Raw genomic sequence first — 53,959 nt, 5'->3', positions numbered from 1 at the left:
ATTTTACTTATAATGTGCAGATATGCACAGTTTACGCTTTCATCTCGGCAATTGAATTACCGAGGATTCCCGCTTATCTTACTAAAACCTGTTTCATAGACAGTTCCTCTCATATATACATTTTTTCTTCTAATTATTTTTTGAATTTGTACTTTCCTTTTCCGTGACCGGATACTGGTTCAATAATATCTGCCTGTACCAGATTTGAAAGAAGTTTGGATGCTCCTGAGCTTTTTAATTCAAGAAGTTCCATAACTGCACTTCTGCCGAATACTTCTTCAAAACCAAATTTCTCGAAAAGTCTGTGGATATGAATAGTTGTTCTTACCGAAAAGTCGTTACATTTTTCAGAAAGCACTCTTTCAATGTCCACTTTTACGTCTTGAATGTCCACTTTTTCTTCTCCAATATCCACTTTTTTTCCATTCCAAAGTCCACTTATATGAAGATTGCGATTATGGAGTTCATTTTTTTCATTTAAAAGTAGATTTCTGAGAAATACTTCAAGATATTCTGTGGTTTCATGAATACCTTTTTGTAAGTTCGTATAGTTTGCACGGACAAGTGCATTTCTGAAATACCACGCATTTTCTGCAAAAATGTCATTGGTCGCTGAGAATCCAAGCATCCGCAAATATTTAATAAAGAACACTGCCGTTGTTCTTGTATTACCTTCTCCGAAGATATGGATTTGCCATAATCTTGAAATAAATATCGCAAGATGATGGATAATTTCATCCATTGACAAACCTTTATAGCTAAAAGCTTTCTCCTGCGAAAAATCATATTCCAGCGTTGCTCTCAGTTCTGAAGCACTACCATACATAACAGTTGCGCCATCAAGCACCCATTCTTTCTTTGTAATGTTATAATCCCTGAACTTTCCGGCATGTTCGTAGATTCCCTGGAAAAGTTTGCGATGGATAGAGATATATTCATTTGGAGAAAATGAAAACCCTGTTTCGGACAGAAGTTCTGCAATACGCGAAGAAACCTTATCTGCTTCCTCGGTACGTTCATCATCAGACAAATGTACTGGTCTTTCTTCATAGTAGCTATCAATAAGGCTTTGTGCTTCTTTCATCGTGATTTTGCCTTCAATATTCTGAATGGCAGTATCAACCAAATATTTAGATGGTTTAAGTCCGTCCACTGCCTGAAGCCCAATTGCTGTACTCCAAGCATAACCTTTATACGCTTTATCTGGTTCAGACTCTCGCAAATACTCTTTAAACGGGTCTTTTTCCATAGACACTACCTCTTTTATGATTCAATAAAAGCACTTCCCAGATCAATCTCCAAGAAGTGCTTTCATTTTTCTTATTTATAATTTCATATTAATACAGTTTCGCACCAGCCGGGATATGGTTATCAACAATGATCAGATGAAGTTCTTCATCCTCAGAATCCTTCAGGTTATTTACTGCGGAAAGCAGCATACCGCAGGACTCGATTCCCATCATCTTACGTGGTGGCAGGTTTGTGATCGCGATCAGGGTCTTGCCTACCAGTTCTTCTGGCTCATAGTAAGCGTGGATTCCGGAAAGGATGGTACGGTCTGTGCCTGTTCCGTCGTCCAGTGTGAACTGAAGGAGTTTTTTGCTCTTCGGAACTGCAACACACTCTTTAACCTTAACTGCACGGAAGTCAGATTTGCTGAATGTATCGAAGTCAACATCTTCTTCAAATAAAGGCTCAACCTTTACATTGGAGAAGTTGATCTTCTCATTCGGTGTGAAGAATCCGTTGTTGTCGTTTGCTGCTACCTCTGCAGTATCGCCTGCTTTGGCTGCGCTCTTATCAGAGTCAAGGCTCTTCATTGTCGGGAACAGAAGTACGTCTCTGATTGCCTGGCTGTCTGTCAGGAGCATAACGAGACGGTCGATTCCGTATCCGATACCACCTGTTGGCGGCATACCGATCTCCAGTGCGTTCAGGAAGTCTTCGTCTGTGTGGTTGGCTTCCTCATCACCTGCGTCTGCAAGAGCATCCTGTGCTTTGAAACGCTCTCTCTGGTCGATCGGGTCGTTCAGCTCGGAATATGCATTACACATTTCCCATGTATTGATAAAGAGCTCGAAACGCTCTACCTTGTTCGGATCAGAAGGTTTCTTCTTGGTCAGAGGAGAAATCTCGATCGGATGATCCATGATGAATGTCGGCTGGATCAGCTCTTTCTCACAGTACTCCTCGAAGAAGAGGTTGATGATATCACCTTTCTTATGACGGTCCTCATACTCGATATGATGCTCGTCAGCAAGTTTCTTTGCTGCCTCATCATCTGCTACTTCGTCAAAATCGATTCCTGTATATTTCTTGATGGCATCGTTCATGGTCAGACGTGCGAACGGCTTACCAAGATCGATCTCAATACCATTGTAGGAAATCTTTGTGGAACCGCAGACTTTCTCTGCAAGGTAACGGAACATGGACTCTGTCAGTTCCATCATTCCTTCATAATCAGTATATGCCTGATAAAGCTCCATCAGAGTGAACTCCGGATTGTGACGGGTGTCAACACCCTCGTTACGGAATACACGGCCGATCTCGTAAACTCTCTCAAGTCCGCCGACGATCAGTCTCTTAAGATAAAGCTCCAGGGAAATACGAAGCTTAACATCTTCGTTCAGCGCATTATAATGTGTCTCAAACGGTCTTGCTGCGGCACCACCTGCATTGGAAACCAGCATTGGTGTCTCAACTTCCATGAAGTCACGTCCTGCAAGGAAGTTACGGATCTCTTTGATGATCTGGGAACGTTTGATGAATACATTCTTGCTGTCCTGGTTCATGATAAGATCCACATATCTCTGACGATAACGGGTATCTGTATCTGTCAGCCCGTGGAATTTCTCAGGAAGGATCTGTAAACTCTTGGAAAGAAGAGTCATCTTCTCTGCATGAATGGAGATCTCACCTGTTCTTGTTCTGAAAGCAAATCCTTCCAGACCAAAAATATCACCGATATCAGATTTCTTGAAATCTGCATAGGAATCGGTTCCAATGGCGTCTCTCGCCACATAAACCTGAATATTACCCTGTAAGTCCTGGATATTGCAGAAAGAAGCTTTTCCCATTACACGTTTGAACATCATACGTCCTGCGATCGCTACGTGGATCGGGCTTGCGTCCATGATGCTTCTTCTTTCTTCATAATCCTTCTTCTGAGCCTCTTTTGCCTGCTCTTCATCAAGACCTGTTACGTCAAGCTCCTTGCGGTCTTTGAGAAGCTCTGCCTCATGTGCTTCATAAAGCTTCTTTACCTCAAGGGAATGATGTGTCTGATCAAATTTTGTGATCTGAAACGGGTCCCTGCCGTTTGCCTGAAGGTCTGCCAGTTTGTCACGACGTACCTTAAGCAGCTGGTTTACATCCTGCTTCTTCTGCTCTGCCACTTGTTGGCCTCCTTAATCTATCTATCGTTCAGCGGATATGTGCGATCCGCTCCGTTACCTGTTTTATACGTTTCTCTGGATCTCAAGAACTTTGTATTTCATGATTCCGGACGGCATTTCAACCTCAACGATATCGTTGGTGTGAGCGCCGATCAGCGCCTTACCTACCGGAGACTCGTTGGAGATCTTACCCTCAAGGCTGTTAGCCTCTGTGGAACCTACGATCTTCAGCTCCATGTCTTCATCAAACTCATAATCATGAACCTTAACCTTGCAGCCTACGCTGATTCTGTCAAGATCAACTTCGTCCTCTACTACAACCTCGGCATTCTTGAGGATCTTCTCGATCTCCTCGATACGTGCCTCGATATCTCTCTGCTCGTCTTTTGCTGCATCGTACTCAGCGTTCTCAGAAAGGTCTCCCTGCTCTCTGGCCTCTTTAATCTTTCCTGCAACTTCTTTTCTCTTAACAACTTTCAGATCGTGCAGCTCGTCTTCCAGTTTTCTAAGTCCTGCGTATGTGAGTAAGTTCTTCTTTGCTTCTTCCATTTTGCCTTACTTCCTTTCAAAACCGCGCTGTTTTTTTCTGAAAAAATACAGCCTCGGATATTTCTGTTGCTACCATTCCCAAGAGCTCTTTTTCCTAAAAAAGGGCGTAAAAACCTCAGGATATTCACAATTCCTGTATTATACCGAAAAGCCCCTGTATTGTCAAGCATTCCACGTCGAAAAAAGGGCCCTGAAAATGTAGAAAAAACCGCAGGAAAATTTAAATTTCCACACGGTTTTTTCGCAGCATTTTTTCTTATTTCTGTTTCTTATTTTTCTTCCGGGAAAAGGTCTTTATACCGGTTGGTTACCATCTGTGTCTGGAACTCAAAATCCTGCTTGTGCTGATTGACCAGTGTAGACAGGATAATTCCGGAAAACCAGCAGATAATCGCTGTCATGATCACAAATCCACTTACGATCAGTGTAGGCAGTTTGTTCACAGTTCCCACTTCCAGAAAGTGAATCAGTACCGGAATAAAAAATGCCATCCCGACTACAAACAGCACCGCTGCTATAATAGAAAAGAATTCCAACGGCTTATAATTTTTAAACATTCTCATGATCGTCTTCAGCACTTTAAATCCATCTGCGTAGGTATTCAGTTTGGATTCGCTTCCCTCCGGACGGTCGCGGTATTCAATGATCACATTCTCTACCTGCATGTTCTTGTCAATGGCATGAATCGTCATTTCTGTCTCAATCTCAAAATTTCTGGAAAGGACCGGAAATGTTTTTACAAAGCGGTAACTCATTGCCCGGTATCCGGTCATAATGTCCTTGATATCACTTTTGAAAAGGCGGTTGATAGAACCACGGACAATGCTGTTTCCGAAATTATGGAAAGGACGTTTGTTCTCTGTAAAATATGTAGAGGACAGGCGATCTCCGACAACCATGTCTGTTCCGTTTTTCAGAACTTTCTCACACATCTGTGCCGCAAATTCCGCCGGATAGGTGTCGTCCCCGTCAACCATCAGATAGCACTGTGCATCAATATCACGAAACATACTGCGGATTACGTTGCCCTTTCCCTGCTGATATTCATAACGGACAACAGCCCCTTCTTTCCTCGCAATCTCGTCTGTACCATCTGTGGAATTGTTATCATATACGTAAATCACAGACTCCGGAAGTGCTTTTCGCATATCACGGATAACCTTGGCTACAGTCTTACTTTCGTTATAGCAAGGTATCAAAACTGCTATTTTATCTGGCATCTGTACTTTTTTTCTCCTGTAAAGCTCTTATGTTTTCTGACCGACCCACTGACTGTAGCACGCGTTCTGTTCCTTGTCAATAGCCCTGGCGGTTTCTTCCTCTTTATCGTTCAAGAAGCATATCTGTAAGTTTTTTCAGTTCTTCATAACTTGCAATATTGTTGGATTCTCTCCGGATTCCGGCACTGTGCCGCATGCCTGCCGTATACCAGGCTACATGTTTCCGCATTTCACGGATTCCGATATATTCACCTTTGATTTCGATCTGGTTTCTGGCATGACGCAGGATCATTTCACAAACTTCCTCCACGGTTGGTTTCGGAAGTTTTTCTCCGGTAAGAAAATAGTGGTTCAGCTCCCGGAAGATCCACGGGTTTCCACGTACTGCACGGCCGATCATCACCGCATCACAGCCGGTTTCTTTAAACATGGCTGCTGCGGTTTCCGGTGAAATGATATCTCCGTTTCCGATCACGGGAATCGTCACCGCTTCCTTCACCCTGCGGATGGCATCCCAGTCTGCCTGTCCGGAATAATACTGCTGGCGGGTTCTTCCATGTACAGCAATGGCTGCTGCCCCGGCATCTTCCACACGTCTGGCGATTTCCACCACATCCACCGGTGTTTTATCATCAAAACCGATACGCACTTTCACAGTCACCGGCTTGGAAATGGCGCCGGAAACACTGCGTACGATCTCTTCGATCAGTTTAGGATTTTTCAGAAGTGCGGAGCCTTCCCCGTTGTTTACCACCTTGGGGACAGGGCATCCCATATTGATATCGAGAATGTCAAAAGGACGCTCCTCGATACTTTTTGCCACCTCTGCCATCAGATCCGGCTCACTGCCAAAAAGCTGCATGGATACCGGATGCTCCCCTGGATTGATCTCCATCAGTGCCTCTGTATTCTTATTGTGAAAAGAAATTGCCTTGGCGCTGACCATCTCCATACAGATCAGTCCTGCTCCCTGCTCCTTGCAAAGTCTTCGAAATGCCAGATCTGTAACCCCGGCCATCGGCGCAAGCACAAAGGGATTCGGGATCTCCACATTTCCGATCTTCCACTGCATCTTCATGTATCAGTCCTCAACTGTATCTGCTTTTTTCTTAAGTTCCTCGTCCGGGATATCTCCCAGGAAAAATACTTTGTAGTACATTTCCAGAGATTCCAGAAGCTCTCTTTTGTCACGCTGGAGTTCCTTGATCTTCAGCGCACTTCCGATCTCATCAAAACGGGCATCTGCCTCCAGTGCTTCTGTCTTAAACTGCAGGCTTCCGTCCTCGTCAAATTCCAGTGTCAGGATCCCGCCTACATCCTCTGTGAAAAGCACGCACATGATCTGCAGTTCCTGCTTTACTGCTTCCGGAAGGGACGCAAAATCCTGGTTAAAATAATATTTCTGCTCATATGAGCTTGCTCCGCAGAGCACAATGTTATCCTGATACATAAATACTCCTTTATTTATAACATAAATTCATCATAAAACATTGCCGAAAAACTACTGCCGGAAATTTTATCCGATCTGTATTTCTCTATTTTTACACATAGCTGTACAGTCCTCGCACAGAAACTTCTCCAGAATTTACTTCTTCAATGGTGCCGTCTGCACGTTCCACCAGAAGTTCCCCGCCGGCGTTGATTCCTCTTGCGATTCCCTCGTACGGATCGTTCTGATCCAGCACACGTACCGGCTGGTTCAGATTGGCCAGAAGTTTCTCATAATCCGGTTTCAGGCCGCTTAAGTCTTCTGTCTCCACAAACTTCTCATAATTTTCCTCAAAACGCTTCATCACAAGTCCGGTTACCTCTGCCCGGTCAAAAAGATGTCCGCTTTCCAGATACAGGGAGGTAGCTTTGTCCGCCATTTCTTCCGGAAAACTGTCCATATTTACATTGATCCCGACGCCAATGACCGCACAGCCGATCTTATCCTGTTTCATGGTCATCTCGGTAAGGATCCCACAGATTTTTTTGCGGGAAACTACCACGTCATTAGGCCATTTGATTCCTACATCAAGACCAAGATCCGCAACTGCCTGTGCAACAGAAAGTCCCATAACAAGTGTCATCATCGGCGCTTTCTGAGGAGAAAATTCCGGGCAGAGAAGAATGCTCATGGTGATGGCACTGTCTGGCGGTGCACTCCACCGTCTTGTAAAACGTCCACGGCCTGCGGACTGATACTCTGCCACAAAAAGCTCACCATGTCCCGCTCCTTCTTCCTTCCAGGCACGTTTGCCCCAGAGGTTGGTGGAATCAATTTCTCTTGCAAAATGGACGGTTTTGCCCGCCCATTTTGTATGTGTTGCCTGTGAAATTATTTCTTCATTAAATAACTCTGCCATTATTTCTCCGGCTCTCCTAATGTAGCAACGATCACAGCCTTGATGGTATGCATACGGTTCTCTGCTTCGTCAAATACCTTGGACTGCGGAGACTCGAATACCTCGTCTGTAACCTCCATGTCTGTAAGGTTGAAACGCTCGCCCATCTCTTTTCCAATCTTTGTCTTAAGATCATGGAATGCAGGCAGGCAGTGAAGGAAGATTGCCTTCTCACCGGCGTTCTCCATTACATGTTTCGTAACTTTGTATGGTGTCAGGTCATGGATACGCTCTGTCCATACTTCGTCAGGCTCGCCCATGGATACCCATACATCTGTGTAGATAATGTCTGCATCTTTGGTTCCTGCCTCTACATCCTCTGTGAGAGTGATGGTGGAACCTGCCTCTTTTGCCCACTGCTGGCACTGTGCTACCAGTTCATCATTCGGGAAATATTTTTTATTGGTGCAGGCTACGAAATCGAGACCAAGTTTGGAGCATACAACCATGAGGGAGTTACCCATGTTGTAACGGGCATCACCCATGTATACAAGTTTCAGGCCTTTCAGTTTGCCGAAATGCTCACGTACTGTCAGCATATCTGCAAGCATCTGTGTCGGATGATACTCGTTTGTCAGACCATTCCATACCGGAACCCCTGCATGTTTTGCAAGCTCCTCAACAATATCCTGGCCAAATCCGCGGTACTCAATTCCTTCATACATTCTTCCAAGAACTCTTGCTGTATCTGCGATGCTCTCTTTCTTTCCGATCTGGGAACCTGTCGGATCAAGATAAGTGGAACCCATTCCCAGATCATGAGCAGCTACTTCGAAGGAACAGCGTGTTCTTGTACTTGTTTTTTCAAAGATCAGGGCAATGTTCTTGCCTCTGTAATACTCATGAAGCTCTCCGGCTTTTTTCTTTGCTTTCAGGTCCGCTGCAAGATCGATCATATAAGTGATCTCTTCCGGTGTAAAGTCTTTCAGTGTCAGGAAATTTCTTCCTTTAAGATTCATAATATATCCTCCTCACGGCTGCAGATTTATTTCTGCTCTGCCGGTTTATCTGTCATGATTTCCTTCAGGGATGTTGCCAGCCCTGCAATGCCCTGTATCTCGGACGGAATAATGATCTTCGTTGCTTTGCCGTCGGCAACTTTTGTGAGTGCTTCCAGGCTCTTCAGGGTAAGAACGGACTCGTCTGCTCCTGCATCTTTGATCATGCGAAGTCCCTCCGCAGTTGCCTGCTGTACTTTAAGAACTGCCTGTGCCTGTCCTTCTGCTTCTTTGATCATACGCTCTTTCTGTGCTTCCGCATGAAGGATCGCTGCCTGTTTCTCAGCCTCCGCGTCAAGGATCGCGGACTGTTTTTTACCTTCTGCGACAAGGATGGTAGAACGTTTCTCTCCTTCTGCTTTCAGGATGGCTTCTCGTCTCTCACGCTCGGCTTTCATCTGTTTCTCCATGGCATCCTGGATGGCTGCCGGAGGAATGATGTTCTTAAGCTCTACACGGTTCACCTTGATTCCCCATGGATCTGTAGCTTCATCAAGGGAAGCTCTCATCCTGGTGTTGATGACTTCACGGGATGTCAGTGTCTCATCCAGTTCCATATCACCGATGATATTACGAAGTGTTGTAGCAGAAAGATTCTCGATAGCCATGATCGGATTCTCAACGCCATATGCATAAAGCTTCGGATCTGTGATCTGGAAAAATACAACGGTATCGATCTGCATGGTTACGTTATCTTTCGTGATCACCGGCTGCGGTGGAAAATCCACAACCTGCTCTTTTAAGTTTACTCTTCTTGCAACACGCTCAATGAACGGAACCTTGAAATGAATACCTGTGCTCCAGGTAGCTTTGTAAGCGCCAAGACGTTCCAGTACCACAGCATAAGCCTGCGGCACAATGCGAATGCAGGATGCAAGTACCCACAATACAAGAACGATGACTACAAGCAAAACAATAACTCCACCCATAATTTTAGCCCTCCTTATTATCTTCTTTTACGATCAGCTTCACTCCGCGGATCTCTTTGATCTCAACTACTGCACCGGCCGGTATTTCAACCGATTCGTCGGCTGAACGTGCCGTCCATTCGATATCATTGATCCGCACCTGCCCGGTCTGAGCCAGGTTGTTGATTGGCTGTATCACTACGGCCCTTTTTCCCAGAAGGCTCTCTGCATTGGTCTTCTCCACGCCCTTGTTCATGTAGCGAACCGCCAGAGGTCTGGTAAAGATCAGAAGCACCACGGAAACTCCGAAAAATAAAAGGAGCTGTACAACAATTCCCCCGCCGAGCCACGAGACAATGCACGCCACAAGAGCACCGCCTGCAAACCAGACAGTGGTAAGTCCTACCGTGATCGCTTCAATTACCAGTAAAATTGCCAGTATTCCAAGCCAGGCCAAAGGTGTCATAAAACCCCTCCTCTCTTATTCTCTTCTCTGTCTTGCAGCTTCATACATCAAAATCCCCGATGCCATAGCAGCATTCAGCGATTCTACTTTTCCGCACATCGGGATGCGTATCAGGCAGTCTGCTGCGTCCGCAGCCTGGTCTGTAAGACCTTTTCCCTCGTTTCCGATAAAAAATGCGGTACCACCTTTATAGGATTCATGATCGTAGGAATTCTCACCTTTCAGATGAGCTGCAAAACTGCGGATTCCTTTTTCTTTCAGCTTCTTTTCTAATGATACCACATCTTCCACATATAGAAAAGGCATTCTGTAAATGGAGCCCATGGTAGAACGGATCACCTTGGGATTTGTGATATCCACACAGGTTTTTGTAAGAAAAACGCCGCTCACGCCGGCACCCTCACCGGTCCTAAGAATGGTTCCCGCATTTCCCGGATCCTGAAGATCTTCAAGGACCATGACCAGAGGATTTTCTCCTGCCAGTACTTCTTCCTCGCTCCAGGAAGGCAGTTTCAGAACGGTAAGGATTCCCTGGGGAGTCTTGGTATCACACATCTGACGGAATACGGAATCTTTCACGATCTCATAAGGATATTTCTCTACCTGAGCCATCAGTTCCCCATCCTGGGAAAAAGTCTCAGAGACAAACACCTGAAAAACCCAGTTTTCCGGTGCTTCCAGGAACATCTTCCGGCCTTCTGCCACAAAAAGTCCCTGTTCTCTTCTGGCTTTTGCCTTCTGGTTCAGTTGCATGACATTTTTTATTTTTGCATTTGATACGCTGGTTATCATACTTTTTATCTTACTCCTTGCACTTATCCTGTTTACGGAATCTTCGAAAAATCACTTCATAAACGCCGGTTCCGCATTAAGATCCTTATTTTTTCCAATGGCGATTATGGAACAGCGGTCCGGAAGCGGCTCGGACGGTTTCAGATCTACTGTGACATTTTCGCCCTGTTTAATACCAATGATATTGATGTGAAAACGCTCACGTACATTCAGATCTATCAGGCTTTTTCCAACCCATGACTCCGGAATGGAAAACTCCGCCATACTGAATTCCGCCGAAAGTTCAAATACATCCAGATATCCGCCGGACAGGAGATTTCTGGCAACACGGAGTCCCATGGCCTGTTCCGGATAAATGATTTTATCTGCACCGATTTTGTCAAGAATACGTCCATGAAGAGAATTCATGCTTTTTGCAACTACAAAGGGAACTCCCAGATCCTTGGCCTGCATGGTTGCGGAAATGCTGGCTTCCAGATTTTCGGCAACTGCGATAATGGCCACATCCACATTCTGAACTCCCAGTGCTTTCAGGATTCCAGGTTCACGGACATCTGCTTTCACCGCGTAGGTTACTTTTTCGGAAATCTCTTCGATATTTTCTTCTTTGTCGTCAATGGCAAGGACATCACAGTCGGACTCTGCCAGCGTCACCGCCAGAGTCATTCCAAACTGTCCAAGCCCGATCACAGCAAAAGATTTATTTTTCATTTTATTCTCCTGTTTAACCGATCATGATATCTTCTTCCCCGAGATGAGTCGTGCTTCCCGGCCTGTTACGCACACGCACCACAACTGCAGTTCCCAGTGTCAGTGGTCCGATACGTCCCAGATACATGGTAAGGATCACAATCCACTTGCCTGCCACATTCAGCTGAGGTGTCAGTCCTCTGGAAAGTCCTACTGTAGCCCCCGCAGAAGTGATCTCATATAAAACATCTGCCAGATCCACTCCCGGCATTACTGCGGACAAAAGCACCGTCATGGTAAAAAGGATCAACACACTGGTTCCTGCAACAACCATGGCAGAACGGAGATAGCTCTCACGGATCCTGCGGCCGTATACCTCTACATCCTTTTTTCCCTGAAGATATGCTGCAATAGAAAGGATCAGAACCGCAATGGTAGTAGTCTTCACACCACCGGCAGTGCCCATGGGTGATCCTCCGATAAACATCCACAGTAGTGAGATGATCACGGTAGGTGTGGACAAAAGCGACTGATCCATGGTATAAAATCCCGCCGTACGTGTTGTCACTGACTGGAAAAAGGATGCCATGAGCTTTGTTCCCAGTGGTGCCCCCTTTAGCGTGGAAGGGTTTCCGGATTCAAAGATAAATACCAGAAATGCTCCTGAAAATACCAGGATCCCGGTCATCGTAAGGACCAGCTTGCTCTGAAGCCGCAGTACACGAAAAACTCTGGATGGGGAGAGCTCTTTTCTCAGAACCTTGCGGAATTTATCCCACAGATCCCACCAGACGATAAATCCAAGACCTGACACAATGATCAGGCCAATCGTAGTGATATTGACCAGCGGATTGCTCACATATACCGAAAGGCTTGTTTCCCCGAAAAGATCGATCCCTGCGTTGCAGAATGCAGATACCGCCAGAAATATGGCATGCACCAGACCTTTTTTTATTCCAAATTCCGGTACAAAGCAAAACGCATACAGGACCGCACCGATTCCTTCTGCAAGAAACACGCATTTCACCACACTGCGGACTACAGCCACGACTCCACCCATTTCATCCAGGTTATAGGATTCCTTGATGATCCGCCGGTTTTTCAGGGAAATTTTCCGCCGGAGGCTGATGAATATCATATTCGCCAGTGCGATCAGTCCGATCCCGCCGATCTGTATCAGGCACAGGATAACCGCTTTTCCAATGGGGCTCCACTGGACTGCCATAACAACTGTGGAAAGTCCCGTCACACATACGCTGGTTGCCGCTGTAAAAACAGCATCCGGGAAGGTAACAGCCTGCCCGGGTGCACTGCAGAACGGCAGCCACAAAATAAATCCGCCTACAAAAATCACCCCCGCAAAGCCGAGGGCAATTATTTGTGACGTATTCAGTTTATGCAATCCGTCTGAAACTTTTTTCAAGTTCATATTTTTTATTTACTGTAGTTGTGAGAAAGAGAATTGCAAACCTCCCACATGTAGGAATCTACATTCTTCTGCATTGCAAGAGCCTCATTGATGTCAAAATCAACGAACTCACCGTGGCGATATCCAACAACACGGCTGCGTTTACCGGCAACAAGAAGGTCTACTGCAAGAGCACCCATCATGGACGCATATACACGGTCCTTACATGTAGGGCTTCCACCACGCTGCATGTGACCAAGGATAGTTGCACGTGTCTCGATGCCTGTTGCAGCCTCGATACGTTTTGCCATAGCCTCTGAATGGCCGATACCCTCAGCATTTACGATGATATGGTGTTTCTTGCCTTTCTTACGGCTCTCTACGATATTGTCAATAAGCTTCTGCTCGTCGTAATCATATTTCTCCGGGATCAGGATATCCTCAGCACCGTTTGCGATACCGCACCATACTGCAAGGTATCCGGCGTTACGTCCCATAACCTCGATGATACTGCATCTCTCATGGGATGTGGATGTATCACGTACCTTATCGATGGCTTCCATCGCTGTGTTTACAGCTGTATCGAAACCGATGGTGTACTCGGTACATGCGATATCAAGGTCAATGGTTCCCGGCAGGCCAATGGTATTGATTCCAAGGTTCGCAAGTTTCTGAGCACCTGCGAAGGAACCGTCTCCACCGATAACAACAAGGCCGTCGATTCCATGCTTTCTGCAGATCTCTGCAGCCTGCTGCTGTCCTTCCTCTGTTCTCATCTCTGCACATCTGGCAGTATAAAGAATTGTTCCGCCTCGCTCAATCGTATCGGAAACATCTCTTGCTGTCATGTCTCTGATCTCTTCATTTAAGAGACCGCTGTATCCTTTATAGATTCCCTTTACGTTCAGTCCGCTGCTTAATCCTCTTCTGACAACAGCACGGATTGCAGCATTCATTCCAGGTGCGTCACCGCCACTGGTCAAAACGCCGATCGTTTTGATTTTGTTCTCTGCCATATTGTTATCCTCCATCTTATGAAACAACCTATTGTAATACACATATTCGGATATAGTTTATAGCATTTTTATAAGTTTTTCAATACTCTGTCCACAATTTTAACATTGGAACTTCCATATTTTTCACACATGTGTTCCAGCCAGGAATCCTCGATATGGACCTGATAGGCAGGCGGAAGTTTCTTCATTGCCTTGACATCTTTGAGATAAATAACCACACTGCTGTTTCCTCTGGATGACATCAGATCATCTACCAGACCGGTCTCGGCTTTTGCGTAGTCTTCCCGGCTTTCGAACTGGATCCACAGTTCTTTTGGCATATCATCGAAGGTACGGACTTTTTCCAGGATCAGTTTGCTGGCTTTGTCGTCTTCCGCAGATACTCTTCCCTGGATGAAAAGTCTGGCATCTTCGTTCAGGAACATCTGGCATTTTTCGTAATCACGCGGAAATACCACAACTTCCACGGTGCCTACCAGATCTTCTACGGTAAGGAACGCCATTACCTTATTATTCTTTGTATATTTTATGGTTTTATCCGTAATCATTCCGCCTACGATCACTTTCTGGTTATCGTAGACTTCCGGAATTCCGGTTTCATCATCCGGCTGGAAATCCGACGTTTTTGCAGAGATCATTTTTTCCATCATATTCCGGTAGCGCTCCAGTGGATGGCCGCTGAGATAAATGCCAAGAACTTCTTTTTCGAAGGTCAGGATGATCTCTTTCGGATATTCCTCAACCTGCGGCATACGGATCTCAAATTCCTTTTTATCTTCCTCAGAAGCAATATCAAAAAGGCTCAACTGTCCGGCCATGGTGTGCTTTTTGTCCTGGTTGATACTGTCGATGATCTGCGTATATATGGTCATCTTCTGTTTCCGGTTTCCTTCCAGACAGTCCAGTGCTCCGGCCTTGATCAGATTTTCCACAACACGTTTGTTGATCTGATCAATATTTCGCTCCACAAAAGTTTTCAGGGAAGTATATTCCCCGTGCTCCTCTCGTTCCCGCACAATCCCCTCAATAACCGGGCGGCCGATACTCTTGATAGCAGAAAGTGCATAGCGGATGGCACCGTTGTCAACAGAAAAACCATACATGCCATGATTGATATCCGGCGGAAGGATCTGGATTCCCATCTGACGGCATACGGAAATATACTCCGCTACCTTGTTTGGCATTTCCACAACGGACGTCATCAGCGCAGCCATGAATTCTACCGGATAGTAGTATTTCAGATATGCGGTCTGATAGGAAACCACCGCATAAGCGGCAGCGTGAGACTTATTGAAAGCATACTTCGCAAAGTCTGTCATCTCATCGTAGATCTTGTTTGCGATCTCCTCGGAAATGCCGTTGGCGATACAGCCCGGAACCCCCTCTTCCACATTTCCGTAAACGAAATTCTGGCGCTCTTTTGCCATAACAGAAGCTTTCTTCTTGGACATGGCACGGCGCACCAGGTCGCTTCGTCCAAGAGTATAGCCTGCAAGATCACGGACGATCTGCATAACCTGCTCCTGGTATACGATACAGCCATAGGTCGGCTTCAGGATGGGCTCCATCTGCGGGCAGTCATAACGGATGGTATCCGGACGGTTTTTTCCGCGGATGTACTGCGGAATGAAATCCATGGGACCCGGACGGTAAAGGGAAATTCCCGCGATGACATCCTCAAGGCTCTGAGGCTTCAGTTCCTTCATGAAGTTTTTCATTCCGGCACTCTCGAGCTGGAACACGCCGTCAGTACGTCCTGTTCCGAGAGAATCCAGTACTTTTTTGTCGTTGTAATCAATTTTCTGCATATCCAGGAAAACGCCGGTACTCTGTTCTATCATTTTTACCGCGTTCTGGATAACGGTCAGGGTACGTAACCCCAGGAAATCCATTTTCAGAAGTCCCAGCTCTTCCAGTGTTGTCATGGTAAACTGCGTGACAATGGAACCGTCCTGGGCTCTGGAAAGAGGTACGTATTCCGATACGTCTTTCTGGCTGATCACAACACCTGCTGCATGCATGGAAGTATGTCTTGGCAGACCCTCCAGACGCTTGGCAAGGTCGATCAGGCGGTGGATATCTTCCTGTTCCTCATAGGCTTTCCGGAACTCCGGATTCATTCCCAGTGCCTTATCAATGGTGATATTTGGCTCCTGTGGAACCATCTTGGCGATGGTGTCTACCTGGGCATAAGGCATGTCCAGAACACGGCCTACATCACGGATCACACCGCGGGCTGCCAAAGTACCGAAGGTAACGATCTGAACCACGCAGTCATCGCCATATTTCCGCCGTACATAATCGATAACTTCCTGTCTTCGTTCAAAGCAGAAGTCCACATCAATATCCGGCATGGATACTCGTTCCGGATTCAGGAAACGCTCAAAGAGAAGATCATACCGGATCGGGTCCAGCTGGGTGATTCCAAGGGTATAAGCAACCAGACTTCCTGCGGCAGAACCTCGTCCAGGGCCGACCATGATATCATTGTCTCTGGCATATTTGATGAAGTCCCACACAATGAGGAAGTAATCTACATATCCCATGTTTTTGATGGTGGACAGCTCATAATCCAGGCGTTTTTTCAGCGCATCGGTTACCGGATGATAACGCTGTTCCAGCCCTTCATGGCAAAGCTTGTTCAGATACTCCCAGGAGGTCAGTCCGTCGGGCACATCATATTTCGGCAGCTTGGTCACGCCGAATTCGATCTCCACGTGGCAGCGCAGCGCGATCTTGTGGGTATTTTCCAGAGCTTCCAGAGCATATGGAAAAAGTCTCGCCATCTCTTCTGGAGATTTCACATAATACTGGCCGCCCTCATAGCGCATTCTGTTCTCATCGCTGAGTTTTTTCTGGGTCTGCAGACAGAGGAGCACGTCATGGGGCTCCGCATCCTCAGCCATGGTATAATGCACGTCATTGGTAGCAACCAGGTCGATTCCTGTCTCTCTGTGCATGCGGAGAAGCTGCTGGTTTACCGTCTGCTGCTCCGGAATTCCATGATCCTGAAGCTCCAGGAAGAAATTTCCTTTTCCAAAAATATCCTGATAACGCAGGGCTGCGATTTTTGCATCCTCATACATTCCACGGGCAAGATACCTTGCGACCTCTCCTGCCAGGCAGGCACTTAAGGCAATAATCCCCTCGTGATATTTTTCCAGAAGTTCCAGATCCACACGTGGCTTGTAATAAAAGCCTTCCACAAATGCCTTGGATACGATCTTCATCAGATTGCTGTATCCCTGATTATTCTCGGCCAGCAGAACCAGATGGTAATAACGGTCATCGCCACTTCCCACTTCCCGGTCAAAACGGGAACCCGGAGCCACATAAACCTCGCATCCCAGGATGGGATTGATCCCGGCTTCTCTGGCAGCCCTGTAAAAATCGATCACACCGTACATAACACCATGATCGGTGATCGCCGCGCTGTCCATACCCAGTTCTTTTACTCTGGCCACATATTCTTTGATCTTATTGGAGCCATCCAGAAGACTGTATTCTGTATGGACATGTAAATGTGTAAACTCCAAATTTTTCTCTCCTTATTGTAAAAACAGGGCTCCGGATCCTCCCCGCTCTGCACTTTTCTCTGAACGTGCCGGAGCGTGTCTGATCCGGAGCCGGTCAACACCTTGTTATTTTTTAATGTAGATCCTTCTGTCACGGATCTCTACTTTTCCTTCTTTCATCAGATGGCCCACTGCACGCTTGAATGCGTTCTTGCTGAGGCCAAACTCTCTCTTGATGACTTCCGGTGAAGCATGGTCATCAAACGGCAGCACGCCTGCAAATTCCTCGATTACGCTGAGTACGCTCTCTGCATCCTCATTGATCTGGATGTAAGCTTTCTGACGGTCACTGACATTCATCTTTCCATCCTCTTTTACCTCTGTGACACGAAGGTCAAGAACGGTTCCCGGTCTGTACTTGCCGGTTGCCTCTCTTGCAGGGATCAGTGCGGAATATTTATCATCTACCGCAACAAATACACCGAAGTTTCCGCTGATCTCATAGACACGGCCCTTCACCATATCTCCCGGTACATAAGGAGTTCTGGTGGAAAGATAATGGTACACTTTCATAGTTGCACAGAGTCTGCTGCTCTTATCTACATAAAGAGCTACCAGACATTCCTCACCTTCACGGACTCTGTTAGTCTGCTCATGATACGGAAGAAGAAGATCCTTCTCCAGTCCCCAGTCAAGAAAAGCTCCGATCCTGGTGACCTGTTTAACCTTGAGGACTGCTGTCTGTCCTACCTGGAGCATCGGCTCACGAGTAGTAGCGATCAGTCTGTCCTGGGAATCTTTGTAGATGAATACCTCGATCTCATCACCTACTTTGGTTCCTTCCGGCACCTGTTTGGACGGAAGAAGCACACGCTCGTTCTGAGGTGCGTTTCGGTCCTCTCCAAGATATATTCCGAAATCTACGGTTTTTACAACCAGTAATTTCTGTTTTTTACCTAATTCTATCATTCTTACTCCTGTTCCTAAAAAATATATATGTTCATTTACTGTTTGCTGTCTGTCCTGCATTATAACATAAGAGAATTATTATAGAAAGCACAAAAAAGGCAGCTTTGGAAATTTCTTTCCGTCACTGCCTTTTATCGGTCGGTTATGCGGATATCTGTGATCCGCATCCGGTCCATCTGTTTTTTTATTAATTTATTCTGTCGGTTTCTCAATCGGCATCGGGTTTTTCATCTTGATGACAAAAAGTACAATCAGCATCAGCACGATTCCCACCGGAAGAGCGATCCATGCTGTTTTTACAAAGCCTGCAACAATATAAGTTACAAAGGATACTGCCGCAGCCAGGATCGCATACGGAAGCTGTGTGGAAACGTGAGTCACATGATCACACTGTGCTCCTGCGGAAGCCATGATCGTTGTATCAGAGATCGGTGAGCAGTGGTCTCCGCAAACTGCACCTGCCATGCAGGCGGACATGGAAATGATCATCATCTCAGGGCTGGATTTCTCAAATACCGCAACAACGATCGGGATCAGGATACCAAAAGTTCCCCAGGAAGTACCTGTAGCAAATGCAAGTCCGCATCCAACCAGGAAAATAATGGCCGGAAGGATAACTTCAATACCACCGGCAACAGAACGCATTGCTTCTTCTACGAATACCGCTGCACCAAGTGAGTCTGTCATAGCCTTCAGTGTCCATGCAAAGGTCAGGATCATGATCGCCGGTACCATAGCCTTGAAGCCTTCCGGGATGCATCCCATACAGTCTCTGAAATTGACCACACGGCGGATCATATAGAAGATAATGGCAAACACCAGACCAAAGGCACTTCCCATTGCAAGGCCTGTAGAGGCATCACTCTGTGAAAATGCGGTAACAAAATCTGTTCCGCTGAAAAATCCTCCTGTGTAGATCATACTGATGACACAGCAGATAACAAGCACAACGATCGGGATCACAAGATCGATCACCCTTCCTCTTGGATTCGGTGTCTCATCATCCGTTGCATTCTCATAAGGTCTTGCAGATGTTGTATAAAGATCTCCGTTCAGTGCGTTGATCTCATGTGTTTTCATGGCACCAAATTCGGTTTTCATCAGCACCATGCCAACCATCATTACGATCGTGAGAATTGCGTAAAAGTTATACGGAATGGTTCTTACAAAGATTGCAAGTCCATCCTGTCCTTCTACGAATCCGCTGACTGCTGCTGCCCAGGATGAGATCGGTGCGATGATACATACCGGAGCAGCTGTTGCATCAATCAGGTATGCAAATTTCGCTCTGGATACGTGATGTCTGTCAGTTACCGGACGCATAACGCTTCCTACTGTTAGGCAGTTAAAATAATCGTCAATGAAGATCAGGATTCCAAGGATGATCGCTGCAAGTTCCGCGCCCACACGAGTGTGGATCTTTTTGCTGGCCCATCGTCCGAATGCGGCGGAGCCGCCGGCCTTGTTCATCATACATACCACAGATCCCAGGATTACCAGGAAGATCAGGATACCTACGTTATAGCTGTCAGAAAGAACCTTGATGATTCCTCCCTCAAAAATCTGTGTTACGGTTCCTTCGAATTTGAATCCGGAATAAAGCAGTGCTCCTACTACAATTCCCACAAACAGAGAACTGTATACTTCTTTTGTGATCAGCGCAAGGATGATCGCTACAAGAGGTGGAAGCAGTGCCCAGATTGTTGCATACAGAGCAGGCTGATAAGTCTCCTCCGCATCCGCAGCCAGCACAGTCAGGGGACTTGCCAGTGCGCCCATGAATACCATTGCCATAACAGACAATGCTGTTCCTGCTTTTTTACTCATTTTTCTCCTCCCTTTTCGGGGACAAAAAAACGGAGGCTGTCCCTTCTTAAGAACACCTCCGGTTAAATAATCTTCTTTATTCAACTTACGATAGCGCTCCACATCCGTGACAGTACAACGCATATTCTGCGTTATCCCAGTACCCTGTCATCTGGCCTTTCAGAGCACTTCGGCAGATTTTCCTTTCTTTATGGACAGCCTGCCAGGGCCTCTCGTCCATAAATACTGATAAAATCCGCGCCTCTATCTCTTTATCCGTGACCGTTTACCCCCGCAAGGTTTCCCGGTCGCCTTTTTTCTTTATACTGTAGCAGTTTCCGACATAAATATCAAGTAGTTTGCTGTATAAATATCAGTCATACCAATTATCATGCTGCTGATCTCAGGAGCACTCTTCGTTCAGCAACCACTTCACATCCACACCCAGCACTTTTGCAAACACTCTCAGTTCATAATCTGCCACAAAACGTTCTCCGCCTTCGATCCTGCTGATACTGTCACGTTCCAGCATCACACCTTCCACCTGCATTTTTGCCGCCAGATCTGACTGTGACATCCGTTTTATATTTCTCATCTGACGTATTTTTTCTCCGGAAACGTTCTTTCTTCCCTGATAAGTGTAAATTTTCATCCTGCCACCTGTTTTCCAAAATGTGTTAATGTTCTGCATTTTTCTTGACATTAGCACATATTTTGATGGCACCTGTGTTAAAGGTCAGCAAATCTGGTTTTTTTCGACAAAAAATGAACATTTCTTCATTGTTTTACCCTGGATAGTATCTTTTACAGGACACTATTGTATCAGTAAAACAGTTATTCCATTCTGAATTACTGCCCGCCCGTAAACGGCACCTCTCCACAATTTATATTCCACAAAAAAAGAATGCCACACTTTTCCATGTGACATTCTTCTGCTTCTTTTTTTTCTTATTTATTTCCCTGTCCATAGTAGGCATTTGCGCCATGTTTTCTGTAGTAATGTTTATCCTGAAGCTCCTGCGGCGCCGGTTTTACATCCGGATTGATCAGCTCGCAGCGGGAAGCCATCTTGGCAACTTCTTCCAGGACAACTGCGTTGTGAACAGCCTCATGTGCATCTTTTCCCCAGGTAAACGGTCCGTGGTTTTTGCAGAGGACTGCCGGAACTGCTTCGTAATCTTTATCTTTGAAATAGTCGGCAATGAGAATACCGGTATTTTTCTCATAGGCTTCCTCGATCTCATCTTTTGTCAGGTTACGCACGCATGGAACTTCTCCGTAAATATAGTCCGCATGTGTGGTTCCGTAACACGGAATGGATCTTCCTGCCTGTGCCCAGCTTGTAGCCCAGGATGAATGAGTATGCACAATACCTCCGATATTCGGAAACGCATTGTAAAGTACCACATGTGTGGCTGTATCAGAAGATGGATTGTATTTACCCTCAACCTTGTTTCCCTCAAGGTCAACAACAACCATGTCTTCCGGTGTCAGTTTATCATAATCCACACCGCTTGGTTTGATGACAAAAAGTCCTTTTTCTCTGTCGATGCCGCTGACATTTCCCCAGGTAAACGTAACCAGGCCATATTTCGGCAGATCCATGTTTGCTCTGTAAACTTCTTCTTTTAATTTTTCCAGCATTGCGTTTCCTCCCTTTTATAAAGTGTCTTTACAATCCACTTCGTAATATATCCATGCTGTTTAAAACAGCTCTGATTACTTTGTAAATTCCACCACAGCGTAGGGTTCCTGATCTTCCGCATTGAGAACTACCGTTGCCTTATTTGCTTCCATATATACTTCCGGAATCATTACATTTCCAAGGACAGCCTGTCTCTTGTACTCCACACGAAGCTGATGGACCGCAAAATCCTCCGGCAGAAAATCAGCTGCCATTCGGATATACTGGCAGTTGTTTACGTGGTGGTTCGTATCCAGATGATGTTTCTGTACGGCAAAAGATTCCTGCGGCTTCCGTTCTTTCGGAAGTGCGATCTTTCTCGGTGCATAATCCATTTCCATCTTCTCGCCCAGGTCATAAGGGTCGGTATCTGCTGCTGTCAGCTTTTCCGGAAGTCCTGTCTCTGTGTTGATAAAGGACCAGTAAGAATTCGCCCAGGCCAGTCTCTCGCCATCCGCTGTCTCAAGAATAAAATTACGCATTCCGATGAAACCACGGAATCCATAAGGAATGGTCGTTACTTTTATATTTTCACCAAGCTTCGGATATCTCTTCACAATTACCTGCCATGCGGAAAGTACCCAGGCTCTTTTCTGTACCTTTAATGCTTCCATTCCGAGACCTGTCTGTTCAGATTCAAAGGTACAGCAGTCCTGAAAATAATCCAGAACTCCCGGCAGCGTCAGGCAGCCATTCTCTCCGATCTCACTGAATCTTACGCGACTTTCAAAACTGTAGCTCATAATGTGCCTCCTGTTATACTGTCTGCAAATTTATTGTATCACTTGTTCTAAAGAAACACACTTGTTTTTTCTCTTATTTCATAGAACAAAAAAGCACCTCTCATCGAGGTGCTCAAGAAGCAGGGCTACAAGGATTCGAACCTTGAACTGACGGAGTCAGAGTCCGTTGCCTTACCGTTTGGCGATAGCCCTATGTGTTTTTGTTTCGCTTGCCTTATCGCTTGCGACGAATGATATTATATAACAGCTTTTTTAAAATTGCAACCCCTTTTTTTAAATTTTTTTATTTTTTTCTAAAAAACTTTTCCAAAGTGCCGGGAAGCCTTATTTTATGCGGCTTCCCGGCATTTTTCAGTTATACAGTAAAACAAATATTTATATTCCAAGTTCACTCTGATATTCTTTTTTATGTTCCCTCTTCTGATTATACATCACTTCGTCAGCCTCATGAAGCAATGTATCCAGATCTACCTTATCATGATTCCGGGGAACTCCTACAATTCCGCAACTGAAACTGCGGGCATAATTTGTTTTTTCTCTCAGGACAAACTGTTTCTGAATATCTGACAGGCGCTTCCTTGCATCATCGCCTGCACAATCCCGCATCAGAATGCAAAATTCATCTCCACCAATCCGGGCAAAAATATCTTCTTCACGGATATTTTCATTTACGATCCTGACAAAAAAGCGGATATATGCATCACCCTCCTGATGTCCAAACGTATCATTGATATATTTCAGGTGATCCAGGTCACAGTAGCAGACCGAAATCTGCTCCCCTGTTTGCAGAATCTCTTCTGCCTTTTCTTTCAGATAAAAACGGTTTCCGATCCTGGTAAGCATATCCTGGTATGCTTCTGCTTTCAGCTGTTCTTCCTTAACTCTCGTCTCTGTAACTTCCTGAACAATATTCACATAAGCCCATTCACCCTGCCATTTCATCTTGCCGGTAGTAATGGCATAAAATCGGTGATCAGAATCTTCTGCTTCCCACTTCCATTCATACAGTTCCTTTCGTCTGTTATTCTTCTGCGTTTTCTGCTCAATCTGACCGATCCACTGCTTATAAACATCCCAGTTCCGTACTTCATCCTCCGTTCTCCGGTTGCTGTACAGAAGGCTCTTTCCGTCCAGACTAATCACCAGGATCTACTTTTCACTTCTCGCGATCAGTTCCATCAGAAGCTGGCTGTAGCTCTCCGCCATCTCTGCATGTTTCTTCTCCTGCTCGGCAATAAGCTTCAGGGACTTTTCTCTTTCCCGGAGCTGCTCTGTCATGGTATTAAAAGCTTCCGAAAATTCCCCCAGATAAGAAACTGTCTGGGAATAATCCCCCTTGGCTACCTGCTTGGCCTGCCAGGTCAGATGATTCAGGTTCGCATGGATATTTTTGAGATTTTCACACAGAAAATTCTCTCTGGCGGGCTTAAAGCTGGAAAGGTCTCCTTTGGATAATGCGGCAGAACATTGTTTCATTTCCTTTACTGCCGTTTCCAGATACTGCAAACCCATTCCGAGTTTCTGAAAAGGCTCATCCAGACTGTCTATCTCCAAAGGCTTTACCTCAGAGTCGTATAAAATTGATCTCAGATATTCAAATAACAGTTCGCAGTTTCTGTCTTCCATTTATCAAACCTCTATTCCGATCATTCCTGTACATCTGCATGAAAACGGCAAACTCTGTCTCCCGTTGCCCAGCAGTCAACTTCTACCGCCGTGTACGGCTTTCCGGAGTACAGAGAAAGGATTCCTGCTATAAAACCTTCATCATAATTACATACGGTTTCCCCGAGAACAGGAAGCCCTGAACAGTCTGCATCTTCCGCAACGGTCAGGATAATTTTTCCGGTTTCTTCATTTACATCCTCAATACGGAGAACCCCGATTTTCAGCTCCTGCATTTTTTTCTGAAGTTCATTGACAAACTGATCCAGCGGCACATCCAGATCCAGCATGTTTTTTGCAAAATATTCTCCGGCTTTACGTCCTGCACTCCGGAATACCTCAATCTGAACCTCTTTTCCAAACCGGTTTTTCAGTTCGTCTTTCAGGGAATACTCCAGCATCCGATATACCATTACCGGAAGCTCATCTCCCAGATTTCCTCTGCATTTGGCATCATATTTAAAATAATCCTCAAACTGGATTTCTTTCATTTCCTTCAGAAAAATATTATCACCCATTGCCGTCTCCTGCTCAAATTTTTTATACATTTATAATAATCCATTCATTTTCCGGTGTCAATTTTATGTAACCTTTTTCTAATAAAAAAAGTATGAAAATTATCCATTTTTATGCACATCAAAAAATCTGACCCTTCTGTAAAAAAAATTTTACAATCCCCTCCTTTGTGTTATAATAAGCCTTATAAAAAAAGAACGGAAACTACCGTGTATTTTCCTCCGGTCACAATATCCGGAGGCACTTAAAGGAGAACTTTATGCGAGCAAATAACCTTACTCTGCTCACGGACCTCTATGAGCTTACCATGATGCAGGGCTATTTCAAAAACCCGACCAACCAGACTGTTATCTTTGATATGTTCTACCGCAACAATCCATGTGGCGGTGGTTTTGCTATCTGTGCCGGACTGGAGCAGATGATCGAATACATCGAGAATCTCCGTTTCGCAGAAGAAGACATCACCTATCTGAGAAGCCTTGGCATCTTTGAGGAAGATTTCCTTGAGTACCTGAGCAACTTCAAATTCACCGGTGATATCTACGCGATCCCGGAAGGAACCGTAATCTTCCCGAGAGAACCAATGGTCAAAGTTATCGCACCGATCATGGAGGCTCAGCTTGTAGAAACCGCAATTCTGAACATCATGAACCATCAGAGCCTGATCGCCACCAAGGCAGCACGTGTATGCCACGCAGCCAAGGGTGATCCGATCATGGAATTCGGTCTTCGCCGTGCCCAGGGTCCGGATGCCGGAATCTTCGGTGCCAGAGCTGCAGTGATCGGCGGATGTGCCGGTACTTCCAACGTACTGACCGGCCAGATGTTTAACGTTCCTGTTCTTGGAACCCATGCTCATTCCTGGATCATGAGCTTCCCGGATGAGTACACCGCATTTAAGACTTATGCGAAACTTTACCCGAATTCCTGTACTCTTCTGGTTGACACCTACGATGTCCTGAAATCCGGTGTTCCCAACGCAATCCGTGTATTCGAAGAGATGCGTGAGGAAGGCATCCAGCTGAAGAATTACGGAATCCGTATCGACAGCGGTGACCTTGCATACCTTTCCAAAAAAGCCTACAAGATGCTGGCTGCTGCCGGTTTTGACGATGCTACCATCTCTGCATCCAGCGATCTTGATGAATACCTTATCGAGAGCCTGAAAGCTCAGGATGCCAAGATCAATTCCTGGGGTGTCGGAACCAAACTGATCACAGCCGATGACAATCCGGCATTCGGCGGCGTATACAAACTTGCCGCTGTAAAAGACGCTGACAGTGACACCTTCCAGCCGAAGATCAAACTTTCCGAAAACACAGAGAAAGTTACCAACCCGGGCAACAAGACGGTATACCGTATCTACAGCAAGAAGACCGGAAAGATCAAAGCAGACCTGATCTGCCTGGCAGATGAGAAATTTGATCCGGAAGAAACCATGGTTATCTTCGACCCGGTTGACACATGGAAAAAGACCAAAGTCCTGGGCGGAACCTACGAACTTCGAGAGCTTCTTGTTCCAGTGATCAAAAACGGCAAGAGCATTTACAAATCTCCATCCGTCATGGAGCTTCGTGACTACTGCAGGCAGGAACAGAACACACTGTGGGATGAGTCCAGACGTTTTGTAAATCCTCAGAAAGTATATGTAGATCTTTCCCAGCCGCTTTATGACATGAAAAAAGCTCTGTTGGAAGAAATGAGCGAAAAAACTCTGTAAAAGAAAAAAATCTCCAATCATAAACCCCCTTTCCTTTTCATAAGCTTATGGATAAGGAAAGGGGGTTTTTTATGCACAGAGATTTTTACATCCGTCTGATCAACCGGGAGCATCCTCTGCCGGAAACCTTTGTACCGGAGCATCTCATTGATATCGGTCTGCCATTTGAAGCTGCCCCTGGCGATCCGAAACGACTGCTGGAATGTCAGGCCGCCAGAGCCGCCTCCCAGCTTTTTCACGCCTGCCACCGATGTGGCCTGAATCTGTGGGCAGTTTCCGGATACCGCTCTTTCAGGCGGCAACAGGAACTTTTTACAGGAAGCCCTTTTGTGGCAAAGCCAGGAACAAGTGAGCATCAGAGCGGACTTGCTCTGGACGTTTCCTGTCCTTCCATCCATATGGAACTCTCCGAAAAGTTTTCCGAAACCGGTGAAGGCAGGTGGCTGAAAAAGAACGCTCCGCTCTACGGTTTTATTCTCCGGTATCCGAAAAACCGGGAGGAGATCACTGGCGTCCCCTATGAGCCCTGGCATATCCGCTATGTGACAAAACCGCTGGCCTCCTGGCTTACCATCACCAACCTGACTCTGGAAGAATACCACAACTTTCCCGCGAGATGTTCGCCGCCACCCTGAACAGCAACATTACATCTGCACAGCAGACTTGCTTTACTGCTCCATCTGCCGTCCCAGAAAACTGGCCGCTGTGCGGACAAGAACCCGTTCCTTATCCCCCAGGATCGTTTTCTCATTTTTTCCAAGAAGGATCACGGAACCGATGGCATCACTGGCACACAGGATCGGCTGTATCATTTTTCCGCAGTAAGAATCCATATCTCCGGAAATGACCGATATATTATCCCGACTTTTTCCATCGATCATCTTTCCTTCCCGCCCGGATATAACCATGTCCAGTTCCCGGCTGATCTCTTTTCCTTCCAGTTCCCGGCTTCCGCTTCCTGCTGCCGCCACCACCAGATCACGATCTGTGATACATGCCGCCAGCCCGGTAGTCTGCACCAGTGCCTCCACATATTCCCGGGCAAAAGTATTCAACTCTCCGATGGGCGAATATTTTTTCAGAATGATCTGTCCTTCCCGGTCTGTATAGATCTCCATCGGTGTCCCCTCTTTGATCCGCAGCGTTTTACGTATCTCTTTCGGGATCACCACCCTGCCCAGGTCATCGATCCGACGAACAATTCCCGTTGCTTTCATCTTCTAATATTCCTCCTGTATCTTTTATCTGTTTATCTTTTATCCGTATGGTTATTATGTGAAAAACTGGGAGAAATATGTATAAAAAAAGCCGGGAAAACCTGCTCTTCCCGACTTTCTTTTTTATCTTTTCCTGTTTTCTTCAATGATCTTCAAAGCATCCGGATTAATCGCTCCAGGCGTTGCTGCCGACCGTGAAAGATAATATCCCTGAAGCAGATCTACCTCCAGCTCAAGAACTTTTTTAAGCTCTTCCGCTGTCTCCACGCCTTCCGCAACAATATACATTCCACGCTGATGTGCATACTTCACAATGTTTGCTACGATCTGCTGTTTATCTATATCCGTATCAATATCACGGATGATCACCATATCCACCTTAATATACTTCGGTGAAAGTGCCAGAAGACTTTTTTCACTGTTGTATCCGCTTCCATAATCATCCAGAGCGACCGCACCCAGAAATCCTTTTGACGTTTTTCTTTCAAGAGCTTCTTTGCTGAGAAGTTCCTGTTCTGTGATCTCAAGAACCAGCTGAGACCGGATATCCAAATATCTCTGCCTGAATTCTCTGCATTCCTCATCTGTCATGTTCTCACTTGCAATGGAATTTACAAACAGAAGCTCATCACCTCTTACTTTTCCATTTGCCCGAAGTCTGCAATATCCTTCTGCCGCGCAGAAAAAAGTGATTCTTTCCAGATCATGAAGGCATTTTTCTTCTTTTGCAAGACACAATACATCTTCCGGGGATTTCAGCATTGACATTTCTACACGCATCAATGCTTCCAGAGCTCTGATCTTACCTGTAACCGCCGATACAATAGGCTGATAATAATAGGCAATATCTTCCCTCTTCATCAACTGCAAAAACTGCTTTCGCAGTTGTGTTTCTCCGGATGCTCACGGAACAGTTTTTCACTTTCTCTCTGGAATGCCCGCCTGTTGTAAAGTCCTGTAAGCGTATCATAATCCCTTTCATGTTCAATATTCATACGCTCCCTGGTAACTTTTGTAACATCCTCCACAAGGCCGATCTGCCGATCCGGTTCTGTCTTGATCTCCATGCGGACATATCGTATTTCTCCGCTATTATGGATCACACTGTAAACTCTGGAACCATCTCCTCTAACCGTGTGATGGCAGCTTTTATTATAGGAATCCAAAAATTCCATAAAATCTTTTCCTGTCATTGATTTTTCCGACAGTTCCTTTTTGCCCAGCATAGAAAAAAAGTTATCTGTTACATAAACGCTTTCATTCTCCGATCGAACTTCAAAACCTCCAAGTTCTACACTTGCCATTTCCATGATCCTTAAGAACTTCGTAGATATGGTAAGCATGTCCTGGTTCATCTGCGTAATTGCTCCGGCAAACTGGTCAAGTTCCCGGATTCCCGTGTCGGAAAAGCGGAGCGAAGTGCTGTTATTCTTCTGTGCCTCTTCTACCTCATCAGAAAGTTTCTTTACCGGACGGTTTTGCTGCAGATATTTTCCATCAGCGGCAGATAAGATTCTTTATTATTTCCGATATCTTCAATTCGGATCTGTCCGGAATCAATAAGGTTCTGTGCCTCCTCATTGACATATTCCTGCAAAGCTGACAGCTCCTGATTGGACGTCAGAACATTTTACTTCCGTCGTCCGAGAAATCTCCCTCTTTCAGATATTCTTCTACATATTCACTTTTTTCTTTATCTGTAAGATAACCGGAAAGGTCTACGAGCATGTCCTTCTGATCCATGGTATAGGCTGTATCTGAGTAAGCCGAAAAAATATTCGGTACTTCGGACGCCCCTACCTCACCATCCGCTGCAGCAAGGACATTTTGTTCCAGATCTTCTGCGGTTCCAAGACTCTTGGTTTCTACGGTGATGCCGTCTTTCTTTCCAACTGTGTCATTAAATTTCTCTGTCAAGTCTTTAAAAGTATCCAGCTGATCGCCATTATAATATGTCCATACTGTAACTGTAACAGGGTCCGACTTTTTTCCGGAACATCCACTGAACAGGGATGCTGCCAGAGTCGCGCCTAACAGACAAAGCACTACTTTCCTGTGTGCCATAAATTCTCCCTTCCGCCTGCACTCATTTGCAGGAACACTGTTTTTATCTTATCACAGTACAGACATATTATCAAAGAAAAACCCCGCTTTTTATATTCTGTTTTCTTATTTCTCCATAACAACAGGAGCTGCGTTGTCATATGCCTGCTCCAGAAATACTTCCTGGGAGTTCAATGGAGCATTATCGGATGGTTCGATCTTATAATTTCCCTTATTGTTCATGGTCCTCGCTTTGCGGTTATCACTGAGCATTGTCACGAACATTTCCTGGATCTGCATCCGGATATCCGGGTCTTCGATAGGAGCTGCCACTTCCACACGGCGAAGGGTATTTCTTGTCATAAAGTCCGCAGATGAAATATAGATCTTTGCCCTCTCCTGTGTTCCGAAAATGTAAATACGGGAATGCTCCAGAAAACGTCCTACAATACTGATAATGTGGATGTTTTCTGTCTGACCTTTTACTCCCGGGATCAGACAGCAGATACCGCGGACAACCATATCAATGTGTACTCCCGCGCAGGATGCTTCCACCAGTTTGTTCATAATACGCTTGTCTGTCAGAGAATTCATTTTCAGCCCGATATATGCCTGTTCTCCAACTTTGGCATGTTCGATCTCTTCATCGATCATGGCAAGTACTTTGTTCTGGAGACATTTTGGTGCCACAAGAAGATGGTCCATATCTTCAACCGTTTCTCCCATTGCCAGTGCCTGAAATACTCTTGCTGCTTCTGTTCCGATCTTCGGATCAGCAGTCATCAAAGAAAGGTCTGTATACAGACGGGCTGTTTTTTCGTTGTAGTTTCCAGTTCCGATCTGTGTATAATATTCCACATTTCCGTCTTTTTTCTTCATGATCTGGCAAAGTTTGGAATGTACTTTGTAACCATCCAGACCATAGATCACATGACAGCCCGCATCTTCCAGAAGTCTGGACCATCCAATATTGTTTTCCTCATCAAAACGTGCCTTCAGCTCCACCAGAACGAACACTTCTTTTCCATTTTCTGCCGCTTCGATCAGAGCTTCCACAACCTTACTCTGTTTCGCTACACGGTAAAGAGTCATCTTGATGGAAACGACATCCTCATCATTGGCTGCTTCATGAAGCATTGTAAGAAACGGTTTGATACTCTCATATGGATAGGAAAGAAAACGGTCTTTTTTCGCGATCTGGTCAAGGATCGGTTCATGGCTGTTAAACATTGGTGATTTCTGAGGAATCCTTTTTTCATAAAAAAGCTCTGTTCTTTTTCTCAGGCCGTCCTGGATCTGGAATACAAAAGAAAGATCCAGCGGGATATCTCCACGGAATACAAAATTCTTGTCCACTTCCAGATACTCGCAAAGTGTTTCAACAACATCTCCGTCCATTTCTCTTGACAGTTCCAGACGGATCGGTGCCAGTTTCTTCCTTGCCTTGATCAGCTCTACCATAAATTCACGGTAATCCAGATCTTCATCGTAAAGAGCGTCTGCGTCAATATCTGCATTTCTGGTAATACGGAGCAGAGATTTTGCCTTGATGTGATAGCCTTTGAAGATTTTTGAAACAAAGTGAAGGATCAGTTCTTCAGACAGCATGTAAGTGCCTGTTTTTCCGGGAACCGGGATGAGGCGCTGGATGCCTGCACTGCTGCACGGAATGATACCCAGTTTTTCCTTTCCTTTTTTTGTTTCCAGAACTACTACTGCATAGATTTCTTTATTTCGGAGAAATGGAAACGGCTGCCTTTTTCCGACGATAGACGGAGAAATAACTGGAGCCACTTCTGCCTCAAAATAACGTTCCAGATAATTGCGGTCTTCTTTTTCGATCTTATGGAAATTCAGCATATGTACGCCATATTCTTCCAGGCTTTCCATGATCTCTTCATAGACCACATCTCTTTTCCGGTTCAGCTTTTTAGTTCTTGCAAGGATTGCATCCAACTGTTCCTTTGGTGTCATATTGGTTTTGTTTTCACGGATATCTTTTGCAAGAAGCATCTGATCCACAAGAGATCCCACACGTACCATATAAAATTCATCCAGGTTGCTCTGATAGATCGAAGCAAATGTGAGACGTTCACACAGCGGATTTTCCGGATTCTCAGCTTCCTCAAGTACTCTCTCATTAAATTTCAGCCAGGATAATTCCCTGTTCATGTATATTGTATCTGCCATTTTCTCCTCCTGTGCCACCGTATATTTTTCTTTTTCGGCAGGCTCTGTTATTGTAACGCCGGCATTTGTTCCGCGATATCTGCTTTTCCCCTGATCTGCCCGGAATTTGCCTGCAATGCTACCAGTATAGCTATCCAATGTTTATTTCAGTGCAAGACTTTGTAAAATCCCGATTAAATTTTCAGCGAAAAAAAGGCTTGCATTTTCGAATAATAGTGGTATAGTATTTGTATACTTATTATATAGTTTTTAATACTACATGTTATTTTATCAATTTCTACATTGTTATTTGACTGCTATTCCGCATCCGTACAACAGATTCCTGCGGAATATCATACAGGAGGTGTTTTTTATATGAAACTTAAATTAAAAGACCCTGGAAGTGCCATTACTCATGGAATCGCCATGCTCCTCGCAGTGGCCGGAGCTACTCCGCTGATCGTGAAAGCTGCCAGAAGCGCAGATATCCTTCACGTTTTTGCAGTGAGTGTTTTTATCCTCACCATGATCCTGCTTTATCTGGCAAGCACTCTTTACCATTCTGTAAATTCCACCGTCAAGGTGAACCGCCGCCTGAAAAAAATGGATCACATGATGATCTTCGTGATGATCGCAGGCAGCTATACACCGGTATGCCTGATCGTCCTTCACGGCCGCACCGGTTACATCCTCTGTGCACTGGTATGGACTGTTGCCATCATCGGCATGATCCTCAAAGGCTGCTGGATCAACTGCCCGAAATGGCTTTCCTCCGTAATCTATATTGGAATGGGCTGGCTGTGTGTCCTGGCTTTTGTACCGATCTTCCACAATCTGCCGCGGGCAGGTTTCGGATGGCTTCTGGCAGGCGGTATTATTTACACTATCGGCGGTGTGATCTACGCACTGAAGCTTCCGATCTTCAATGCGAAACATAAAAACTTTGGTTCCCATGAAGTATTCCATATCTTTGTTATGCTGGGAAGTGTATGCCACTTTGTTGTGATGTATTTCTTTGTTGCGGGGATGGGGATCCACTGATCGCACATATTTCCATACGGCACAAAAAATCCGATCCACTTGCGTTGTGGATCGGATTTTTCAATTTGTACTTATTTCGTCTTCATTCCACCAGACGATCACATACAGAACAAAAGATACAAACCAGAATATAATATCACCGGTAAACATCATGATCTCCGGTTTTCCAGTAACGATCATCCGTACAAGATATCTGGAAAAGAATCCGGCGATAAGAACCATTGACAAACGGTTCCTGATTCCCAGGATCTCATATTCCAGATACAGTACAGCCCAGGCAGCCATATATTTCCAGAGATACAGAAATGCAGCAAGGTATTGTCCTTTTACATACATTCCATTATATACTGCATATTCCACCAGCAGATATCCTGCCATATAGAAAACCTGAAAAAGCATAATTTTCAAATATTCCCGTTTTCTTGTCCACTGTATCAGGATAAATACAGAAACAGCTGACGCAATTCCTGTAAGCATATATCCCATATTATTCTTTAACATGTATCCGCAATAGGGAATCGCAATAAGGGATAGTACACTGGCGATCAGGCTTACATTATCATTATCCAGAAATGTGTTTATATAAGAGATCAGTGTATATATCTGCTTCGTTTCCGCCTCCGGATTTCTCCAGGTATCTGACTGCATCTGAACCACGATCCCACAAACTGCCAGCAACACGCTTCCTGCCAGAAGCAGGATTTTTTCTGTTTCAGATGCTTCTGTCATAAGTGTCAGAATAATATACCCCGGATTCGAATCTGCACTTATACTGGAAACTCCAATCATTGCAATAAAGCCACCCAAAACAGCTGTCACGATCATAAAACCATAAGAATGCTGCAGATATCCCAGGACTGCCAGTCCCATTGCTAAGATCAGCGTAATTATCAGCATTATTCCTGACTGTACTCTTCCCTGCAAAAACATACAAAAGAGCAAAAACAAAATAACGAACGAACCCATAAAAATATTCAATGCTGTACTTATTCTCAGTCGCAGTACAGATAGTCCGCACACAAGTACTGCTGTAATAATGGTAAGGATAATCTGAAGCTGATCAGATCCGCCTCCATTCTCATTCAAATTGATAAAAATACTCATGCAAATGCCAAACAGTGCTCCTGACAACATTCCCATACTTAATCCACTGTGAATCCTGCTCAAAATCGATCCGGCAATGAAAAAATTCAGAAATAAAAACTCACACAGAATTACCCCCACATGATAAACTTTTCTGAAATGCGCACTCGGAATCCAGCAAAAAAATATACTGCCAATAAGTGCGATGCCTGTTGCTCCAATTATGATCATCAGGATCAAATATATACTGTTCATTGTTTTCCTCTGTTATTATATAAGTCATTGTGATGAATATATCCGTAAACAAATAACTCTTCCTATATCTGAATTATAATCATATATTTTTTAAATCATAACATCCTGAACCTTCTTACTTCAACAATTCTACATAAATAGCCCCAAAGTGGTAATAAATAACTTCCTTCTTTTTTATTTCTGTCCTTTACAATTACCAGTGTAATATAATATGCTTTCACATTTGTTCCATTTTGTCTGTATACACTGATTTTTTGAATAAAAAAGCACATACTTCTTCACAAAATAAATTGTAAAATAAGTATGTGCTTCTTTCACCATTATTAACTGATGAGTCTTACAATATTTTTATTTCATCTCTTCTTCAGCTCATCCAATTGCTCCTGATCAAGTCCTGTTATCTCCCTGATCTGAATGTCTGTTAAAAGCCCCGACTTCAGTAAATTAATTACCGTCTGCGTAATTCCCTGTTCAATTCCCTGACTAAACCCATTGGCATATCCTTCTTCCATACCTTCCTCACGAGTCTGTCTCATATGCCGTTCTTCATCGTACTCATATATGCTCACTTTCTTCGCCTCCGCTCGGTTTTTTCTCAGAAAATCTGCCAGTATCCCTTCGCTGATGCATTCTGTGATTGCCTGCTCTACTGCAAGATCCAGTGGCATTTCCGCTGCGTATTCTCTTACACGGAAGGTATATTCCGCATAGTCCTGGAGGGTCCGGCAGGTTTCCATCAGTTTCCGGTTATGACCTTTATTGATATTTAACATGACTGCCTTCAGTTCCAGAGACGGGTCTGCATCCGGAATTGAAAAGAGCTCCGACAATTTCAATTCTTTCCGGTCCGGCTGTTCTGCCTGGCCGTTGTAGAAGATCACAAACCTCGGTGTCGGCAGTTTCACAGCTTTCGTTCCATAAAGATTCATATCTTTCGTATAATCCGAATACACATCCGCCACATACAGCAGATACCGGACTGGCAGATTCGGACTGTAAGTTGACTGATGTTCATACAGGTTCAGCCGCATATCAATGATAAATGAAACGTCATTCTGCATGGACATGTACACAGCGTTCTCCAGCGTATTCACCTGGAGAAGATCCGGGTCATCATAACTGGTTCCGTTAATTGCGTTATAAAGTTTCAGCAATTCATTCCTGTCGCTGAACAACATTGCAAAGATCCGGGATTTATACATCCGGTTTGCAGTTAATACATCGATGTTACTTTCTCCCATGTAGTATCCTCCTTCTTGGGCAGTCGGGAGAATCCTACAGTAAAAACAGCTTCCGGAAATCTCCCTGCGTGATCATGTGATTTAAGCATTGAGATTTCTTTGTAAAAGCCGAATGGCCGGTGAATTACAGATACGGAAGTGTTCCGCACAGATCAATAGAAATGAAATGCTTTTTCTTTACATTAGCACAATATGGGCGAAAACGCAATTAAAACATTTCGACAAAATCTGCACCAAAAAAGCACATACTTCTTTAAAAAATGAGCATGTGCTTCCTTGACTATTATTAATTAATCATAACATCCTGAACCTTCTTACTTCAACCATTCTGCATAAATAGCCCAAAAGTGGTAATAAATAACTTCATTCTTATTTCTGTTCTTTACAATTACCAGTGTAATATAACATACTTTCACATTTTGTCTGTGTACGCTGCTTTTTCCCTCTCACTGGACTTTCCACCTGTTTTCATGTATATTTGACATATAACGACACTACGGCTGCCTCGGGCAGCCGAATAATTTTCTGGAGTATGCGTATGTTGAAAATTGCAATCTGCGAAGACAGTGAGATCTTTGTGGAAATTATAAAGAAAAATATCGAAACTATTCTGAAAGTACCTTATGAACTGCGTCCCTTCCTTTCCGGAAAGGAATTTATAACTTCTCTGCCTGAGATTGGATGCCCTTATGATATTGTTTTTTTGGATATTTCTCTGGGAGAGGATACAGTTTCCGGAATTGAACTTGGCCAGATGATAAACGGGGAGAATCCACGGACACAGCTGATCTTTATCAGTCAGTATCTGGAATATGCCTCCGATGTCTATTCTACGAAGCACACCTACTTCATTTACAAAAACCGGCTTAACGAATATCTGCCGGCTGCACTGGATGCTGCTCTTAAGAATCTTCAGACAGATAAGGAACCTTTTCTTACCGTTAAAATCAAGCAATCACATCACCGGATTCCGGTAAATGATATCCTGTTTCTGGAGCGTAATCTGCGTGAAACATTTATTTATACAAAATCTGAAACTTATACAGTCCGGGACAAACTGAATATTCTCCAGCAACAGCTTCCAGATTTTTTCGTGTGCTGCCACAGAAGTTTCCTTGTGAACCTTCATGCAGTTTCCAGGCTCCAGCATACAGAAATTACTTTGACCACCGGTCAGCAGATTCCTGTCAGCCGCGCACATTATGAAGATGTTAAAAAATCTTTTTCTCTGCTGATGCTGTGATTCCGAAAGACTGACTTTCGTATTTTGCTCTGATATCCTATAACATTTCCAAGAAAGAAGGTACTCTCATGCCACAGTTTCTGAAATTTATTTTATACGCTCTTCTTCCGAGTTCTTTCATAAATTCCTATATCTGTGTCCGATTTTGCACTGGTATCCTTACGCCATCCCGGAGCTTTTTTTCAAAAAACCATATCCGTTTTTTTATCTCATTTATGTTGCCCATAACAGCTGCCTTTATGTCAAAATATTGGTTTCCCAGTATGGGTTCCTGGCTTATCCAGTTGACACTTCTTCTCCTGACAGTTTTTTATTTTTCCGATCCTCTGAAAAAAAAGATTTCCACATTTCTGATCCTAATATGTATTCTGGCAGTTTCTGAAAATATCGCTGTAATGTTTACCCTGTCGGTCTACACTCTTATACACCATGAAAAATCATTTCGTTATAATTTGCTTTATACATCCGGTGAAACGCTTTTTTTAGCGACCATAGATTTCTTCGTTGCATTGCTTTTTATTAAAAAACTGGTTCCTCTGATCCGGAATTATTCCCACAGTATTCATCTGACCACCATTGCTGAGCTCCTTTTTCCCATACAGGCGTCTTCACTTTTTATGGGAATACTGCTATATCGGGAAAATTCTCCCTGGTTAAAATGGCTGATCATTTTATACTGGTTTCTAAATCTTCTCTGCTGTCTGATCATAGCCAGGGCTTTTCACAACATTTCTGTCAGAGAAAAAAGACACGAACTGTTGATTCAGCAAATGAGCTTTCTTCAGAAACAGCTGGAATATACAAAAGATATGGAACAGGAATATCGATCTGTGCGAAAATGGAATCACGATATGGAAAACCATCTCTTTTCACTGAATTATCTGATCCGCACCCAAAAATATCCTGAGGCAGATGTATATCTGGAAACAATTCTTTCAGAACTTCCGCCGGAAAAGAGGACTTTATGAAACGAGGCTTTACTATTCTTTTTATAGAACTTTTCTGTGTTCAGGCATCTCTTTTCCTGGGAGCTCTGCTACAGGAATATGCTCTGTTCTGCCAGATAATGCTTCTCTTTTTTCTGTCCCTCACTTACCGCAGGATCTACCTTCTTGCCAGACGATCGCTCAAAAATGCTCAGGAAGAGGCAAAATTTCAGGCTCTTCAGAAGCAGGAACAGTTACAGAAAGAACAGGAGCAGCTGTTTGTTTCCAGAAAGCAGGAGACTCTGGCGTTCCAACAGGCTACCATCCGGAAACTGCAGACACTTCAGAATTACCTGAAAACGAACGAATATGATAAAATCCAGGACTACCTGCCAGCCATCACCGATGATTTTCAGAGAGAACGTTTCCATCCCATCTGTCAGGACAGCCTGATCAACGCCATCCTTGCGGACAAAAGATTTCTTGCCATGCAGAAAAATATCAAAGTTACCTACGAGGTTCTTCTTCCGGAGAAATCCAATATTCCCTCTTCGGAACTGAGCAGTATATTTTTCAACCTGCTGGATAATGGAATAGAAAGCTGCAACGCTTCCGGTTCTGAAGCACCGTTTATCTCTGTAACATCAAAAATGTCCGCCGGTTTTCTTACTGTCCACATGCAAAACAGCAAAGATCCGGCACAACCATTCAACAACAAAACATCAAAAAAAGATATCCTCAACCATGGATTCGGCCTGTCCATAATTGAAGATATCTGTGCAAAAAATGATGGTAGCTGTCAGTGGATTGACAACGGAGACACTTTTGATTCAGTTGTTATGTTGAGGTACCAATAAGATTCAGCGAACACATATCCTTATCTTTCAATTACGCTGCATAATGCTCCACACCTTTGAAGTCACTTGAAATATCGAAATGCTTATCGACATTCAGAATTTCATCAACTCCAGCTTCTTCTCCCTGGTCAGCTGCTTGATCCGGTATTCCCGGCTCATGGCTTCTTCCTTTGTGGAAAAACCTTCATAATACATCAGCTTCACCGGTCTCTTGGCCCGTGTATACTTGGCGCCTGCCTTGCCTTCATTATGGGCTTTCATCCGCCTGGCAAGGCAGTTTGTCCATCCGGTGTAGAGTGTGCCGTCTGCACACTGCACGATATACGTGTAATTCATATTTGTCTCCTCTTCTGTAAAAAATTCCCGCAATACAATGCCAATATGCCAGTGCATCTTCAGTCAAGCGGATATTCGCAATCCGCATTCGCTACGTAGCTCTACACCGAATAACTGCCATCCTGTAAAGCAAATATCCCGTCAACCAGCATCTTTCTATGTAAAGACAGCCACCAACATTTCTTCAGCAGCCGTCCTTCTATACTCAAGCAGCCGGCACAGTTCATGTATTTCACTTACATCAAAAAATAAAGCAGGCTGGGATTCCGGCTGCGAATTTTCCCACCTGCTTTATTATACGTTTATTTCTTATTTCTGTGAATAGTCAAGCGGATATTCGCAATCCGCATTCGCTACGCAGCTCTACTCCGAATAACTGCTTCGCTGTTGATTCGATAAAATTCCGAAGCAGAAGACCTACTCCATCACATAATTCTTCAGCCCATAAATCTTTCCATCAACATCCGCTGCTTCCACTTTCACAGCCTGCGCCTGCGTTTCCGGATAATATCTGGTGGAAAAAACCACTTCTCCGCCATTTACATAGATCTCCACAGCTGTAGTATCCGCAAGGATCCTGAGACTTTCAACTTTACCGGATGGAACATGTGCTTTACGTACTTTACGTCCGGCACCGGCTGTTTCGGAGAGAGTTAAGATCACATCTCCGCCCTGATACTCCAGGAAAAGATTTTCCCCAAGACTTACCTTGCCCTGGTCACCTTTTACCTGAATATCCAGATCAAATGGTCCGTTCACCGGAAGCTCCACGCTGGAACCGCTGATGGAAGTCCCATTCTCTCTCAGCCCGTTCAGTTCTTTCACCGGATACTGATAAAGCATTCCGTTCTTATACGTAACTTCCCTTGGAACCGTCAGACAATGCTGCCAGCCTTCGCTCTCTGCAGTAGGATTCACATACTCTTCATCTGCATCCGGCATTCCCATCCAGCCGATGATGATCCGTCTGTCTTTTCCATCCTGAAAAGTCTGCGGCGCATAAAAATCAAATCCATAATCCCACTCCCGGAAGGATTTTTCCTCCGGCTTACCATCCTTCAGGATAAAATATCCGGACTGATAAATATTCTGGAAACGGAATTCCTCACGGGTCAGTCCCTGAGGAGACACTGAAAGCACCTCCTGACCTTCCAGAGAAAAGAAATCCGGGCACTCCCACATGTAACCGAAAGTATTTTCTGTGGTAAGCTCGTGGTCAAATTTCCAGTTCTTAAGATCCTCTGATCTATAAAAAAGCACTGCGCCTTTATCACCTTTCTGACGTCCACCTAGGATCATATGATACCCTTCGCCATCTTTCCACACCTTTGGATCGCGGATATGGCAGGTATAATTCTCCGGATAATCTTCCCAGGAGATCGCAACTTTTTTCTCTCCGAAACGAACGCCGTCCTCACTCTCCACATGGAGAGTGCTGGACTGCCTTCCGTTATTGATATAATCATAATCTCCATCCATCTTGATGTTTCCTGTGTAGAAAAGATGGAGCTTGTCTTTTTCCGCAATGGCGGAGCCTGAGTAAACACCATGACAGTCATAAATGCTGTCCGGCAGAAGCGGAACACCTTCATATCTCCAGCTGATCATATCTTCGCTGGAATAATGTCCCCAGAATTTCAGTCCACCGTTGGACTCAAATGGAGAATACTGGAAAAACACGTGATATCTTCCTTTATACCAGCATAATCCGTTTGGATCGTTGAGCCATCCGGTGGGCGGCATCAGGTGATGGGTCAGACGGTTTGTCTGCATTGCCCTTCCCACTGCTGCCGTTTCCTCGATTTTTCGAACTTCCTCCGCAAGCACCTTTGTCAGAGAACTCATTTATTTTACCTCCAGTACTTCAGAACTGTTATTTACGGTTCCTTCTGCAAGCATTTTTACTTCTTCATAATCATCAGTATTGGTTACGATCAGCGGTGTGGTCACATCGTAACCTGCTGCCTTGATGGCATCCATATCAAATGTGATCAGCGTCTGGCCTTTTTTCACTTCGTCGCCGTCTTTTACATGTGCGGTGTAGAATTTTCCGCCAAGCTCAACGGTGTCAACGCCGATGTGGATCAGCAGTTCCAGGCCGCTTTCTGTTGCAAGACCGATTGCGTGTTTTGTGTCAAAAATTGTAGAAACGGTAGCGTCGCAAGGTGCTTTTACCTCACCTTTGGACGGAATCACTGCCATGCCTTTTCCAAGGACTTCTGATGCAAAAGTCGCATCTTTTACTTCTGAAATCGGGATCGCGGTTCCCTCAAGCGGGCTGTAGAGGGTCTGTGCGCCGGTCTCAGATGTTTTCTCCTCTGCTGGCTTCTCCTGGGCAATTTCTGCCGGAGCATCTGCTTTTTTCTCTGTTTCGATATTTTTTTCAGCTGTTTCCTGTACCTCGTCCTTATATCCGATCATCCAGGTGAGCACAAAAGCCACACCGAACGCGATGGCAAACATTATGATATAAGCAACCGGGTTATTCAGGCACAGCAGGATTCCGAAGATACCGGTAACACCTGTTCCTGTAGCACCAAGATTTGTAATGGAGGCAAAAAGCGCTCCGCATGCACCGCCGAGGCAGCCCATGATAAACGGCTTTCCGAAACGGAGGTTTACGCCGAAGATCGCCGGCTCTGTGATTCCCATGCATGCACTTAAAGCAGACGGAACAGCCATGGATTTGATCTTCTGGTTCTTTGATTTCAGGCCTACAGCAAGAGCTGCACCACCCTGTGCAACGTTGGCTGCGGATGCAAGTGGCAGCCAGTAGGTAACGCCGAATTTGGCGATCTGTCCAAGGTCAATGATGGTGTACATGTGATGAACACCTGCAACAACTGTCGGTGCATAAAAAGCACCCATGATAAAGCTTCCGATTCCAAACGGCAGAGCGATGAGCCACTGGATTCCATCCAGAAGTCCGTTCTCAACAGCTACGAAGATCGGTCCGATAATGGAAAGAGTAAGATAACCAGTTACAAAAACACTGACAAGTGGTGTTACAAAAAGGTCGAACATTGCTGGTACAACTTTATGAAGTCTCTTCTCGATCTGTGCCAGTACCCATACTGCAATGATAACCGGGATTACATGTCCCTGATATCCAACCATGTCAATCGAATAAAGTCCGAACCATACTTTCTGTGTTGCCTGCACACCTTCTGTAGCCACAGTCCAGGCATTCTGCAGATTGGGATGGATCATGATCATACCGATGACCGCTCCCAGATAAGGATTGGCTCCGAATACCTTCGCGCCGCTGTAAGCGATCAGGATCGGCAGAAATGTATACGCCGTATTACTGAAAAGCTGGGCAAACACATAAATAGAACCACTGGTATTGATATTCAGGAAGCCATTGTTTACCATGAAGTTCAGAGCTTCCATGATTCCCATCAGGAATCCGCTGGCTACGATAGCCGGAATGATGGGGACAAAAATATCTCCCAGTGTCTTGATCAGCCGCTGTGCCGGGTTTGCCTTGGAAGCTGCCACCTTCTTCAGCTCATCCTTGCTGCTCTCGGAAACTCCGGCAATCTGAATAAATTCATCGTAAACCTTGTTTACAACTCCTGTTCCCAGGATGATCTGCATCTGTCCCTGTGCGAAGAATACACCCTTCACACCGTCGATGTTCTCTACATATTCCTTGTCTGCCTTGTCATTATCCGCAATGACCAGACGAAGTCTTGTTGCACAGTGTGCTGCGGAAATTATGTTTGCTTTCTTTCCTACATGATCATAGATTTCCTGTGCGGTCTTTCTGTAATCCATGTCCGTCCTCCTTTTCTTTTACTGTCCTTCCTGCGGGCAGTAGACTCTTTTTGCTTTCCCTTTTTTTGCAAAACTGATTTCTTCGGATCAGCTGTGTCTGTTCTTTCTGTTTTTCCGGAAGTTAATGATTTCTGATCCTTTTGTTTCTTTTATGAGATTGATTCCATATTTATTTCTATTTTAAAAATGTCTGTTTTTCCTAATGCCTTGGTATTTATAAGTTTTTCAGTCATTTCTTTGCTTGTTTTTCATGTTTTTATGTGTTCTAATATGGAATCGTTCTCACATCTTGATTGTATTATAACCACTGCCTTCTCATTTGTAAATCCGCAACATCTCACAAATTTCTCCGGTCAAAATTGTACATATTCCATAAGAACATACGCAAGACAAACAAGCCGGTCAGGACATCTCAAAAAAATCTGGTCTTTTTCTGTGCTTGCCCAGCCATAACACATAAACCCGCCAAAAAAGAGCAGGTCTTTTTCTCCCAAAAGATCTGCCCCTGTTCCGCAATAACTTATAATTTTTATCCTCTGTCTGCGGGAATATTCTCTGCTACCTGTGAGATTCCCGTTCCACGAGTTCACATCCCATTTTGATTTCCTTGCTGATTCCGGTATCGTTCTCAATAAGATCCGCCAGCATGGCTGCCGCCTCCATTCCACTGGTCTTATAATAAAAATGTACCGTGGTAAGCTTCGGTTCCACGATCTTACCCGGAACACCGTCACCGATCCCTGCGATCTGCACATCATCGGGAATTCGAAGTCCGATCTCCTTCAGATAAGTCATGGCACCAACTGCCATGGTATCTGTGGCACATACCAGAGAATCAATGGATGGATCCTCCTCAAAAAGTTCCTTCGCCATCTCATAGCCGGAATCCATGGTGAAGCTTCCTGTTTTCATCTTCTCCGGAAGGATCTCAAGCTTTCCCTTATGAAGCGCATCCATAAAACCTTTTTTACGGCGTGCACCAACTGCCTCGTCTTTATCTGTGACACCAATGTAAGCGAACTTTTTTCCTTTCTTTGCAAGCTTCTCTGTCACCATAAAAGCTGCCTTATAATCATCCTGATAAATGCAGGGATATCCATCCAGATGCTGTCCCAGAAGCACGATCGGCACCTTATAATCCTTCAGCATCTGTTTATGCTTTCTGGTAAACATGGTGGCAATAAAAACCACTCCGTCCACCTGGCGTTCTTTAAACAGAGAAAGATATTTCAGCTCTTCTTCCACATCGTTGTTGGTATTGGCGAGGATCAGCTGGTAACCTCTCCGTGTGAGAATGTCACTGATCCCCTCCACCTCACGGCTTATGGTATCGGAATTGATCTTTGGAAGAATAACACCGATGAGACTCGTTTTTTTTGTCCGCAATGTCTGTGCCTGGGAGGATGGCTGATATCCGGTCTCCTGGATCACCTTGCGGATGACTTCTTTTTTTTCACTGCTTACATATCCGTTGTTCAGATATCTGGATACCGTAGCTCTGGAAACTCCGGCAAGTCTGGCTATTTCATTAATATTCATGACCTATGTACCTCTTCTTCTGTCCTGTTAAGTCTGTCATTTTCCGTCGTTTTACAGATATTTATAGATAGATTATACACGTTTTCTTTCCGGTAAAAAAGATGCTTTTCTATTGTTTCGCAGTTATTCTGTTGTATACGGGATGCCAGTGACTCGCATCCCGCATGTTTTACTTTCATCTGCAACGTTTTCCGCTATAACCAATTTCTCTAAAAAGGATATTCTACTGTATCCGTTTCAGCGATCATTCCCGATCGATCATATCTGCTGTTTCAGTTTTTCTGCCGTCTCAGCTTCCTGCCGTTTCAGTTTACCTGTTGCTCAGGCGTGCCACATCACTCCAGATACTCAAACGGATCCACCGGCGTGCCGTCTTTTCTCATTGCGAAATAAAGGTTCGGGCCTTCCACAGAATAATATTTGGTCGGTGCACTGATATTTCCGATCACTTCGCCTTCTTTTACCGTGTCACCTTCTGCCACTGTAAGATCCTTCAGCTGTCCGTACACCGCCTGATAGCCATTTCCAAGCTCCATGGTCACAGTCGTTCCTGTGCAGGCATCCTGTGTAATGGAAAGCACCTGACCATCTGCCGCCGCATACACTGGTGCATCTTCCACTGCCTGCAGAGAAATAGCCGGGCTGACCCGATACTGATCCAACGTCGGATAATATACGGTTTCATTCATGTTGTAATCCACAAGAACCGTTCCTCTCACCGGCCACTCCATAATGGAATCCTCTGTAAAATTCAAGGTCTGCGCCGCAATTCCGGCCGCGGAAGTTTCGGCTGTATCTGCGGAGGAAGTCTCTGCTCCGTTATTTGCTGCATTTCCGGCGTTGGCGTTATCTGCTGCATTTCCGATTCCAGCAGTACTATTGCCAGCACTTTCTGCCCCTGCTGCCGCAGATACACTCTTATTCTCTGCACCACTCCCATTATTTACATCTGCCATTGTATTACCGTCTGTTCCTGCTGTTCCCTCATTTTCAGCTGCACCGCTTCCTGCAGTCTCACGGATACTTCCGGTTACACCGTCTGCATCTGCCCCATTTTCCGAAGCACCTGACAGACCTGTTTCATCTCCGGCTGCTCCATCGGTCATCTCATCCTGCGCCACATCTTCCCAGCCATTTCCGGTAACTGCCGCGTCCTCTGCGTTTTCCCCATCCGAAAGTTCTTCTTCCATCTGTACAGAATTTTCCTCCTGGGAATTTTCTACAATAGGTTTTGTCCCCAGCTGATAAACGGTAATTCCAAGTGCAGCCACTGCTGCCAAAACTCCGCCGTTGATAATGCCTCTCACGATTTTACTTTTCATATTCTTTCCACCTCTGTCTGATATGTTCATTTTCAGCAACGGAAAAAGCAGTAAAGCGGATATCTTCATTTCACTCTGCTACCGTTTCCAGTCACTATTTCTGTATCTATAGAGTGTCCAGAATATGGCTGTCTATTCACTTTCTGAATATTTTTCTTTCATAATAATACATTTCTTTTGCTGCTTAATCGAATCAGGAATATCCTCTCGACTTCCTTTAATTCTCCGGATTCTCAACTCTTAATTCCATATCCGGAAAATATTTTTTCAGGATCTCCTCCGCATTGCTTCCGTTTTTCGCCATCTCATTTCCGCCGAACTGAGAAAAACCAACACCGTGGCCGATGCCACGCACCCGCAGATAATAAGTATCGTTCTTTTTCTGCAAGCTGAAATTCGCCGATTCCAGCCCCATTCCCGCCGCAAAACTTTCTCCTTCCACCAGAGTTTTCCCAACCATAAGCTCCGTCACATAACCGGCACTATCCCGCTTTTTGATCTTCAGCTCTCCGGAAAACTGACCCGCCGGAATTTCCACAACTTTCATATAATCCGGAGATTTTTTGTCCCCGCTGCTATCTGCTGATTTCAGATATGTATACGCCTCATCATGAAAAGCCTCCGCTCCGCTGCGTGTTTTCCCCGCGCTGATCTTATGCCAGGGTGTCAGCTTTACTTTTCCCTCATATGTCAGTACCTGCCCTCCCGTCTCTTTCGCTGACTGCTGATAGATTTGATTTTTTTCTGTAAAAAAATATCTCCAGACTTCTCCAGTATTTCTGTTTTCCCAGAGGATCTCCGCAAGATTTTTTCCCTCCCCGATCCGCCTCTGAATATTCGACCGTGCGATCACAGTCTGCGCTTTTATGGTTTCTTTTTTCATATCCGGGGAAATCTGTGAAAAAACAAGGATGGGAAGATATTCTTCCATATCAGGCTTCCTCTCTGCCAGGACCATCTCCGTCCCGTGAAAAGCCGCTGCCGTAAAATAAGGAAGAACAATTGCCAGAAACACCAGACAATATCGAAGAAGCGCATATTTTTTCATAAAAACACCATAAGCGTTCTTTTTCCTAATATATGTTCTTTTGCAAAAAATTATTATTTGCTGTATACTATATCAATTCGAAGGGGATCTGCAGTGATCAGACCTTACTCACCATCCATTCAAGCGAATATTCGCAATCCGCTTCGCTACGTAGCTCTACACCAAATAACTGCTCCGCAGTTTATCAGGAGGAGCTTACGCTCTTCCTGATACAAGCAAGTCCCCACCCACTGCTTATTGCTTTTCGCAACCCCGCAGGGGACTTACTTGATTTGGTTAAATTCTCTGATCAGGCGGATAAAATATTCAACTGAAATTTTTTATGGAGGTATCTCATATCATGCTTGCCATCTTTCTCGCACCACTATATATCCTCATCAATATTTATATCGTCCGCTGGATGATCCTGTGGATGGGTGCATGCACTCATTTTTTCCAGACCTTTGCGTTCCGGGTATGTTTTGTGGGTGTTTATATTTTTCTGTCCACTTCTCTTCTGACCTGTTTTCTTATCCGGAAGCCGCCTGAAATCCATCGTTTCCTGAAAAATACAGCCAATTATTTTCAGGGAACGTTTCTTTACATCCTGATCGTGATCGTAACTACTGATCTCTGCAGACTAATCCTGAAGCACACGCTTCACCCGGCCTGGCTGTACTCCCGGAAAGCCTTCGTGATCACGGGCGTAGTCTGTACACTTCTGATCATTGGTATCAGTCTCTATGGAATTTTAAACCAGTGGAATATTAAGACAAAAACTTATGATGTGAAAGTAGACAAGCAGGTGAAGGGAATGGATTCTCTGAAAATCGTCCTGCTTGCAGATATTCATTTCGGATACAGCATCGGGGAAAAACATGCCGAACTTCTTGTAAAAAAGATCAACGCCGAAGATCCGGATCTGATCTGCATTGCCGGTGATATTTTTGACAACGAATATGAGGGGATCAAAGATCCCCAAAAAACGGCGGCCATTCTTCGTTCGCTGAAATCCAGATACGGAGTTTATGCCTGCTGGGGCAACCATGATCTCAGCGAACCGATTCTGGCCGGTTTTACTTTCCGTAATGCGAAAGAAGATTATGACGATCCCAGAATGTGGGATTTTCTGAAATCCGCCAATATCCGGCTACTCAATGATGAAACGCTTCTCATTGATGACCGGTTCTATCTGACAGGCCGCAAAGATCCGTCCCGCTGCCGCAAAATGTCCGACACACGGAAGGAACCTGACCAGCTTACAGCCTCCCTTGACAAAACACTCCCCATTATTTTTATAGATCATCAGCCTGGTCAGTTGAATGAAGTGGCAGCCGCAGGCGCAGACCTTGATCTCTGTGGTCATACTCATGACGGCCAGCTGTTCCCTCTGAACATCATCACCGGCCTGGTCTGGGAAAATTCCTGCGGTTACCTGAAAAAAGGAACCATGCACAACATCGTTACCTCCGGCGCAGGCATATGGGGCCCGAATATGCGTACTGCCACAAATAGCGAGATCTGCTCGATCACGGTGCATTTTTTATAAAATCTCCATCTACTGTTTATTGCTTTTCGCAACCCCGATACGCATAACAGCCATTTCTTTTTTGAACCTCCGGGACTGTTGATATTTCCGGGAAGTCTATAAGCAGCCGCCTGTCCCGGTATTTATTTCCTGCAGTTCGTTTTCCGGGAGATCTAGCCTGTCTGGGGTAAAATCCTGATTCTCCGGCCCTTCTTCCCATCCCATTATTTCCGCCTGCAACTGCCGCCACTGCATGTCCGCTTCCGTTCTTATTCACGATATAACGCACTTTGTTTCTGCATATCCAGCTTCCTTTTCCAGCTGCTGCATACGCTGCAAAGATCCCTGCCCGTTTTCCTCCCATAGCCTGTACACGGGAGATTTTTTCCATAAAGATTCCCAGGATCATTACCGTCATATGAAAAATCTGCAATATTTCCGTATATCTGCCTGATTTTCCTTCTTTTTTCTCCGGATTTTTCTCAGAACAGTGTTCTTTCTTTCCATCCCATACTTTTTTAATTCCCAGCCTTTCATATACCATAAAATCCCGCCTTTCCAAAAAAGACTTTGTTCTCAGGTTTCTGATCACTGATTTCATTCCATCCACCGCAGATTCCTGCAATGTACAGAACCGGGAATGCGCGTTTCCCACAGCTATACAGCTACCAAAAGCCTATGTAAGCCTTTCGCAGAAATAGAACCGGAAATTTTTTCTGCATATGACAGAACTGCTGGCCGGTTGGGACTTTCTCCTCATAAAGACTTTTATTCCAGGAAAAAACAGCTGGTATAAGTGATCGTTCCAGGTCCGTAATAATATTCGATCCCGCTGTCCTGACAGACCTGTGTTACCAGCATTCCATATGCTTCCATTGATGAAAAACGTTTCTCCGGAAAACGGCAGGGGGCATCCGGATAGCTGCATTTCGCACATCTGGTGCAACATCCGGCCCCAAGGGAAAGAAGTTTGGGGAAAAATTTTTTCAGCTGGTCATGCATCTTTACAAAATGTTCTTTATGAAGTGCTTCCGTCTCCATCATTCCCTCTCCGTCAAATTCATCTTCCAGTTCCCCTTTTGTCTGCACAATGATTCCTTTTTTATAACCGGAAATATCTGCCGCACATTCTTCCAGTGTTCCACAGGCAGGCGGGCAACTCCAGTTGCGTCCGTACATATGGCATTTATCCGTGCTGCACATCTGGCGCACCTCCGGAAGAAGTTTAATCTTATCTATATTCAGTTCTTCTACTTTAAAAAATCCTATGCTGTTTCCGATTTTTTTTAATTCTTCCAGCTCCATAATGTTTTCCTCCCCATGCTTTTCGATTCAGTTTCAGTTCTGGTGGATTTTATATCTCAGGAAATTCCAGCTCATCTACAAACTGATCCTGAAATTCAGGTAATGCCGCAAGCTCCAGAAATTCCGTATGACGTGCAAGTCGCTCTGCCCGTTTCAGTTCTTCTTTATTCAAAAGTGCAAGCTTCGCACCTTCACCGGCTGCATTTCCAACCGGAATGATCCGATCCTTAAGAATACCAGGAAGCATTCCGATCCTGCATGCTCCTGCCGGGTCCATATAATTTCCAAAAGCTCCTGCTATATAAACCTGCTCCACCTGTTCCAGAGTAATCCCCATCTGTTCTGCCAGAAGAGCAATTCCTGCAGCAATAGCCCCCTTCGCCAGCTGTACTTCCCGAATATCTTTCTGGCTTAAATATACCGGTTTTCCATCCCCGGATTCCAACGGATCAGCCAGAAGATATGCTTTCTTTGTATTTTCATCGATCTGAACCACCCGCGGATTTTCCAGCAGCTTTCCGCTTTCATCGATCACCCCCGCATCCAGAAGACATGCTATGATATCGATCAGACCGGAACCGCAGATTCCCGTTGGTCTGCCTCCGCCGATTACCTTACATTCCAGTTTTCCATCCACCAGATGTGCATGTTCGATCGCTCCATCTGCGCCCCGCATTCCACAGGCAATCTTAGCTCCCTCAAAAGCCGGCCCTGCCGCAGTAGAACATGCAATACGGCGTTTCTCATTTCCAAGAACAATTTCTCCGTTTGTTCCAATGTCGATCATCAGCGTCATCTTTTTCTCTTCTTCAAGATTCACAGCCAGAAGACATGCTACAGTATCTGCCCCCACAAAACCTGCAATAACAGGTAAAGCTACCAACTGTCCTCCCGGGTGAATACCAAGATGGAATTTTTCTGCCGGAAACATCAGCCCCTGACTGATGGCCGGATTATACGGTGCATGAACCAGAGAATCCGGTACAATTCCCAGGAAAAGATGATGCATGCAGGTATTTCCCACAACACTGACCTGATAAATATCCTCCGGAGTTTTTTTCGCCGCTTCACAAAGTGTACCGATCAATTTTCTTAAAAGCTCCCGGATACATGTGGAAAGTTCTTCTGTACCGTGCTCCAGCGAATAATTTGCTCTCATGATCACATCTGCGCCATATTCTGTCTGTGTATTTAATGCACTTGCTGTTGCCAGCTGCTCTCCTGTTTTTCCATCCAGAAGATATCCTGCCACCGTTGTTGTCCCAATATCAAAAGCTGCCATCAGTACCGGTCTGTCGTCCTGTTCTTTCAGCTCCAGGATCTGATCTCCGCTGATAATCACTCTCGCTTTTCCATTTTTCTCTTTTATCAGTCGGCTGATTACAGGCAGTATTTCCAGTTTTGGCTGAAAAAAGATATCTTTCTTCCGGCAGCTTTTTATCACTTCGCAAAGTCTTGTCCAGTCTGAACTGTTTTCTCCCACTGTACATGGCGGGATCTCAATATCCAGAATTTCCAGTTCCGGTGAAAAAGTCACGGCTCTCTCTGTTCCCTTTACAAGGATTCTGTGTTCAGATTTTTTCTCAATCGCTTCTACTTCAATATCTGTAGTTATCTTTGTCTGACAGGCTTTTTCCACAGCTCCGTTTATTTTTACCATGCATTTTCCACATTTTCCGGCTCCTCCACATGGTGCATCCGGGAATAAACCTGCGATTCGCTCAGCCTCCAGTACCGTAGTTCCTTCCTTCACCGTGACTTCTGTTTTTTCTTTTATAAAAAACACCCGGTATGTATTCATACTCTGTCCCACCCCCTATAATCTATAGTCAAAAATCCGCAGAAACTATTATACCTTTCTAGTTTCTGCGGATCTTAATCTGCTATTATACCGGAGATTCCTGCCCAAACAAGTTTCTCCTTAAGCAAGCGGATTGCAAATACCCGCTTTTTTGCCTGTTTACTTTATGCGGCAAGTGATTTTGCAACCTGCGCTGCGGAAGCTGCATCTGCTGTATAAGCATCTGCACCGATCTCTTCTGCGAATTCCGGAGTGATCGGAGCTCCACCGACCATGATCTTGATGTCTTTACGGAAATCTTCTTTATTAAGTGCTTCAACGGTTTCTTTCATAGCTGGCATGGTTGTTGTCAGAAGTGCGGAAACACCTACTACTTTAACATCCGGATTCTCACGTACTGCTTCAATAAATTTCTCTACCGGAACATCTACGCCAAGGTCAATTACTTCAAATCCTGCACTTTCAATCATCATGGCAACCAGGTTTTTACCGATATCGTGAAGATCTCCTGCTACAGTTCCGATGATCATCTTTCCTGCTACACCAGCGCTTCCACCTGCAAGATGTGGTTTCAGAACATCTACACCTTTTTTCATAGCTCTGGCTGCTACCAGCATCTCCGGAACAAAGATCTCATTATTTTTGAATTTCTCACCAACAACGCCCATTGCCTTGATCATATTGTCAAGAACATCTGGTGCCGCATTTCCCTCATCCAGGGCTTCCTGTACCGCTGCTGCGATCAGTTTGGATTTTCCTCTCACTACCAGATCAAAAACTTCATCCATTTTACTCATAAGATTTTACCTCCTGAAATTAATTTGCACTCATTTATCTTTTTTCCAAATACAGTCTGTTTTCGTACCTGACTGTATTTTCGGTATGTTCCTCAGGCATTTTCTGACAGACTCCGCAATCTGACAAAACTGCCTTAAGTTCATTTTTTATTTTTTTACTGGTCCGATAAGACCTTCTCTGTATGCCCCGATATATTCCATACAGTAGTCATCTTCTCCAAGAAGAGCTTCTGTCGCATAGATCAGTCCAAGCATATCTCTGTTTGTAGGATCAAGGATTCCACTGTCCAGTCCGGCGTTCATAGCCAGTACCACAAAGCCAAGATTGATCAGCTTACGAACCGGAAGATTGAATGAAATATTACTGATCGCCGCTGTGATATGAATAGAAGGATATTTTTCACGAACAGTAGAAATAACTTCAATATTTGTCTCAATTCCATTCTCAGATGTACAAAGCATCTCTACCAGCGGATCAATGTGGATCCTGGATGGCGAAATTCCGTACTCTTTGGCTTTTGCCATGATCTTATCGAATACACGAAGTCTGTCCGCTGCGTTCTTCGGAATTCCACTGTCATCACTTAACAGTGCAATAACCTGCCAGTCCTTATTTTCCTCCTGCGCCATAATTGGAAAGATCTTATCAATCTTATCTCCCTCACCAGATACAGAATTAAAAAGTCCCGGTCTTTTACAGAATTTATACGCCTGCGCCAGAACATCTGCACTGGGACTGTCTACAGAAATTGGAAGATCTGTTACTTCCTGGATACAGTCGATCATCCATTTCAGAGTTTCAACTTCCTGTTCTTCCGGAACAGATGCACAACAGTCAATAAACGTTGCATTCGCTTCTGCCTGTTTTCTTGCACGATCCTTGATAAATTCAGCATCTTTGTTGGCGATTGCTTCTGCCACGGAAGGAATCGAACCATTGATCTTTTCGCCAATAATAATCATTTGCTACACCTCCTGAAGTATTCTTTCCGACAAAACGTACAGTCCATGAATCCCCCGAAACATGCTGTAGTTTTCTAACTGTCTTTATTGTAGCAGATACTTTTTACAATCTACATACTCTATAGCGTGGAGTTTTCACACTTCTTTTCATACAATGTGTAGGATAGCCGTGATATATTTTTGATACGAAAAAAGCACTGTCATTTTGACAGTGCTCTTAAAAAGTAGTGAGGCATCGGGGATTCGAACCCCGGACAACTTGATTAAAAGTCAAGTGCTCTACCGACTGAGCTAATACCCCATATTAAATTGTTTGATGCTATGTTTAGCATTAAAACATGCCCAGGCTTTTTCTAACCAGCCGTTCGCAGAACCTAGCATTAAAACATGCCCAGAGCCGGAATCGAACCAGCGACACGAGGATTTTCAGTCCTCTGCTCTACCAACTGAGCTATCTGGGCATAAGTAGCGGGGACAGGATTTGAACCTATGACCTTCGGGTTATGAGCCCGACGAGCTTCCAGACTGCTCCACCCCGCGTTATTAAATGTTAAAAGCCGATGATCGGACTCGAACCGATAACCTGCTGATTACAAATCAGCTGCTCTGCCAATTGAGCCACATCGGCATTTAAGTGGATGGAGAAGGATTCGAACCTTCGAAGGCGGTGCCAACAGATTTACAGTCTGCCCCCTTTGGCCACTCGGGAATCCATCCATAATCTATGGGACCTATAGGGCTCGAACCTATGACCCTCTGCTTGTAAGGCAGATGCTCTCCCAGCTGAGCTAAGATCCCATATTTAATTCATTACAGCTAAGCTGTAACGACCCAGAAGAGACTCGAACTCTCGACCTCCGCCGTGACAGGGCGGCGCTCTAACCAACTGAGCCACTGGGCCATTTAAGGTTTGTACCTTAAAAACTACATACATGCTTGTTGATGGTTAATCAAACTCTTTGAATCAATTCTTAACCTGCGTTTCTTGGTCAAGCCCTCACCCGATTAGTAACAGTCAGCTCCATGTGTTACCACACTT

Annotated in this window: 49 protein-coding genes, 8 tRNA genes and 1 riboswitch; of the genes, 7 read left to right on the top strand and 50 right to left on the bottom strand. The window is 44.8% G+C overall.

All coding sequences use genetic code 11. The features are described from left to right. Nucleotides 1–133 precede the first annotated feature (133 nt). From GPK81_RS12640 to GPK81_RS12525, 24 genes are all read right to left on the bottom strand, one after another. Nucleotides 134–1,249, bottom strand: a complete 1,116-nt coding sequence (locus GPK81_RS12640) for a Fic family protein (RefSeq protein WP_174088426.1) — start codon at nucleotides 1,247–1,249, stop codon at nucleotides 134–136. Between the two features lie 88 nt (nucleotides 1,250–1,337). Next, nucleotides 1,338–3,134: a lysine--tRNA ligase gene (gene lysS, locus GPK81_RS12635; protein WP_252196652.1), complete on the bottom strand. Its 1,797-nt coding sequence runs from the start codon at nucleotides 3,132–3,134 to the stop codon at nucleotides 1,338–1,340. 324 nt (nucleotides 3,135–3,458) lie between these two features. Further along, nucleotides 3,459–3,944, bottom strand: coding sequence for a transcription elongation factor GreA (gene greA / locus GPK81_RS12630; RefSeq protein WP_021975942.1), 486 nt, complete (start codon nucleotides 3,942–3,944; stop codon nucleotides 3,459–3,461). A 269-nt stretch (nucleotides 3,945–4,213) separates the two neighbouring features. Continuing rightward, nucleotides 4,214–5,164, bottom strand: coding sequence for a glycosyltransferase family 2 protein (locus GPK81_RS12625; RefSeq protein WP_021975943.1), 951 nt, complete (start codon nucleotides 5,162–5,164; stop codon nucleotides 4,214–4,216). A gap of 103 nt (nucleotides 5,165–5,267) precedes the next feature. Continuing rightward, nucleotides 5,268–6,236, bottom strand: a complete 969-nt coding sequence (dusB, locus tag GPK81_RS12620) for a tRNA dihydrouridine synthase DusB (RefSeq protein WP_334297802.1) — start codon at nucleotides 6,234–6,236, stop codon at nucleotides 5,268–5,270. 9 nt (nucleotides 6,237–6,245) lie between these two features. Continuing rightward, a complete protein-coding gene (locus GPK81_RS12615; RefSeq protein ID WP_021975945.1) occupies nucleotides 6,246–6,614 on the bottom strand; it encodes a DUF6145 family protein in 369 nt (122 codons plus the stop codon). A 91-nt stretch (nucleotides 6,615–6,705) separates the two neighbouring features. Then, the gene (locus GPK81_RS12610; RefSeq protein WP_174088429.1) at nucleotides 6,706–7,512 is read right to left on the bottom strand and encodes a biotin--[acetyl-CoA-carboxylase] ligase; all 807 of its coding nucleotides are present in this window, start codon (nucleotides 7,510–7,512) and stop codon (nucleotides 6,706–6,708) included. Continuing rightward, complete coding sequence (gene argF / locus GPK81_RS12605) at nucleotides 7,512–8,510, bottom strand: ornithine carbamoyltransferase (protein ID WP_021975947.1); 999 nt, start codon at nucleotides 8,508–8,510, stop codon at nucleotides 7,512–7,514. The genes GPK81_RS12610 and argF overlap by 1 nt, the downstream gene beginning before the upstream one ends. A 26-nt stretch (nucleotides 8,511–8,536) precedes the next feature. After that, nucleotides 8,537–9,478 (bottom strand): SPFH domain-containing protein, encoded by a 942-nt coding sequence (locus tag GPK81_RS12600; RefSeq protein ID WP_021975948.1) that lies wholly within the window; start codon nucleotides 9,476–9,478, stop codon nucleotides 8,537–8,539. Between the two features lie 4 nt (nucleotides 9,479–9,482). After that, nucleotides 9,483–9,923 carry an NfeD family protein gene (locus GPK81_RS12595; protein WP_021975949.1) on the bottom strand — a complete coding sequence of 147 codons (441 nt, stop codon included), beginning with the start codon at nucleotides 9,921–9,923 and terminating at the stop codon, nucleotides 9,483–9,485. Nucleotides 9,924–9,938: 15 nt separating this feature from the next. Further along, the gene (locus GPK81_RS12590) at nucleotides 9,939–10,715 is read right to left on the bottom strand and encodes a TrmH family RNA methyltransferase (protein ID WP_021975950.1); all 777 of its coding nucleotides are present in this window, start codon (nucleotides 10,713–10,715) and stop codon (nucleotides 9,939–9,941) included. 51 nt (nucleotides 10,716–10,766) lie between these two features. After that, nucleotides 10,767–11,426: a potassium channel family protein gene (locus GPK81_RS12585; protein ID WP_021975951.1), complete on the bottom strand. Its 660-nt coding sequence runs from the start codon at nucleotides 11,424–11,426 to the stop codon at nucleotides 10,767–10,769. 13 nt (nucleotides 11,427–11,439) lie between these two features. Beyond that, nucleotides 11,440–12,828, bottom strand: coding sequence for a TrkH family potassium uptake protein (locus GPK81_RS12580; RefSeq protein WP_330384701.1), 1,389 nt, complete (start codon nucleotides 12,826–12,828; stop codon nucleotides 11,440–11,442). Nucleotides 12,829–12,839: 11 nt separating this feature from the next. Beyond that, nucleotides 12,840–13,829 carry a 6-phosphofructokinase gene (gene pfkA, locus GPK81_RS12575; RefSeq protein ID WP_178745482.1) on the bottom strand — a complete coding sequence of 330 codons (990 nt, stop codon included), beginning with the start codon at nucleotides 13,827–13,829 and terminating at the stop codon, nucleotides 12,840–12,842. Nucleotides 13,830–13,897: 68 nt separating this feature from the next. Further along, nucleotides 13,898–17,365 carry a DNA polymerase III subunit alpha gene (locus GPK81_RS12570; protein ID WP_178745485.1) on the bottom strand — a complete coding sequence of 1,156 codons (3,468 nt, stop codon included), beginning with the start codon at nucleotides 17,363–17,365 and terminating at the stop codon, nucleotides 13,898–13,900. 105 nt (nucleotides 17,366–17,470) lie between these two features. Then, nucleotides 17,471–18,313: a CvfB family protein gene (locus tag GPK81_RS12565; protein WP_118063352.1), complete on the bottom strand. Its 843-nt coding sequence runs from the start codon at nucleotides 18,311–18,313 to the stop codon at nucleotides 17,471–17,473. Between the two features lie 192 nt (nucleotides 18,314–18,505). Further along, the gene (locus GPK81_RS12560) at nucleotides 18,506–20,092 is read right to left on the bottom strand and encodes a Na+/H+ antiporter NhaC family protein (RefSeq protein WP_442860746.1); all 1,587 of its coding nucleotides are present in this window, start codon (nucleotides 20,090–20,092) and stop codon (nucleotides 18,506–18,508) included. Between the two features lie 131 nt (nucleotides 20,093–20,223). Further along, nucleotides 20,224–20,394: riboswitch (Lysine riboswitch) on the bottom strand. Nucleotides 20,395–20,522: 128 nt separating this feature from the next. Beyond that, nucleotides 20,523–20,771 (bottom strand): helix-turn-helix domain-containing protein, encoded by a 249-nt coding sequence (locus tag GPK81_RS12555; protein WP_021975957.1) that lies wholly within the window; start codon nucleotides 20,769–20,771, stop codon nucleotides 20,523–20,525. A gap of 296 nt (nucleotides 20,772–21,067) precedes the next feature. Next, nucleotides 21,068–21,763, bottom strand: coding sequence for an L-ribulose-5-phosphate 4-epimerase (locus GPK81_RS12550; protein WP_275945130.1), 696 nt, complete (start codon nucleotides 21,761–21,763; stop codon nucleotides 21,068–21,070). A 75-nt stretch (nucleotides 21,764–21,838) separates the two neighbouring features. Then, nucleotides 21,839–22,546 (bottom strand): acyl-[acyl-carrier-protein] thioesterase, encoded by a 708-nt coding sequence (locus GPK81_RS12545; protein WP_195566846.1) that lies wholly within the window; start codon nucleotides 22,544–22,546, stop codon nucleotides 21,839–21,841. Nucleotides 22,547–22,666: 120 nt separating this feature from the next. Next, nucleotides 22,667–22,738 (bottom strand) — tRNA-Gln (locus GPK81_RS12540). A 183-nt stretch (nucleotides 22,739–22,921) separates the two neighbouring features. Continuing rightward, nucleotides 22,922–23,689 carry a GGDEF domain-containing protein gene (locus GPK81_RS12535; RefSeq protein WP_195566848.1) on the bottom strand — a complete coding sequence of 256 codons (768 nt, stop codon included), beginning with the start codon at nucleotides 23,687–23,689 and terminating at the stop codon, nucleotides 22,922–22,924. Nucleotides 23,690–23,695: 6 nt separating this feature from the next. Beyond that, nucleotides 23,696–24,172, bottom strand: a complete 477-nt coding sequence (locus GPK81_RS12530) for a hypothetical protein (RefSeq protein WP_195566850.1) — start codon at nucleotides 24,170–24,172, stop codon at nucleotides 23,696–23,698. Nucleotides 24,173–24,192: 20 nt separating this feature from the next. Further along, a complete protein-coding gene (locus GPK81_RS12525; RefSeq protein WP_243279002.1) occupies nucleotides 24,193–24,729 on the bottom strand; it encodes a V4R domain-containing protein in 537 nt (178 codons plus the stop codon). 257 nt (nucleotides 24,730–24,986) lie between these two features. Between GPK81_RS12525 and GPK81_RS12520 the strand changes: the two genes are divergently transcribed. Continuing rightward, on the top strand, nucleotides 24,987–26,447 hold the full coding sequence (locus tag GPK81_RS12520) for a nicotinate phosphoribosyltransferase (RefSeq protein WP_118063344.1): 1,461 nt from the start codon (nucleotides 24,987–24,989) through the stop codon (nucleotides 26,445–26,447). A gap of 71 nt (nucleotides 26,448–26,518) precedes the next feature. Continuing rightward, on the top strand, nucleotides 26,519–27,082 hold the full coding sequence (locus GPK81_RS12515) for a M15 family metallopeptidase (RefSeq protein WP_021975963.1): 564 nt from the start codon (nucleotides 26,519–26,521) through the stop codon (nucleotides 27,080–27,082). A gap of 33 nt (nucleotides 27,083–27,115) precedes the next feature. Here the strand turns inward: GPK81_RS12515 and GPK81_RS12510 are convergent, their stop codons facing one another. The 6 genes from GPK81_RS12510 to ppk1 form a co-directional block, all read right to left on the bottom strand. Continuing rightward, nucleotides 27,116–27,664 (bottom strand): stage V sporulation T C-terminal domain-containing protein, encoded by a 549-nt coding sequence (locus GPK81_RS12510; protein ID WP_021975964.1) that lies wholly within the window; start codon nucleotides 27,662–27,664, stop codon nucleotides 27,116–27,118. A gap of 123 nt (nucleotides 27,665–27,787) precedes the next feature. After that, nucleotides 27,788–28,525 carry an EAL domain-containing protein gene (locus GPK81_RS12505; RefSeq protein WP_252196651.1) on the bottom strand — a complete coding sequence of 246 codons (738 nt, stop codon included), beginning with the start codon at nucleotides 28,523–28,525 and terminating at the stop codon, nucleotides 27,788–27,790. Further along, nucleotides 28,525–29,019 (bottom strand): hypothetical protein, encoded by a 495-nt coding sequence (locus GPK81_RS12500; protein WP_215707163.1) that lies wholly within the window; start codon nucleotides 29,017–29,019, stop codon nucleotides 28,525–28,527. The genes GPK81_RS12505 and GPK81_RS12500 overlap by 1 nt, the downstream gene beginning before the upstream one ends. 110 nt (nucleotides 29,020–29,129) lie before the next feature. After that, complete coding sequence (locus tag GPK81_RS18185; RefSeq protein ID WP_255493958.1) at nucleotides 29,130–29,261, bottom strand: hypothetical protein; 132 nt, start codon at nucleotides 29,259–29,261, stop codon at nucleotides 29,130–29,132. Nucleotides 29,262–29,284: 23 nt separating this feature from the next. After that, on the bottom strand, nucleotides 29,285–29,728 hold the full coding sequence (locus GPK81_RS12495) for a hypothetical protein (protein ID WP_147343516.1): 444 nt from the start codon (nucleotides 29,726–29,728) through the stop codon (nucleotides 29,285–29,287). Nucleotides 29,729–29,833: 105 nt separating this feature from the next. After that, the gene (gene ppk1 / locus GPK81_RS12490; protein WP_278308515.1) at nucleotides 29,834–31,948 is read right to left on the bottom strand and encodes a polyphosphate kinase 1; all 2,115 of its coding nucleotides are present in this window, start codon (nucleotides 31,946–31,948) and stop codon (nucleotides 29,834–29,836) included. Nucleotides 31,949–32,251: 303 nt separating this feature from the next. Between ppk1 and trhA the strand changes: the two genes are divergently transcribed. Continuing rightward, entirely contained in the window at nucleotides 32,252–32,917 is a 666-nt protein-coding gene (trhA, locus tag GPK81_RS12485; protein ID WP_174088438.1) for a PAQR family membrane homeostasis protein TrhA, read from the top strand. Between the two features lie 60 nt (nucleotides 32,918–32,977). Here trhA and GPK81_RS12480 read toward each other — a convergent pair whose 3' ends face one another. Beyond that, complete coding sequence (locus GPK81_RS12480; RefSeq protein ID WP_174088439.1) at nucleotides 32,978–33,814, bottom strand: hypothetical protein; 837 nt, start codon at nucleotides 33,812–33,814, stop codon at nucleotides 32,978–32,980. Nucleotides 33,815–34,608: 794 nt separating this feature from the next. Next, complete coding sequence (locus tag GPK81_RS12475; RefSeq protein WP_174088440.1) at nucleotides 34,609–35,496, bottom strand: hypothetical protein; 888 nt, start codon at nucleotides 35,494–35,496, stop codon at nucleotides 34,609–34,611. A gap of 538 nt (nucleotides 35,497–36,034) precedes the next feature. On the opposite strand from GPK81_RS12475, the gene GPK81_RS12470 reads away from it, so the two are divergent. The 3 genes from GPK81_RS12470 (at nucleotide 36,035) to GPK81_RS12460 (ending at nucleotide 38,522) form a co-directional block, all read left to right on the top strand. Beyond that, on the top strand, nucleotides 36,035–36,739 hold the full coding sequence (locus GPK81_RS12470) for a LytR/AlgR family response regulator transcription factor (protein ID WP_215707162.1): 705 nt from the start codon (nucleotides 36,035–36,037) through the stop codon (nucleotides 36,737–36,739). 617 nt (nucleotides 36,740–37,356) lie between these two features. Then, on the top strand, nucleotides 37,357–37,707 hold the full coding sequence (locus tag GPK81_RS12465) for a hypothetical protein (protein ID WP_215707161.1): 351 nt from the start codon (nucleotides 37,357–37,359) through the stop codon (nucleotides 37,705–37,707). Next, the gene (locus tag GPK81_RS12460; RefSeq protein ID WP_215707160.1) at nucleotides 37,704–38,522 is read left to right on the top strand and encodes a sensor histidine kinase; all 819 of its coding nucleotides are present in this window, start codon (nucleotides 37,704–37,706) and stop codon (nucleotides 38,520–38,522) included. Before GPK81_RS12465 ends, GPK81_RS12460 begins: the two co-directional genes overlap by 4 nt. A 93-nt stretch (nucleotides 38,523–38,615) precedes the next feature. Here the strand turns inward: GPK81_RS12460 and GPK81_RS12455 are convergent, their stop codons facing one another. The 6 genes from GPK81_RS12455 to GPK81_RS12430 form a co-directional block, all read right to left on the bottom strand. Then, nucleotides 38,616–38,858 carry a GIY-YIG nuclease family protein gene (locus GPK81_RS12455; protein ID WP_174088441.1) on the bottom strand — a complete coding sequence of 81 codons (243 nt, stop codon included), beginning with the start codon at nucleotides 38,856–38,858 and terminating at the stop codon, nucleotides 38,616–38,618. Nucleotides 38,859–39,275: 417 nt separating this feature from the next. Next, nucleotides 39,276–40,703: a glycoside hydrolase family 32 protein gene (locus GPK81_RS12450; RefSeq protein WP_215707159.1), complete on the bottom strand. Its 1,428-nt coding sequence runs from the start codon at nucleotides 40,701–40,703 to the stop codon at nucleotides 39,276–39,278. After that, complete coding sequence (locus GPK81_RS12445) at nucleotides 40,704–42,638, bottom strand: PTS beta-glucoside transporter subunit IIBCA (protein ID WP_215707158.1); 1,935 nt, start codon at nucleotides 42,636–42,638, stop codon at nucleotides 40,704–40,706. A 558-nt stretch (nucleotides 42,639–43,196) separates the two neighbouring features. Beyond that, nucleotides 43,197–44,177, bottom strand: a complete 981-nt coding sequence (locus GPK81_RS12440) for a LacI family DNA-binding transcriptional regulator (RefSeq protein ID WP_215707157.1) — start codon at nucleotides 44,175–44,177, stop codon at nucleotides 43,197–43,199. Between the two features lie 335 nt (nucleotides 44,178–44,512). Continuing rightward, nucleotides 44,513–45,499, bottom strand: coding sequence for a M23 family metallopeptidase (locus tag GPK81_RS12435; protein WP_021978138.1), 987 nt, complete (start codon nucleotides 45,497–45,499; stop codon nucleotides 44,513–44,515). A gap of 217 nt (nucleotides 45,500–45,716) precedes the next feature. Continuing rightward, nucleotides 45,717–46,547, bottom strand: coding sequence for a SpoIID/LytB domain-containing protein (locus tag GPK81_RS12430; protein ID WP_178704733.1), 831 nt, complete (start codon nucleotides 46,545–46,547; stop codon nucleotides 45,717–45,719). Between the two features lie 340 nt (nucleotides 46,548–46,887). On the opposite strand from GPK81_RS12430, the gene GPK81_RS12425 reads away from it, so the two are divergent. Further along, on the top strand, nucleotides 46,888–48,075 hold the full coding sequence (locus GPK81_RS12425; RefSeq protein ID WP_021976024.1) for a metallophosphoesterase: 1,188 nt from the start codon (nucleotides 46,888–46,890) through the stop codon (nucleotides 48,073–48,075). Nucleotides 48,076–48,091: 16 nt separating this feature from the next. Here GPK81_RS12425 and GPK81_RS12420 read toward each other — a convergent pair whose 3' ends face one another. The 12 genes from GPK81_RS12420 to GPK81_RS12365 all read right to left on the bottom strand — a co-directional run bounded on the left by GPK81_RS12420 (nucleotide 48,092) and on the right by GPK81_RS12365 (nucleotide 53,821). Further along, on the bottom strand, nucleotides 48,092–48,598 hold the full coding sequence (locus GPK81_RS12420) for a hypothetical protein (protein ID WP_215707156.1): 507 nt from the start codon (nucleotides 48,596–48,598) through the stop codon (nucleotides 48,092–48,094). Between the two features lie 224 nt (nucleotides 48,599–48,822). Continuing rightward, entirely contained in the window at nucleotides 48,823–49,359 is a 537-nt protein-coding gene (locus tag GPK81_RS12415; protein ID WP_215707155.1) for a DUF2284 domain-containing protein, read from the bottom strand. A gap of 49 nt (nucleotides 49,360–49,408) precedes the next feature. Next, entirely contained in the window at nucleotides 49,409–51,160 is a 1,752-nt protein-coding gene (locus GPK81_RS12410; protein ID WP_215707154.1) for an ASKHA domain-containing protein, read from the bottom strand. 164 nt (nucleotides 51,161–51,324) lie between these two features. Next, nucleotides 51,325–51,957 carry a corrinoid protein gene (locus GPK81_RS12405; protein WP_021976028.1) on the bottom strand — a complete coding sequence of 211 codons (633 nt, stop codon included), beginning with the start codon at nucleotides 51,955–51,957 and terminating at the stop codon, nucleotides 51,325–51,327. A gap of 147 nt (nucleotides 51,958–52,104) precedes the next feature. After that, nucleotides 52,105–52,920: a methyltetrahydrofolate cobalamin methyltransferase gene (locus GPK81_RS12400; RefSeq protein WP_021976029.1), complete on the bottom strand. Its 816-nt coding sequence runs from the start codon at nucleotides 52,918–52,920 to the stop codon at nucleotides 52,105–52,107. Between the two features lie 228 nt (nucleotides 52,921–53,148). Then, nucleotides 53,149–53,221: transfer RNA gene (locus tag GPK81_RS12395), tRNA-Lys, on the bottom strand. Nucleotides 53,222–53,308: 87 nt separating this feature from the next. Further along, nucleotides 53,309–53,381: transfer RNA gene (locus GPK81_RS12390), tRNA-Phe, on the bottom strand. A 5-nt stretch (nucleotides 53,382–53,386) separates the two neighbouring features. Continuing rightward, nucleotides 53,387–53,460, bottom strand: a tRNA-Met gene (locus GPK81_RS12385). Nucleotides 53,461–53,475: 15 nt separating this feature from the next. Beyond that, nucleotides 53,476–53,548: transfer RNA gene (locus GPK81_RS12380), tRNA-Thr, on the bottom strand. A 7-nt stretch (nucleotides 53,549–53,555) separates the two neighbouring features. After that, nucleotides 53,556–53,637 (bottom strand) — tRNA-Tyr (locus tag GPK81_RS12375). 8 nt (nucleotides 53,638–53,645) lie between these two features. Next, nucleotides 53,646–53,718: transfer RNA gene (locus GPK81_RS12370), tRNA-Val, on the bottom strand. Nucleotides 53,719–53,747: 29 nt separating this feature from the next. After that, nucleotides 53,748–53,821, bottom strand: a tRNA-Asp gene (locus tag GPK81_RS12365). Nucleotides 53,822–53,959 lie beyond the last annotated feature (138 nt).

The sequence above is a fragment of the Blautia sp. MCC283 genome (assembly GCF_018785565.1).
In the GTDB taxonomy this organism is placed as follows: Bacteria; Bacillota; Clostridia; order Lachnospirales; family Lachnospiraceae; genus Blautia_A.
The sequence above is the reverse complement of the archived record's forward strand: the minus strand, read 5'-3'. Positions and strand labels throughout refer to the sequence as shown.

Excerpts from the sequence above, each read along its gene's own strand:
- GPK81_RS12640 (WP_174088426.1), bottom strand. The coding sequence starts at position 1,249 with ATGGAAAAAGACCCGTTTAAAGAGTATTTGCGAGAGTCTGAACCAGAT.
- lysS (WP_252196652.1), bottom strand. The coding sequence starts at position 3,134 with ATGGACGCAAGCCCGATCCACGTAGCGATCGCAGGACGTATGATGTTC.
- greA (WP_021975942.1), bottom strand. The coding sequence starts at position 3,944 with ATGGAAGAAGCAAAGAAGAACTTACTCACATACGCAGGACTTAGAAAA.
- GPK81_RS12625 (WP_021975943.1), bottom strand. The coding sequence starts at position 5,164 with ATGCCAGATAAAATAGCAGTTTTGATACCTTGCTATAACGAAAGTAAG.
- dusB (WP_334297802.1), bottom strand. The coding sequence starts at position 6,236 with ATGCAGTGGAAGATCGGAAATGTGGAGATCCCGAATCCCTTTGTGCTT.
- GPK81_RS12615 (WP_021975945.1), bottom strand. The coding sequence starts at position 6,614 with ATGTATCAGGATAACATTGTGCTCTGCGGAGCAAGCTCATATGAGCAG.
- GPK81_RS12610 (WP_174088429.1), bottom strand. The coding sequence starts at position 7,512 with ATGGCAGAGTTATTTAATGAAGAAATAATTTCACAGGCAACACATACA.
- argF (WP_021975947.1), bottom strand. The coding sequence starts at position 8,510 with ATGAATCTTAAAGGAAGAAATTTCCTGACACTGAAAGACTTTACACCG.
- GPK81_RS12600 (WP_021975948.1), bottom strand. The coding sequence starts at position 9,478 with ATGGGTGGAGTTATTGTTTTGCTTGTAGTCATCGTTCTTGTATTGTGG.
- GPK81_RS12595 (WP_021975949.1), bottom strand. The coding sequence starts at position 9,923 with ATGACACCTTTGGCCTGGCTTGGAATACTGGCAATTTTACTGGTAATT.
- GPK81_RS12590 (WP_021975950.1), bottom strand. The coding sequence starts at position 10,715 with ATGATAACCAGCGTATCAAATGCAAAAATAAAAAATGTCATGCAACTG.
- GPK81_RS12585 (WP_021975951.1), bottom strand. The coding sequence starts at position 11,426 with ATGAAAAATAAATCTTTTGCTGTGATCGGGCTTGGACAGTTTGGAATG.
- pfkA (WP_178745482.1), bottom strand. The coding sequence starts at position 13,829 with ATGGCAGAGAACAAAATCAAAACGATCGGCGTTTTGACCAGTGGCGGT.
- GPK81_RS12565 (WP_118063352.1), bottom strand. The coding sequence starts at position 18,313 with ATGATAGAATTAGGTAAAAAACAGAAATTACTGGTTGTAAAAACCGTA.
- GPK81_RS12560 (WP_442860746.1), bottom strand. The coding sequence starts at position 20,092 with ATGGGCGCACTGGCAAGTCCCCTGACTGTGCTGGCTGCGGATGCGGAG.
- GPK81_RS12555 (WP_021975957.1), bottom strand. The coding sequence starts at position 20,771 with ATGAAAATTTACACTTATCAGGGAAGAAAGAACGTTTCCGGAGAAAAA.
- GPK81_RS12550 (WP_275945130.1), bottom strand. The coding sequence starts at position 21,763 with ATGCTGGAAAAATTAAAAGAAGAAGTTTACAGAGCAAACATGGATCTG.
- GPK81_RS12545 (WP_195566846.1), bottom strand. The coding sequence starts at position 22,546 with ATGAGCTACAGTTTTGAAAGTCGCGTAAGATTCAGTGAGATCGGAGAG.
- GPK81_RS12530 (WP_195566850.1), bottom strand. The coding sequence starts at position 24,172 with ATGGAAGACAGAAACTGCGAACTGTTATTTGAATATCTGAGATCAATT.
- GPK81_RS12525 (WP_243279002.1), bottom strand. The coding sequence starts at position 24,729 with ATGGGTGATAATATTTTTCTGAAGGAAATGAAAGAAATCCAGTTTGAG.
- GPK81_RS12520 (WP_118063344.1), top strand. The coding sequence starts at position 24,987 with ATGCGAGCAAATAACCTTACTCTGCTCACGGACCTCTATGAGCTTACC.
- GPK81_RS12515 (WP_021975963.1), top strand. The coding sequence starts at position 26,519 with ATGCACAGAGATTTTTACATCCGTCTGATCAACCGGGAGCATCCTCTG.
- GPK81_RS12510 (WP_021975964.1), bottom strand. The coding sequence starts at position 27,664 with ATGAAAGCAACGGGAATTGTTCGTCGGATCGATGACCTGGGCAGGGTG.
- GPK81_RS12505 (WP_252196651.1), bottom strand. The coding sequence starts at position 28,525 with ATGAAGAGGGAAGATATTGCCTATTATTATCAGCCTATTGTATCGGCG.
- GPK81_RS12500 (WP_215707163.1), bottom strand. The coding sequence starts at position 29,019 with ATGAACCAGGACATGCTTACCATATCTACGAAGTTCTTAAGGATCATG.
- GPK81_RS12495 (WP_147343516.1), bottom strand. The coding sequence starts at position 29,728 with ATGGCACACAGGAAAGTAGTGCTTTGTCTGTTAGGCGCGACTCTGGCA.
- trhA (WP_174088438.1), top strand. The coding sequence starts at position 32,252 with ATGAAACTTAAATTAAAAGACCCTGGAAGTGCCATTACTCATGGAATC.
- GPK81_RS12480 (WP_174088439.1), bottom strand. The coding sequence starts at position 33,814 with ATGCTGATAATTACGCTGATCTTAGCAATGGGACTGGCAGTCCTGGGA.
- GPK81_RS12475 (WP_174088440.1), bottom strand. The coding sequence starts at position 35,496 with ATGGGAGAAAGTAACATCGATGTATTAACTGCAAACCGGATGTATAAA.
- GPK81_RS12470 (WP_215707162.1), top strand. The coding sequence starts at position 36,035 with ATGTTGAAAATTGCAATCTGCGAAGACAGTGAGATCTTTGTGGAAATT.
- GPK81_RS12465 (WP_215707161.1), top strand. The coding sequence starts at position 37,357 with ATGGGAATACTGCTATATCGGGAAAATTCTCCCTGGTTAAAATGGCTG.
- GPK81_RS12460 (WP_215707160.1), top strand. The coding sequence starts at position 37,704 with ATGAAACGAGGCTTTACTATTCTTTTTATAGAACTTTTCTGTGTTCAG.
- GPK81_RS12455 (WP_174088441.1), bottom strand. The coding sequence starts at position 38,858 with ATGAATTACACGTATATCGTGCAGTGTGCAGACGGCACACTCTACACC.
- GPK81_RS12450 (WP_215707159.1), bottom strand. The coding sequence starts at position 40,703 with ATGAGTTCTCTGACAAAGGTGCTTGCGGAGGAAGTTCGAAAAATCGAG.
- GPK81_RS12445 (WP_215707158.1), bottom strand. The coding sequence starts at position 42,638 with ATGGATTACAGAAAGACCGCACAGGAAATCTATGATCATGTAGGAAAG.
- GPK81_RS12440 (WP_215707157.1), bottom strand. The coding sequence starts at position 44,177 with ATGAATATTAATGAAATAGCCAGACTTGCCGGAGTTTCCAGAGCTACG.
- GPK81_RS12435 (WP_021978138.1), bottom strand. The coding sequence starts at position 45,499 with ATGAAAAGTAAAATCGTGAGAGGCATTATCAACGGCGGAGTTTTGGCA.
- GPK81_RS12430 (WP_178704733.1), bottom strand. The coding sequence starts at position 46,547 with ATGAAAAAATATGCGCTTCTTCGATATTGTCTGGTGTTTCTGGCAATT.
- GPK81_RS12425 (WP_021976024.1), top strand. The coding sequence starts at position 46,888 with ATGCTTGCCATCTTTCTCGCACCACTATATATCCTCATCAATATTTAT.
- GPK81_RS12420 (WP_215707156.1), bottom strand. The coding sequence starts at position 48,598 with ATGGTATATGAAAGGCTGGGAATTAAAAAAGTATGGGATGGAAAGAAA.
- GPK81_RS12415 (WP_215707155.1), bottom strand. The coding sequence starts at position 49,359 with ATGGAGCTGGAAGAATTAAAAAAAATCGGAAACAGCATAGGATTTTTT.
- GPK81_RS12410 (WP_215707154.1), bottom strand. The coding sequence starts at position 51,160 with ATGAATACATACCGGGTGTTTTTTATAAAAGAAAAAACAGAAGTCACG.
- GPK81_RS12405 (WP_021976028.1), bottom strand. The coding sequence starts at position 51,957 with ATGAGTAAAATGGATGAAGTTTTTGATCTGGTAGTGAGAGGAAAATCC.
- GPK81_RS12400 (WP_021976029.1), bottom strand. The coding sequence starts at position 52,920 with ATGATTATTATTGGCGAAAAGATCAATGGTTCGATTCCTTCCGTGGCA.